Source organism: Jiangella ureilytica, assembly GCF_004348545.1.
In the GTDB taxonomy this organism is placed as follows: domain Bacteria; phylum Actinomycetota; class Actinomycetes; order Jiangellales; family Jiangellaceae; genus Jiangella; species Jiangella ureilytica.
This window is the reverse complement of sequence record NZ_SMKL01000047.1, coordinates 1-46,709: the sequence shown is the minus strand read 5'-3', so window position 1 is coordinate 46,709 and position 46,709 is coordinate 1. Positions and strand designations below refer to the sequence as shown.

43 protein-coding genes are annotated in these 46,709 nt (G+C 73.1%); 26 read left to right on the top strand and 17 right to left on the bottom strand.

Annotation, left to right across the window (positions count from 1 at the left end; translation table 11 throughout):
* Positions 1-52: 52 nt before the first annotated feature.
* The 8 genes from E1212_RS19540 to E1212_RS19505 all read right to left on the bottom strand — a co-directional run bounded on the left by E1212_RS19540 (position 53) and on the right by E1212_RS19505 (position 5,077).
* Entirely contained in the window at positions 53-721 is a 669-nt protein-coding gene (locus tag E1212_RS19540; RefSeq protein ID WP_131985504.1) for a response regulator transcription factor, read from the bottom strand.
* Positions 722-759: 38 nt separating this feature from the next.
* On the bottom strand, positions 760-2,007 hold the full coding sequence (locus E1212_RS19535; RefSeq protein WP_203417016.1) for a sensor histidine kinase: 1,248 nt from the start codon (positions 2,005-2,007) through the stop codon (positions 760-762).
* Between the two features lie 102 nt (positions 2,008-2,109).
* Positions 2,110-2,691, bottom strand: a complete 582-nt coding sequence (locus E1212_RS19530) for a TetR/AcrR family transcriptional regulator (protein WP_131985502.1) — start codon at positions 2,689-2,691, stop codon at positions 2,110-2,112.
* A gap of 119 nt (positions 2,692-2,810) precedes the next feature.
* Positions 2,811-3,257, bottom strand: a complete 447-nt coding sequence (gene rplI / locus E1212_RS19525; protein ID WP_131985500.1) for a 50S ribosomal protein L9 — start codon at positions 3,255-3,257, stop codon at positions 2,811-2,813.
* Between the two features lie 17 nt (positions 3,258-3,274).
* A complete protein-coding gene (gene rpsR, locus E1212_RS19520; protein WP_026877935.1) occupies positions 3,275-3,511 on the bottom strand; it encodes a 30S ribosomal protein S18 in 237 nt (78 codons plus the stop codon).
* Positions 3,512-3,634: 123 nt separating this feature from the next.
* Positions 3,635-4,156 carry a single-stranded DNA-binding protein gene (locus E1212_RS19515; protein ID WP_131985499.1) on the bottom strand — a complete coding sequence of 174 codons (522 nt, stop codon included), beginning with the start codon at positions 4,154-4,156 and terminating at the stop codon, positions 3,635-3,637.
* 13 nt (positions 4,157-4,169) lie between these two features.
* Positions 4,170-4,460: a 30S ribosomal protein S6 gene (gene rpsF, locus E1212_RS19510; protein WP_131985497.1), complete on the bottom strand. Its 291-nt coding sequence runs from the start codon at positions 4,458-4,460 to the stop codon at positions 4,170-4,172.
* Between the two features lie 191 nt (positions 4,461-4,651).
* On the bottom strand, positions 4,652-5,077 hold the full coding sequence (locus tag E1212_RS19505) for a hypothetical protein (RefSeq protein ID WP_131985495.1): 426 nt from the start codon (positions 5,075-5,077) through the stop codon (positions 4,652-4,654).
* 59 nt (positions 5,078-5,136) lie between these two features.
* On the opposite strand from E1212_RS19505, the gene E1212_RS19500 reads away from it, so the two are divergent.
* The gene (locus E1212_RS19500) at positions 5,137-5,925 is read left to right on the top strand and encodes a deoxyribonuclease IV (RefSeq protein ID WP_131985493.1); all 789 of its coding nucleotides are present in this window, start codon (positions 5,137-5,139) and stop codon (positions 5,923-5,925) included.
* A gap of 16 nt (positions 5,926-5,941) precedes the next feature.
* Here the strand turns inward: E1212_RS19500 and E1212_RS19495 are convergent, their stop codons facing one another.
* On the bottom strand, positions 5,942-6,448 hold the full coding sequence (locus E1212_RS19495; protein ID WP_131985491.1) for a MarR family winged helix-turn-helix transcriptional regulator: 507 nt from the start codon (positions 6,446-6,448) through the stop codon (positions 5,942-5,944).
* Positions 6,449-6,524: 76 nt separating this feature from the next.
* Here E1212_RS19495 and E1212_RS19490 point away from each other — a divergent pair, with 76 nt between their 5' ends.
* From E1212_RS19490 to E1212_RS19480, 3 genes are read left to right on the top strand one after another with little or no spacing between them, the layout of a single operon-like run.
* Positions 6,525-7,133, top strand: a complete 609-nt coding sequence (locus E1212_RS19490) for a YceI family protein (protein WP_131985489.1) — start codon at positions 6,525-6,527, stop codon at positions 7,131-7,133.
* 40 nt (positions 7,134-7,173) lie between these two features.
* Entirely contained in the window at positions 7,174-8,313 is a 1,140-nt protein-coding gene (locus tag E1212_RS19485) for a lipid II:glycine glycyltransferase FemX (RefSeq protein WP_131985487.1), read from the top strand.
* Positions 8,314-8,316: 3 nt separating this feature from the next.
* Positions 8,317-9,357, top strand: a complete 1,041-nt coding sequence (locus E1212_RS19480; protein WP_131985485.1) for an alanine racemase — start codon at positions 8,317-8,319, stop codon at positions 9,355-9,357.
* Here the strand turns inward: E1212_RS19480 and E1212_RS19475 are convergent.
* The 3 genes from E1212_RS19475 to E1212_RS19465 are packed head-to-tail and all read right to left on the bottom strand — an operon-like array spanning position 9,354 to position 14,343.
* Positions 9,354-10,496 (bottom strand): glycosyltransferase family 39 protein, encoded by a 1,143-nt coding sequence (locus E1212_RS19475; protein ID WP_131985483.1) that lies wholly within the window; start codon positions 10,494-10,496, stop codon positions 9,354-9,356. The two genes, E1212_RS19480 and E1212_RS19475, sit on opposite strands and share 4 nt — an antisense overlap.
* Entirely contained in the window at positions 10,493-11,932 is a 1,440-nt protein-coding gene (locus E1212_RS19470) for a glycosyltransferase family 87 protein (protein ID WP_131985481.1), read from the bottom strand. The genes E1212_RS19475 and E1212_RS19470 overlap by 4 nt, the downstream gene beginning before the upstream one ends.
* Before the next feature lie 47 nt (positions 11,933-11,979).
* Positions 11,980-14,343, bottom strand: coding sequence for a transglycosylase domain-containing protein (locus E1212_RS19465; protein ID WP_131985479.1), 2,364 nt, complete (start codon positions 14,341-14,343; stop codon positions 11,980-11,982).
* 357 nt (positions 14,344-14,700) lie between these two features.
* Here E1212_RS19465 and E1212_RS19460 point away from each other — a divergent pair, with 357 nt between their 5' ends.
* The 9 genes from E1212_RS19460 (at position 14,701) to E1212_RS19420 (ending at position 25,033) form a co-directional block, all read left to right on the top strand.
* A complete protein-coding gene (locus E1212_RS19460; protein ID WP_131985477.1) occupies positions 14,701-15,348 on the top strand; it encodes a PadR family transcriptional regulator in 648 nt (215 codons plus the stop codon).
* On the top strand, positions 15,345-16,424 hold the full coding sequence (locus tag E1212_RS19455) for an inositol-3-phosphate synthase (RefSeq protein ID WP_131985475.1): 1,080 nt from the start codon (positions 15,345-15,347) through the stop codon (positions 16,422-16,424). The genes E1212_RS19460 and E1212_RS19455 overlap by 4 nt, the downstream gene beginning before the upstream one ends.
* Before the next feature lie 343 nt (positions 16,425-16,767).
* Positions 16,768-19,980 carry a sensor histidine kinase gene (locus tag E1212_RS19450; RefSeq protein ID WP_131985473.1) on the top strand — a complete coding sequence of 1,071 codons (3,213 nt, stop codon included), beginning with the start codon at positions 16,768-16,770 and terminating at the stop codon, positions 19,978-19,980.
* Positions 19,977-20,372 (top strand): roadblock/LC7 domain-containing protein, encoded by a 396-nt coding sequence (locus E1212_RS19445; RefSeq protein ID WP_046767008.1) that lies wholly within the window; start codon positions 19,977-19,979, stop codon positions 20,370-20,372. The genes E1212_RS19450 and E1212_RS19445 overlap by 4 nt, the downstream gene beginning before the upstream one ends.
* Positions 20,373-20,458: 86 nt before the next feature.
* Complete coding sequence (locus E1212_RS19440) at positions 20,459-20,821, top strand: DUF742 domain-containing protein (protein ID WP_119658870.1); 363 nt, start codon at positions 20,459-20,461, stop codon at positions 20,819-20,821.
* On the top strand, positions 20,802-21,398 hold the full coding sequence (locus E1212_RS19435) for a GTP-binding protein (RefSeq protein WP_131985471.1): 597 nt from the start codon (positions 20,802-20,804) through the stop codon (positions 21,396-21,398). Before E1212_RS19440 ends, E1212_RS19435 begins: the two co-directional genes overlap by 20 nt.
* Before the next feature lie 46 nt (positions 21,399-21,444).
* Positions 21,445-23,049, top strand: a complete 1,605-nt coding sequence (locus E1212_RS19430; RefSeq protein ID WP_131985469.1) for a hypothetical protein — start codon at positions 21,445-21,447, stop codon at positions 23,047-23,049.
* A gap of 42 nt (positions 23,050-23,091) precedes the next feature.
* Positions 23,092-23,934, top strand: a complete 843-nt coding sequence (locus E1212_RS19425) for a hypothetical protein (protein WP_131985467.1) — start codon at positions 23,092-23,094, stop codon at positions 23,932-23,934.
* A gap of 61 nt (positions 23,935-23,995) precedes the next feature.
* A complete protein-coding gene (locus tag E1212_RS19420) occupies positions 23,996-25,033 on the top strand; it encodes an NAD-dependent epimerase/dehydratase family protein (RefSeq protein WP_203417015.1) in 1,038 nt (345 codons plus the stop codon).
* Positions 25,034-25,142: 109 nt separating this feature from the next.
* Here the strand turns inward: E1212_RS19420 and E1212_RS19415 are convergent, their stop codons facing one another.
* Together E1212_RS19415 and E1212_RS19410 are read right to left on the bottom strand one after the other, a co-directional pair.
* Entirely contained in the window at positions 25,143-25,508 is a 366-nt protein-coding gene (locus E1212_RS19415) for a DUF3054 domain-containing protein (RefSeq protein ID WP_203417014.1), read from the bottom strand.
* Positions 25,505-27,016, bottom strand: coding sequence for a CCA tRNA nucleotidyltransferase (locus tag E1212_RS19410; protein ID WP_131985465.1), 1,512 nt, complete (start codon positions 27,014-27,016; stop codon positions 25,505-25,507). Before E1212_RS19410 ends, E1212_RS19415 begins: the two co-directional genes overlap by 4 nt.
* Before the next feature lie 217 nt (positions 27,017-27,233).
* Between E1212_RS19410 and E1212_RS19405 the strand changes: the two genes are divergently transcribed.
* The 13 genes from E1212_RS19405 to E1212_RS19345 all read left to right on the top strand — a co-directional run bounded on the left by E1212_RS19405 (position 27,234) and on the right by E1212_RS19345 (position 43,919).
* Positions 27,234-27,698 (top strand): NUDIX hydrolase, encoded by a 465-nt coding sequence (locus E1212_RS19405; protein ID WP_275296191.1) that lies wholly within the window; start codon positions 27,234-27,236, stop codon positions 27,696-27,698.
* Positions 27,695-29,893 carry a DUF6049 family protein gene (locus tag E1212_RS19400; RefSeq protein WP_131985461.1) on the top strand — a complete coding sequence of 733 codons (2,199 nt, stop codon included), beginning with the start codon at positions 27,695-27,697 and terminating at the stop codon, positions 29,891-29,893. The genes E1212_RS19405 and E1212_RS19400 overlap by 4 nt, the downstream gene beginning before the upstream one ends.
* Positions 29,890-33,408, top strand: a complete 3,519-nt coding sequence (gene murJ, locus E1212_RS19395; RefSeq protein WP_131985459.1) for a murein biosynthesis integral membrane protein MurJ — start codon at positions 29,890-29,892, stop codon at positions 33,406-33,408. The genes E1212_RS19400 and murJ overlap by 4 nt, the downstream gene beginning before the upstream one ends.
* 23 nt (positions 33,409-33,431) lie before the next feature.
* Positions 33,432-34,070, top strand: coding sequence for an RNA polymerase sigma factor SigM (gene sigM, locus E1212_RS19390; protein WP_203417013.1), 639 nt, complete (start codon positions 33,432-33,434; stop codon positions 34,068-34,070).
* Complete coding sequence (locus E1212_RS19385; RefSeq protein ID WP_131985455.1) at positions 34,067-34,903, top strand: hypothetical protein; 837 nt, start codon at positions 34,067-34,069, stop codon at positions 34,901-34,903. Before sigM ends, E1212_RS19385 begins: the two co-directional genes overlap by 4 nt.
* Positions 34,904-34,991: 88 nt before the next feature.
* On the top strand, positions 34,992-35,960 hold the full coding sequence (gene trxB / locus E1212_RS19380; RefSeq protein ID WP_131985453.1) for a thioredoxin-disulfide reductase: 969 nt from the start codon (positions 34,992-34,994) through the stop codon (positions 35,958-35,960).
* Positions 35,961-36,009: 49 nt separating this feature from the next.
* Positions 36,010-36,333, top strand: coding sequence for a thioredoxin (gene trxA / locus E1212_RS19375; protein ID WP_131985451.1), 324 nt, complete (start codon positions 36,010-36,012; stop codon positions 36,331-36,333).
* Positions 36,334-36,709: 376 nt separating this feature from the next.
* Entirely contained in the window at positions 36,710-37,198 is a 489-nt protein-coding gene (locus tag E1212_RS19370; protein WP_131985449.1) for a hypothetical protein, read from the top strand.
* A 204-nt stretch (positions 37,199-37,402) separates the two neighbouring features.
* Complete coding sequence (locus E1212_RS19365) at positions 37,403-40,201, top strand: FtsK/SpoIIIE domain-containing protein (RefSeq protein ID WP_131985447.1); 2,799 nt, start codon at positions 37,403-37,405, stop codon at positions 40,199-40,201.
* Positions 40,198-41,496 carry a hypothetical protein gene (locus tag E1212_RS19360; protein ID WP_131985445.1) on the top strand — a complete coding sequence of 433 codons (1,299 nt, stop codon included), beginning with the start codon at positions 40,198-40,200 and terminating at the stop codon, positions 41,494-41,496. The genes E1212_RS19365 and E1212_RS19360 overlap by 4 nt, the downstream gene beginning before the upstream one ends.
* Before the next feature lie 125 nt (positions 41,497-41,621).
* Positions 41,622-42,227 (top strand): Mce/MlaD family protein, encoded by a 606-nt coding sequence (locus E1212_RS19355; protein WP_131985443.1) that lies wholly within the window; start codon positions 41,622-41,624, stop codon positions 42,225-42,227.
* Positions 42,228-42,244: 17 nt separating this feature from the next.
* Positions 42,245-42,628 carry a hypothetical protein gene (locus E1212_RS19350; protein ID WP_131985441.1) on the top strand — a complete coding sequence of 128 codons (384 nt, stop codon included), beginning with the start codon at positions 42,245-42,247 and terminating at the stop codon, positions 42,626-42,628.
* A gap of 58 nt (positions 42,629-42,686) precedes the next feature.
* Complete coding sequence (locus E1212_RS19345; RefSeq protein ID WP_131985440.1) at positions 42,687-43,919, top strand: GNAT family N-acetyltransferase; 1,233 nt, start codon at positions 42,687-42,689, stop codon at positions 43,917-43,919.
* A 14-nt stretch (positions 43,920-43,933) separates the two neighbouring features.
* On the opposite strand, the gene E1212_RS19340 is transcribed toward E1212_RS19345, so the two are convergent.
* The 3 genes from E1212_RS19340 to E1212_RS19330 form a co-directional block, all read right to left on the bottom strand.
* Positions 43,934-44,242, bottom strand: coding sequence for a hypothetical protein (locus E1212_RS19340; RefSeq protein ID WP_131985438.1), 309 nt, complete (start codon positions 44,240-44,242; stop codon positions 43,934-43,936).
* Between the two features lie 17 nt (positions 44,243-44,259).
* Positions 44,260-46,137 carry an FtsK/SpoIIIE domain-containing protein gene (locus tag E1212_RS19335; protein WP_131985436.1) on the bottom strand — a complete coding sequence of 626 codons (1,878 nt, stop codon included), beginning with the start codon at positions 46,135-46,137 and terminating at the stop codon, positions 44,260-44,262.
* An 81-nt stretch (positions 46,138-46,218) separates the two neighbouring features.
* Positions 46,219-46,709, bottom strand: a 491-nt coding sequence (locus E1212_RS19330) for a hypothetical protein (protein ID WP_203417012.1), incomplete at its 5' end; no start/stop codon positions are given.

Sequence of the window (46,709 nt, the reverse complement as noted above, 5' to 3'; positions counted from 1 at the left end):
CCCGAGGGACCGTTCCCCGCCCTCCACCGAGTCGGTCGACTCGGGGTGGACGTCAGCGGGGGCTGATGAACCCGGACTCGTAGGCGGCGATGACGGCCTGCGTGCGGTCGCGGACGCCCAGCTTGGTGAGCACGTTGCCGACGTGCGTCTTGACCGTCTCGGTGCCGACGACCAGCTCCGCGGCGATCTCGGCGTTGGACAGACCGGCCGCGACCAGCCGCAGCACCTCGGCCTCGCGCTCGCTCAGCCCGGCGTCGGCCAGCGCGCCGCCACCGGGTCCGCCGTGCGCCGCCGCCAGCCGGCGGATGGCGGCGGGGAACAGCAGCGAGTCGCCCCGGGCGACCAGCCGCACCGCCTGCACGATCTCTTCGGGCCGGGCCCGCTTGAGCAGGAAGCCGTGGGCGCCGGCCCGCAGCGCCTCGTAGACGTAGTCGTCGTTCTCGAAGGTCGTGACGACGAGGATGCGCGGCGGGTCGTCGCGGCGGCTGAGCAGCCGGGTCGCCTGGATGCCGTCGACCGCGGGCATCCGCACGTCCATCAGCACCACCTCGGGCCGCCACCGCGCCACCAGCGGCCCCACCTCGGCGCCGTCGCCGGCCTCGTCGACGACGCGCAGGTCCGGCTCGGCGTCGATGATCGCGCGCAGCCCGGCCCGGACGAGCGGCTCGTCGTCGACCAGCAGCACGGTGATGGTCGTCCCCTGGGGGACTCGCGGCCGCATGGGACCTCGTGGTCGGCCGTGGAGCTGGGGCTCGTCCGTCACCGGCCGTCTCCCGTCCGGGCCGGCAGGTGCACACGCACCCGCCACACCCCGTCGGCGGCCCGCGCGGACAGCTCGCCGCGCAGCAGCCGCACCCGTTCGCGCATGCCGCGCAGGCCGCGGCCGCCGTTCGCCCGCGGCCGCCGCGCCGGCGCATCCTCCGGCAGCGGGTTGGTCACCTCGATGTCGACGCCGGTCTCGGTCGCCGCGACGTGCAGCCGGACCGGGACGTGCGCCGCGTGCCGGGCCGCGTTGGTCAGGCCCTCCTGCACGATCCGGTAGGCCTCGCGCGAGAGCACCGCAGGGACGGCCGCGAGGTCGCCGTCGACGGTGGCCTCGAGGTCCATGCCCGTGGTCCGGGTGTCGTCGACGAGCCGGTCCAGGTCGGACAGCGTGCGCTGCGGCGACAGCTCCGCATCGGTGCCGGCGCGCAGCACACCCAGCACGTGGTCGAGGTCCTCCATGGCGGTGCGGCCGGCCTCCTCGACGGCGACCAGCGCGCGGCGGGCGAACTCGGGGTCGGAGTCGAGGACCCGGCGCGCGGCCGCCGCCTGCAGCGTCGTGACCGTCAGCGCGTGGCCGACGGAGTCGTGCAGCTCGCGGGCCAGCCGGTTGCGCTCGGCGAACTCCTGCGCCTGGATCTCCATGGCCAGCCGCAGCTCGGCCGGCGACGGTCCCAGCAGCAGCGGGGCGAACCACGCCAGCAGCGCGCCGATGCCGGCCACCAGATACGCCGTCGCGACGACCACGCCCAGCCCCAGCAGGACCGCCCACACCCCGCCGACGCCGTCGAGCACCGGCAGGCCGACGATGCCGCGGCCGTCGTCGAAGCCGAGTCCGCGCGCCACCAGCAGCACCGCCGTGGGTGAGGCGACGAGGATCGCCGAGACCGCCACCCCGCCGCAGAGCAGGTGCAGCACGTACCACCCGGCACCGAACAGCCGCGTCTCCCACGGCGGGTCGGCCACCGGGTCGGGCAGGTCGACGTCGAGCAGGCTGCGCGTCGCGGTGATCTCGAGCGCCCGCATGGCCGGCAGGAACGGCGGCACCGTCCCGATGACGAACGTCACCGCCGCCAGCACCCCGGCCGGCACGTACGGCGTCCCCGGCTCGGTGAACAGCTGGACGAACATGACGATCAGCAGGACGTACGGGAGCAGGATGACGCCGCCGAGGAGCAGGTGGACGCCGCGGCGGAAGAGACGACGCCCGGCCAGCGGCGCGACGATCGTCCTGAGCGCTCCCACGCCCCGATTGTGGCAGGTGCGCTCAGGGCCATCCGACCATCGTCGGGCCGGGCATGGCCCCAGCCATGCTCACCATGGCTCGGCGCTGCGCACCGGCCCTCCTCAGGCCGGCGGGCGCGGCCCGTCGCCGTCGCCGTCGGGCAGCATCGACAGCGCCACGACGCAGGCGGCGTCGAAGATGTCCTCGGAGGTGGCGTCGACGTCGCTCATGATGGCCGGCCCGCCGTGCAGCGCGTAGAACGCCATGCGCCCGCACAGCTGCACCGGCAGCGGGTCGGCGGGATCGACGACGAAGTCGACCAGCGTGCGCATGCGCTCCCGCATCGCGTCGCCGGCCTCGAGCGAGCGCAGTGCCGGCTGGTTCTCCATGAGGAACCGCAGCAGCGTGCCCCGCCCGCGGACCGCCTCGCCGTAGCGCTCGATGAGCTCACGCCGGTTCTGCGGCGACGGCTCGCGCTCGCGGGACCAGTCGACGACCTCGTCGACGGCGGCCAGCAGGTCGTCGACCAGGCTCCGGACGATGTCGTCCTTGCTCTTGAAGTAGTAGTAGAGCGACGCCTTCGTCATCCCCAGTCGCTCGGCCAGCTCGCGCAGCGACGTCTTGTCGTAGCCCCGCTCGGCGAACAGCTCCAGGGCCACGCGCTGGATGCGTGCTCTGGTGCTGCCGAGCTGACTGTCCTGCATGCGGGCGTGCTCCGGTGGGGGCGTTCGGGTCGACGTCCAGAACGTACCCGGATCGGGCCGGGTGCCACAGCACGACGGGCCCGCAGCCAGGAAGCCGCGGGCCCGTGGTGGGTGAGACCTCAGGCGGGGACGACCTCGAGGGTCACGTTCGCCGCGACGTCCGGGTGGAGCCGGACGGTGACGCGGTGCGAGCCGACCGTCTTGATCGGGCTGCCCACCTCGATGCGCCGCTTGTCGATGGCCGGGCCACCGGACGCGGAGACCGCGGTCGCGATGTCGGCCGACGTGACGGCGCCGAACAGCCGGCCGGTGTCGCCGGCCTTGGCGACGAGCTGGACCGACGTGCCCTCGAGCTGCGCCTTGACCGCACGAGCGGAGTCGAGGTCGGCGAAGTCGCGGGCCTGCCGGGCGCGGCGGATGGAGTCGATCTCCTTCTGCCCGCCCTTGGACCACGCGATCGCGAACCCGCGCGGCACGAGGTAGTTGCGGCCGTAGCCGTCCTTGACCTCGACGACGTCGCCGGCCGCGCCGAGACCCGGCACTTCCTGGGTGAGAATCAGCTTCATGGCGTCCTCTCCCCTTCTCAGCGAGCCGTCGAGGTGTACGGCAGCAGCGCCATCTCGCGCGCGTTCTTGATGGCCGTGGCGACGTCGCGCTGGTGGCGGGTGCAGTTGCCGGTGACGCGACGGGCCCGGATCTTGCCGCGGTCGGAGATGTACTTGCGCAGCAGCGAGGTGTCCTTGTAGTCGACGTAGTCGACCTTGTCCTTGCAGAAGGCGCAAACCTTCTTCTTCGGCTTGCGCAGCGGGGGCTTAGCCATCGTGGTGCTCCTCCTTCGGGGAGCCCGGTCGCCTCGCTGACGCGGCTGACCGGGATGGGTTGTCGGGCGCGCTCCCGTGCTGAGCGGCCTCCAGAGCCGCTCGGGAACGCTGTTACCTGGTGATCAGAACGGGGGCTCGTCGGCCGGCGGGCCGGACGGGGCGCTCCAGGGGTCGTTGCCGCCGCCCTGCTGCGGCGCACCGCCGCCGGGCGGAGTGGCCCACGGGTCGTTGCCGGCAGGCGCACCGCCGTAGCCGCCACCGCCGCCGCCACCACCGGACCGCTGGGTCCGGGTGACCTTGGCCGTGGCGAACCGGAGACTCGGGCCGATCTCGTCGACCTCCATCTCGATGACCGTGCGCTTCTCGCCCTCGCGCGTCTCGAACGAGCGCTGGCGGAGCCGGCCCTGGGCGATGACGCGCATGCCGCGCTGCAGCGACTCGGCGACGCTCTCGGCCGCCTGCCGCCACACCGAGCACCTCAGGAACAGCGCGTCGCCGTCCTCCCAGGTGCTGGTCTGCCGATTGAACGTGCGCGGCGTGGACGCGATGGTGAAGTTCGCGACCGCCGCACCGTTGGGCGTGAAACGCAGCTCAGGGTCGTCGGTGAGATTACCGACGACCGTGATGACGGTCTCGCCTGCCATGAACGAATCCCTCTCAGTGGGCTTCTGGCCGAACGACCTTGGTACGCAGCACCGACTCGGAGAGCCCGAGCTGGCGGTCGAGCTCAGCCACGGTGTCGGCCTCGCACGTGACGTCGAGCACCGCGTAGATGCCCTCGCTCTTCTTGCCGATCTCGTACGAGAGCTTGCGGCGGCCCCAGATGTCGACTTTCTCGACCGAGCCACCGGACTCACGCACGACCCCGAGGTACTGCTCGAGGCTGGGTTGCACGGTGCGCTCCTCGGACTCGGGGTCCAGGATCACCATGACCTCATAGCGACGCATGCCGGATCACCTCCTGTGGTCTTCGCGGCCACGGTCTCTCCGTGGCAGGAGGGCTGAACGTCGATGGCCCGGTCGGATGCACACAGGTCGTGCATGACCAGGCCGCAGGCAAGGTTACCAGCGATGCGCCGAAACGCCGATTCGGTTGTCCACAGGCCTTGACCTGCGCTTCTTCTGCGCGCGGGAAACCGTCAGAAATCGGACCCGGCTTCGAGCCGCTGCCGCAGCAGCCGCTCCAGCGGCATCGACTCGCCGTCGCGCGCACCGACCCCCACCTGCAGCGGCGGGTCCGACGGTGCCACCCGCACGCCGGCGAGCCGGGCGGCGGCCGATCGCGGCACATCGAGGAGGTAGAACGCGCCGTCCTCGCCGACCGCCATGGCCCGGTTGCGACGTACGTACCAGCCGCGCAGCCCAGTGCGATAGGTGACGGCGCCCTCGCCGGCGCGCGCTCGCAGCGGCCCGGGCTCGATGCCGGCGGACCTCATGGCGGCGACGAACTCGGCGACGAGGGCCCGCGCCCGCTGCGTCTCGGCGGCCTGCTTGCGCGCCAGCGCGTCGGCATGGGCCTGGATCGCCTCGCGCCGCTGCTCGCGCCACCTGGCTTCATCGGACATCGATCGTGAGCCTACGGGGACCGGTCGGGGTGTCGGAGTGGCGCGGTAGCGTCTGGGCCATGGCTGTGCAGCGCATCGGTGCCCACGTGAAGCAGGGCGACCCCATAGCGACGTCGAAGGCCACCGGTGCCGGGGCGGTGCAGATCTTCCTCGGCGACCCCCAGGACTGGAAGGCGCCCAAGCTGGCCTACCCCGGTGGTGCCGAGGCGCTGAAGTCCGACGCCGCGGGCGCGGGGCTCACGGTGTACGTGCACGCGCCGTACGTGGTGAACGTCGCCACGACGAACAACCGCATTCGCATCCCCAGCCGCAAGATCCTGCAGCAGCACGTCGACCTCGCGGCCCAGGTGGGCGCGGCGGGCCTCGTGGTCCACGGCGGGCACGTGCTCAAGGGCGACGACCCCCAGGCGGGCGTCGACAACTGGCGCAAGGCGGCCGAGCGGCTCGACGCCAAGGTGCCGGTGCTCATCGAGAACACCGCGGGCGGCGACTACGCCATGGCCCGCAAGCTGGACCGGCTGGCCGCGCTCTGGGACGCCGTCGGCGAGTTCGGGTTCGGCTTCTGCCTCGACACCTGCCACGCGTTCTCGGCCGGCATCGCGCCCGAGGACATGGTCGACAAGACGCGGGCCATCACCGGGCGCATCGACCTCGTGCACGCCAACGACAGCCGCGACCCGTTCGACTCCGGAGCCGACCGCCACGCCACCATCGGCACCGGCAGCATCGGCGGCGAGGCCATCGTCGCCGTCATCGAGGCCGCCGGCACCGACGCCATCGTCGAGACCCCCTTCGAGGGCCAGGACGACGACGTCGCCTACCTGCTGGACCACGTCAAGGCCGGTTAGCGGTGCCGCCGGACGGTCAGACGCCCACGTGGGTCCTGGCCCGGGCGGCCTCGGCGATGCCCGCCACGGCCTCGGGCCGGACGGTGTCGCGCACGATCCGCAGCGCGTCGGTCAGCCCGGTCAGCTGCTCCGGCGTGAGCAGGCCGGTGTACCAGCGGTCGACGTCCTCGATGTGGTCGGCCACGGCGGCGGTCACGCGCTCGAGGCCGGTGTCGGTGAGCACCGCCCACGTTCCGCGGCGGTCGGTGTCGCAGCTGGCCCGGGCCACCAGGCCGGCGCGTTCCAGCCGGTCGACCACGCGGGTGACGCCGCTGGTGGTCAGGCTGGTCTGTGCTGCGAGATCGCTCATGCGCAGCTGGCAGTTGGGGGTGCGCCCGAGCCGGAGCAGGATCTCGAGCTCGTTCTCGGACAGGCCGTGCTGGGCCAGGCGGGCGGCGAACTTGTTGGTCAGCCCCCGGTGCACCTCGACGAGCAGCCCGACGGCGGTGAGCCGGTCGTCGTCGATGATTCGCGTGGTCGCCATAGATGCTGATGCTAACAATGGTTGACGGCGCAAAATATTGAACGTTGAACCGTGGAGACCAGAGAAAGGGCACTCGATGGCCGAGGCACACGCCGCCCGCAACCTGCACCCGTGGAACGGCCTCACCGTGCCGGCGGCCGGCGTCTTCACGCTCGACCCCGCGCACGCCGACGTCACGTTCGCCGTGCGCTACCTCATGGTCACGCGCATCAGTGGCCGGTTCGGCGACGTCCGGGCCACGCTGACAATCGGCGAGGACCCCACCGCGTCGCACGTCGAGGTCGTCGTCGGCACGGCGAGCCTGGCCACCGGCGAGGACGACCGCGACGAGCGGCTGCGCTCCGCGGACTTCTTCGACGTCGCCCACCACCCGGAGCTGACGTTCCGCTCCACGCGCATCGCGCACGTCCAGGGCAACGAGTTCGTGCTGGCCGGCGACCTCACCATCCGCGGCACCACGCGGCCGGTCGACTTCCGGGCCAGTTTCGACGGCGTCGGCTTCGACCCGTGGGGAGCGCAGGTCGTGGGCCTGTCCGCGCGCACCGAGATCGACCGCGAGCGGTGGGGGCTCACCTGGAACCGGGCGCTCGAGACCGGCGGCGTCCTCATCGGCCGGAAGGTCGTCCTCGAGATCGACGCCGAGTTCATCCGGCCGGCACAACCGGACACTCCCGGACGTTCGTGATCGTTCTCGGGTCCGCACCCGGAGCGGGTAACCTCGGCCCGTGACTCGCAGCCCCGCCCTCGCCGTCCGAGAGATCGCGAGCGACCAGCATCTCGCCGCGATCGCCGAGCGGCCCTCGGTCAGCTTCCTGCAGACTCCGGCGTGGGGTGTGGTCAAGCGCGACTGGCGGTCGCGGTCCGTCGGCTGGTTCGACGGCGACAAGCTGGTCGGCGTGGCGCTGGTGCTGTACCGCCAGGCGCCGCGGGTCCGCCGCTACCTCGCGTATGTCCCCGAGGGGCCGAGCATCGACTGGGAGGCGGCGGCCACCGGCGGCGACCTGCAGCGCTGGCTGGCTCCGCTGGCCGAGCACGTGAAGTCGCAGGGCGCGTTCGGCCTGCGCATGGGCCCCATGGTGGTCACGCGCCGGTGGTCCAACGCCACCCTCAAGGAGGCCCTGGCCGACCCCGGCGTCACCCGGCTGCGCGACGTGCCGGCCGACGAGACCACGGCCGCCGGCACCGCGCTGGCCGAGCAGCTGACGGCACTGGGCTGGCGCCCGCCGGCCGATACCGGCGGGTTCGCCGCCGGCCAGCCGCGGCACGTGTTCCAGCTGCCGCTCGAGGGCCGCACGCCCGACGACGTCCTCAAGGGCTTCAACCAGCTGTGGCGGCGCAACATCAAGAAGGCGGACAAGTCCGGGGTCGTCGTCTCCACCGGCACCGCGGCCGACCTCCCCGCGTTCCACGAGATCTACGCCGAGACCGCGCAGCGCGACGGCTTCACCCCGCGCCCGCTCTCCTACTTCCAGGGCATGTGGGCCGCCATGACCGGAGAGGCGCCGGAGCGGCTGCGGCTCTACCTCGCGCACCACGACGGCGACCTCGTCGCCGCCACCACCATGACCCGCGTCGGCACGCACGCCTGGTACTCCTACGGCGCCTCGACGACGGCCAAGCGCGACGTCCGCGGCTCCAACGCCGTCCAGTGGCGCATGATGCAAGACGCACTGGCCGAGGGCTGCGCCGTCTACGACCTGCGCGGCATCACCGACACCCTGTCCGAGGACGACTCCCACGCCGGCCTCATCCGGTTCAAGCTGGGCACCGGCGGGCACGCCGTCGAGTACCTCGGCGAGTGGGACCTCCCGCTCTCGCGCGTCCTCTACTCTGCGTTCGACCTCTACATGAAGCGCCGGAGCTGACCCGTGTCCGTCACGTTGCACATCGCCGCCGAGCAGTGGCGCGGGCGGGTCCGCCGCTACACCGAGAACGCGGCCGCGGCGGGCGTCACCGTCGTCCCCGTCGCCAAGGGCAACGGCTACGGGTTCGGCAACGCCGTCCTGGCGGCGGAGTCGGCCCGGCTCGGGGTGGCCACGATCGCCGCCGGGACCTATGAGGAGGTCCCGGCCGTCGCGGCGGCGTTCGGCGGCGACGTCCTCGTGCTGACGCCGTGGCGGCCCGGGCCGGCCACGCCCGGCGACGAGCGCGTCGTGCACACCGTCTCGCGGCTCGAGGACCTGCGCGGGCTCGCGGCCGGCGACACCCGGCCACGGGTCGTCGTCGAGGTCCTCACCAGCATGCGCCGGCACGGTGTCGCCCCCGGCGAGCTGGACGAGGTGGCCAAGCTGATCGACGCCGTGCGGTTCGAGGGTTTCGCGCTGCACCTGCCACTGACCGGCGACCACACCGCCGAGGCCACCGCGCTGGCCCGGCAGGCGTTCGCGGCCGCGCCGGGCGCCGCACGCACCGTCTGGGTCAGCCACCTCACGCCCGCCCATGCCGCCACCGTCGGCCGCGACACCGGCGCCGAGATCCGGCTCCGGGTCGCGACGGCGCTCTGGCTCGGCGACCGCGCGGGCCTGGCGCCCAAGGCGACGGTGCTCGACGTGCACCGGGTGCGCCGCGGCGAGACCTACGGCTACCGCCAGCGCCGCTGCCGCCGCGACGGCACCCTGCTGGTGGTCGCCGGCGGCACGGCGCACGGCATCGCCATGCAGGCGCCGACGGCGGCGAGCACCCTGCGGCAGCGGGCCACGGCGCTGGCCCGCGGCGGCCTCGAGGCCGGCGGCCGTGCCCTCTCGCCGTTCCGGGTGGCCGGCCGGCAGCGCTGGTTCGCCGAGCCGCCGCACATGCAGTGCTCCATGATCTGGCTCCCCGACGGCGTCACCCCGCCCGTCGTGGGCGACGAGGTCGACGTCGAGGTCCGCTTCACCACGACCGCCTTCGACACCCTCGTCTGGGGCTAGCCCGCCCAGCGCCCGGTCAGGTAGGCGGCCGCCCAGACCGACATCAGCGGCACCGAGACGGCCAGGTAGGCCCACAGGACCCAGCGGCGCTTCACCGCGAGCAGGGCGATGGTCACCCACAGCGGCCACCAGAGCAGGGTGGCCCGCGGCACCGAGAAGAACCAGGTCGACGTGCCGAACGCGACGACCTGCAGGCCGACCCAGGTCGCCTCGCCCCAGCGGCGCCACCAGAGCAGGGCCGCCGTCAGCACGACGCCGATCAGCATGGCCACGATCTCGGCCCGGAACATCCAGGCGAACCCGGGTGTCTGCGTGCCGCCGAAGGCCGCCTGCCAGGTCGTGTCGAACGCCGTCCACGGCCAGGTGAAGTGCCGGTCCCAGCCCTCGGCCTGGGCGTGCAGCCAGGCCAGCCGGTCGCCGGACTCGGAGTCGAGGTACGCCGACCACGCCAGCAGCGGCAGCGCCGGCAGGAACAGCCAGCCCAGACCCGACCACCACGGCCGACCGGTCTGCGCCACGGCCTCGCGCCGGGTGGTCAGCCACTGGACGGCGATGGCCACCGCGAGGAACACGCCGCTCACGCGGATGGTGCACGACAGCGCCGTCAGCACGCCGGCCGCGAGCCAGTGCTGCCGCCGCGCCGCGAGCCAGGCGGGCAGCGCGCAGGCCAGGAACAGCGACTCCGTGTACGGGGCGGCCAGGAACACCGCGGACGGCGACGTCACCCAGACCAGCACGGTGAGCCGCCCGATGCGCTGGCCGCCCTCGAGCTCGCCGATGCGGCCGAGGGCGAGTGCCGCCACGGCGCCGGCCAGCAGCGACACCAGCAGTCCGGTGAACACGTGCTGCAGGCCGGCCTCGCCGCCGAGCCAGAGCAGCGCGGGGAAGCCGGGGAAGAACGCCTCGTTGGGCACGCCGGTGGGCTCGCCGCCGTACCCGTGGACGGCGATGCCGGCGTAGTGCCAGAAGTCCCACTGCTGCCACCGATCCAGCGCGGGAACGACGTCCTGGCCCGGCGCGACGAACATCCAGCCGGTGGCGCCGGCGATGACCCACATCGAGACCCGGCTCGCCACCCAGACGGCCAGCGAGTCGGCGTCGACGGCACGGGCGCGGTCGGCCAGGCCGCGCGCCGTCATGCCCGCACCGCCCGCCCGCGCCGGTGCCGCGCGGGCCCGGACGCCGTCACTGACGGCGACGGCGACACGAACCGCCGGACGGGATCGTCTTCGGGATGCCGGATGTCACGCACGACCATCACAACGAGCCAGAGCAGCCCCGCGATCCGCAGCACGATCGCCAGAGCGTACTGGTCGTTGCTGATCAGTGGCGCGCTCGGGTCGAACAGCGTGCCCAGGTAGCGCCACACGCAGACGAAGTACACCACCTCGGCCACCTGCCAGATCGCCAGATCGCGCACCCGGGGCCGGGCCAGGACGGCGAGCGGCAGCAGCCAGAGCGAGTACTGCGGCGACCACACCTTGTTCACCAGCAGGAAGGCGGCCACCGCGAGGAAGGCCAGCTGGGCGACGCGCGGCGGGACGGGCGCCGTCAGCGCGAGCGCGGCGATGAGCACCAGCAGCGCCGCCGCGGCCACCACGACGAGATCGTCCACCCGCTCGGGCAGCAGGTCCGGCGAGAGCAGGTCCAGCGCGTACCAGGTCGAGCCGAAGTCGGCCGCGCGGTCGGCATTGAACGCGAAGAACTCCCGCCAGCCCGTGGGTGCCCACCACGCCACCGGCAGGTTCACCGCGCACCAGGCGACGACGGCGCCCGCGATGGCCACGCCGGCGTCGCGCAGGGCGGCCCGCCGCTCCGGCGCCCGCAGCGCCACCAGCACCAGGACGCCCAGCAGCAGCGCCGGGTAGAGCTTCGCCGCCGCGCCCAGCCCGATCAGCACGCCGGCGAGCACCGGCCGCTGCCGGCTCCACGCCAGCAGTGCCAGCGAGGTCAGCAGCACCGCCAGCAGGTCCCAGTTGACGTTGGCGCTGAGCAGCAGCACCGGCGACGCCGCCACGAGCACCGCGTCCCACGGCCGGCGCCGCTCCGTGCGCGCGGTCACCGCCACGACGCCGAGGGCGCACACCGCCATGAGCACCGCGGTGAGGTCGAAGAACGTCACGCTCTCGGCGACGTCGGGGGCGAGCCCGGCCGTCACCCCGACCGCGCCGCCGTACCAGTCGGTCAGCGCGGCCGCCACCGGTGCCGTCACCTGCATGACGGCGCCGGTCAGCACCGGGTACTCGAGCAGGCTCTCGCGGTAGGCCAGCAGGGCGTCGGCGAACCCGCGCTCGCGGTACAGGAACGCGACGTCGCTGTAGCAGAGCGAGGTCCACATCGACCGGTCGGCGCGGTCGGCCCAGCCGCCGGCGCGGCACGGCTGGTCGGCCAGGAACCCCAGGGCCAGCATGACGACGGCGACCGCCAGCGCGACGCGCAGCGGACCCCACCAGCGCCGTGGCAGCGCGGCCCGGCGGCCGAACGAACCGCCCACCACCTCGCTCATCGCCGCGACGACGGGATCCTCACGACTCGGCGCGGCGGAACCCTCGCGGCGCTGCGGCGTCACGGACACGAAGCGACAGCCTAGACGAGCAGCATCGCGCTACCGGCGCACGGTCGTCAGCGGTCCGCGCCCCCGGCGTCGCCCCAGGCGCCGCCGTTGGCGTTGCCACCGCCGTTCTGGTCGCCCGTCGGTTCGTCGGTGGGCTCGTCGGGCGGTGGGTCCGTGCCACCGTCGGTTCCGCCCTCGGTGCCGGCCCACTCGTTCCCGGACTCGTCACCGCCGTCACCGGAGTCGGTGCCCCCGTCGCCGGAGTCGGTGCCGCCGTCGCCGGACTCGTCCGAGCCGGACTCGCCGCCACCGTTGCCACCGCCGTTGTTGCCGTTGTCGCCGTTGTCGTCGCCGTCACCGTTGTCGCCGTTGTCGTCCTCGTCGCCCGGCTCGTCGGTGGGCGTGGGTGTGGGGGTGGGCGTCGGGTTGACCGCCTCGCCGACCTCGGCCGGCTCGGGAAACTCCTGGATCTCGATGCCGTCGAGCGCGCCGGCCATGAACGCGGTCCAGATGCGGGCCGGGAACGCGCCGCCGGTGAAGGTGTCCATGCCGTCGACGCCGTCGAGGGAGACGGTGCCGGCGGTCTCGCCGTCGCCACGGAAGATCGCGACGCTGGCCGACAGCTGCGGCACGTAGCCGGAGAACCACGCGGTGAGGTCCTCGTGGGTGCCGGTCTTGCCGGCGGCCGGCCGGTTGAGGTTCTGCGCCTCGCGGCCGCTGCCGTTCTCGACCACCCGGTTGAGGGCGAAGGTGGTGTCGGCGACCACGCCGGGGTCGAGGACGGTCTCGGGCGCGGGCTCGACACGGTACGGGACGTTGCCGCCGGGCTCGGTGACCGAGCGGACGGTGTACCAGTCGGCGTGCCGGCCGCCCGCGGCGAGCGTGGCGTAGGCCTCGGCCATGTCGATGGGCCGGACGTGCCCGATGCCGATGGTGACGCGGGGGTCCAGGCGCAGGTCCGACTCCTCGTCGGCCGCGTAGGACAGGCCACTGGCCAGCTGGGTGTCGACGATGGTGTCGGCACCGATGTCCAACGCGAGGTCGACGTACGCGGTGTTCATCGACTGCTCGGTGGCCGTGACCAGGTCGATGGCCTCGCCGTAGTCCCTGTCGCCCTGGTTGTGCAACGGCGGCCCGAGGACCGGGTCGGTGAGCGTGTTGCCGGAGTACCGGCTCTCGAGTGAGATGCCCTGGCTCAGCGCCGCGGCCAGCGTGAACGGCTTCACCGCCGACCCGCCTTGGATGGAGGCGTCGATGGCGTCGTTGAACGGCTGCGCGACGGCGTCGGGCCCGCCGTACATGGCGACGACGGCGCCGTCGCCCGGGATGACCGCCGCGAGGCCGACGCGGACGCCGTCGGCGTGCTCCTTGGGCCGCTCGGCGTCGACCGCCTGGATGGCCGCCGACTGCGCCTTGGCGTCGAAGGTGGTGACGACGCGCAGGCCGCCGGTGTCGATCTCGTTCTCGGTGAAGCCGTTGTCGAGCAGCTCCTCGCGCACCTGCGCGAGCAGGTAGCCGTTGGGGCCGCCGTAGAGGTTGGTGTTCTGCTCGGGCACGACCGCGGGCGGCGCCAGGGTCTCGGCCGTCGCGGAGTCGAGCTTGCCGATGTCGACCATGCCGTCGACGACGTACTGGAACCGGCGCTCGTACCGCTCGGTGTTCTCGGGACCCAGCGTGGGGTCGTAGCGCGTCGGCGAGCGCAGGATGCCGGCCAGCGCCGCGCACTGCGAGGCGTCGAGCTCGGACACCGGCTTGTCGAAGTAGGAGCGCGAGGCGGTCTGGATGCCGTAGACGCCGCGGCCGAACCAGATGGTGTTGAGGTAGGACGCCAGGATGTCGTCCTTGTCGAGCTGCTGGTCGATCTTGACCGCGATGAACAGCTCCTGCACCTTGCGGGTGAGGGTCTGCTCCTGTGTCAGGTAGTAGTTCTTGACGTACTGCTGCGTGATGGTCGAGCCGCCACCGGCCGCCGTCGATCCGTTGTTCTGGACGTAGCCGATGCCCGCGCGCATGATGCCGACCGGGTCGAAGCCGTTGTTCTCGTAGAACGAGCGGTCCTCGGCGGCCACGACGGCGTCCTGGCAGGCCTGCGGGATCTCGGAGATGTCGACCGTCTCGCGGTTCTCGGCGCTGAACCGGCCCAGCTCGGTCTCGCCGTCGGCCCAGTAGACGATCGTCGCCTCGGACCGGGCGAACGCGTTGGCCTCGGGGATGTCGGTCATGGCGTAGGCGATGCCGACCCCGGCCACGCCGAGGAGCATCATGCCGAGCGCGTAGAGACCGAAGGCCTTCCAGGAGACGAACCGGCGCCAGCCCTTGCGCTTGCCCCTGGCGACCTTCTTCCCGTTGCGGCCGGCGGCATAGCGCCTGCCGCCGTTCCCCCCGTTGCCGCCGCTTCCAGGGGTCGCCGAAGGGACCGCGCCCGCGGACACGGCAGTCCTCGACGCCGCGTCGCCGGACGCGGCAGTGCGCGCGCGGCCACCCGCGCGGCGTCGCCCATGGTTCGTCACAGAGTTCTCGGTCGGTTGGTGGACATCGGCCGCCCGGAGCGCGCGATGAGGCGCCCCGGATCCAAGCAGAGCCTACGACGCTCCACGGTCGATCGCCTCAATCCTGCTCTCCACCCGGCTGTTCACACCCGCTCGTGACGGCACAGCCGTCCCACCCGTCACGCGATGGCCGACGGGTCACTTGCAGTTCGCGGCCGGGACGTTCTATCGTCCTGAGCTATCGACATGATGTATCGGTTCGATACATCGATTCGTCAACGATGCAAGGGAGCGTACCTCGTGGGCAAACGCGCGGAGGCGCTGGAGCTGGCCGTCCTGGGCCTGCTGCACGACGCGCCGCTGCACGGCTACGAGCTGCGCAAGAGGGTGAACTCGCTGCTGGGGTGGGGGCGAGCGTTCTCGTACGGCACCTTGTATCCGACCCTCAAGGCGATGGTGCGGCTGAACTACCTGGCGGAGGACGAGCCCGTCGACACCATGGTGCCGCCGGCCTCCCACCGCAGCGGCCGCCGTGGCCGCATCGCCTACCGGCTCACCCCGGAGGGCAAGGAGCGCTTCGCCGAGCTGCTCACCCAGACCGGACCGTCGGCCTGGGACGACGAGCACTTCGGCGTGCACTTCGCCTTCTTCGGGCGGGCCGACGCCGATACCCGCCTGCGAATCCTCATCGGCCGGCGCAGCCGGCTGCAGGAGAAGCTCGATCAGTTCCGCACGTCGCTGTCGCGGACCCGCGAGCGGCTCGACGCCTACACGGTGGAGCTCCAGCGCCACGGCCTCGAGTCGGTCGAGCGCGAGGTCAAGTGGCTCGACGGCCTGATCAGCGCGGAACAGCGCTCGATGGACCCGTCACCGGGCGCCACGCCCACCCCTGGGGCCGGTCAGCCACCGGCACCCGTCACCGGAAACGAAGGAGAGAACGGCCGATGAGCTCGGTACGTGTTGGCATCGTCGGCGTGGGCAACTGCGCCGCCTCGCTCGTGCAAGGCGTCCACTACTACCGCGACGCCGACCCGGCGACGAAGGTCCCCGGCCTGATGCACGTCCAGTTCGGCGACTACCACGTCCGTGACGTCGAGTTCGTCGCCGCGTTCGACGTCGACGCCAAGAAGGTCGGGCAGGACCTCGCCGACGCGATCGGCGCCAGCGAGAACAACACCATCAAGATCTGCGACGTGCCGCCCACGGGTGTCGTCGTGCAGCGTGGACACACGCTCGACGGCCTGGGCAAGTACTACCGCGAGACCATCGTCGAGGACGAGAGCGAGCCGGTCGACGTCGTCGCCGCGCTCAAGGCCGCCAAGGTCGACGTGCTGGTCTGCTACCTGCCGGTCGGCTCGGAGGAGGCCGCCAAGTTCTACGCGCAGGCCGCCATCGACGCCGGCGTCGGGTTCGTCAACTGCCTGCCGGTCTTCATCGCCGGCACCCCGGAGTGGGCGGACAAGTTCACCGCCGCGGGCGTCCCGATCGTGGGCGACGACATCAAGTCCCAGATCGGCGCCACCATCACGCACCGCGTGCTGGCCAAGCTGTTCGAGGACCGCGGCGTCACCGTCGACCGCACCTACCAGCTCAACGTCGGCGGCAACATGGACTTCAAGAACATGCTCGAGCGCGAGCGGCTGGAGTCCAAGAAGATCTCCAAGACGCAGTCCGTCACCTCGCAGCTGGTCGACGGCCTCGAGCCGCGCAACGTGCACATCGGCCCGTCCGACTACGTCCAGTGGCTCGACGACCGCAAGTGGGCGTTCATCCGGCTCGAGGGCCGCAACTTCGGCGACGTCCCGCTGAACCTGGAGTACAAGCTCGAGGTCTGGGACTCCCCGAACTCGGCCGGCATCGTCATCGACGCGCTGCGCGCCGCCAAGATCGCCATGGACCGCGGCATCGGCGGCCCGATCCTGTCGGCGTCGTCCTATTTCATGAAGTCGCCGCCGGAGCAGTACTCCGACGACGTGTGCCGCGAGAAGGTCGAGCAGTTCATCCGCGGCGAGATCGAGCGCTGACGCACCACGAATCGCGACGGGAGCCGGTACCCTCGGGGGTGCCGGCTCCTTTCGCTCGGCGAACCGGGCGTTGGGACGATGCCCTGGTCGGCCGAACGGGCATGAGATTCCCGTCGTCGGTGCGGCGGTTTGACGTGGCTCGTCTACCATTTCCGTCATGCTCCGCTGGGAACGTGTGCCAGATTGAGGTGTTTCACCCACCGGTCGCCTATTGACAGAACGCTGCCGGGCAGCAAGCGTCGTCTAGCGGCGCGTGTGCGTCCCGGAGCACGACGGCGGCCACGAGGAGCCTGTGACGCTCACCGGCGAGCGGCCATGGGGGACGACAGAGGAAGGATCATCGATGACGCGGACCGCCCGAGGACGCCGTAGCAACGACGGCGCCACGAAGCGGGCGCGCGCGAACCTGCGCCCAGCCGACCTGCGCCCATCCGTGAAGTCCGGTCGTGCGAAGGAGGGCGGAGCCGACGGGGAGCGCTCGCAGTCGTTCTGGCACTCCTTCCTGCACGACCGCAGCGTCCGCTCGCGCGTCGCCGCGCTGGTCCTCCTCCCGCTGCTGGGCACGCTCGTGCTCGGCACCCTCTTCTTCAAGAGCGCCCTCGACGAGGCGTCGTCCGCCTCCCGCACCGAGAGCCTGGCCGAGCTGGGCATGGTGTCCCTGCAGGCGCTCGAGACCCTGCAGGACGAGCGCGACGTCACCGGACTCGCCACCACGGGCCCCAACGGCGAGGCCCCGGTCGCCGGCGCCGGCGCGGTCGCTGACGCGCGGGCCGCCACCGACGCCGCCCTGGCCTCGCTCGCCGACGAGGTCGACCAACGCCGCGGCGACGACCTCGGCAGCGCCTTCGAGGCCTCCGTCCTCGCGTTCGACCGCGAGATGGGCCGGCTCGGCGGCTACCGCGGCCAGCGCGACGAGAACGACCCGCTCTACGACGCCGGCACCAACGGCTACCAGCGGTTCGCCCAGACGCTGCAGCGGCTGGCCATCTCGTCCGCCGCGGGCACCGAGGACTCCACACTCTCCCGCCAGATCTCCGCGCTGGCCGACATCGCCCAGGCGGTCGAGTCCGCGTCCATGGAGCGCGGCCTGGTGTCCTACTTCGTCGGCGGCGATGCCGCCCTGACCACCGCCCAGCGTGACCAGGTCGTCGTCCTGCAGGGTGAACAGGACCTGCTGCTCGAGGGGCGGTTCCTCCGCGGCCTCGGGTTCACCGAGCAGGCCCGCCTGTTCTCCAACCAGATCACCGAGGGCAACCGCCTGGTCGGCGAGACCCGCGCCGACATCCAGGCCGGCGCCGTACCACGCGCGACCAAGGAGCAGTGGTACCAGGCCTCCACCGAGCGGCTCGACGCGCTGCGCGAGGTCCAGGACGACACCGGCAACACGGTACTCACCCTGGCGGCCGACCGCACCGACGGCGCCCGGGTGACGGCACTGCTCAGCGCCCTGGCCGTACTCGCGGTCCTCGGCCTCACCGTCTACCTCGCCATCGTCGTGGCGCGGTCCATCATCGGCCCGCTGCGCCGCCTGCGCGCCTCGGCGCTCGAGACCGCGCAGACGCAGCTGCCGGCGCTGGTCGACCGCGTGCACAAGGACGGCCCGGCGGCCGCCCGCAACCTGCCCGACGCCGTCGAGGCCGAAGGACGCGACGAGATCGGCCAGGTCGCCACGGCGTTCAACGACGTCCACTCCACGGCCGTCCGGGTCGCCGCCGAGCAGGCCATGCTGCGGCAGAACCTCGACACCATCGTCGTCAACCTCTCCCGCCGCACGCAGTCGCTGATCGACCGCCAGCTCGGCGAGATCGAGGGTCTCGAGCAGCGCGAGCGCGACCCCGACCAGCTGAGCACACTGTTCCGCATCGACCACATGGCCACCCGCGTCCGCCGCCACGCCGAGAGCCTCCTGGTCCTCGCGGGCGTCGAGGAGATGCGCAAGCACACCAGCGCGGCCGGCGTCCTCGATGTCGTCCGCACCGCGGTCGGCGAGGTCGAGCAGTACCCGCGGGTGAAGTTCGGCGTCATGCCGACCGACCTCATCACCGCCAGCGCCGTCGACGACATCGCCCATCTGCTGGCCGAGCTGATCGACAACGCCACCGAGTTCTCCGCCCCGGCCACGCCGGTCCGGGTGACCAGCCAGCCGCTGCTGGGCGGCGGCCTGCGCCTGCAGGTCACCGACTCCGGCCTGGGCATCCCGGCCGGGCAGCTCGACGAGCTCAACGACCGTCTGCGCAACGTCGGCGACATCGACGTCGCGGCCTCGCGGACCCTGGGTCTCTACGTGGTCGCCCGCCTGGCGGCCAAGCACGGCATCCAGGTGCGTCTCGAGGCGGTCCCCGAGGGCGGCACGGCCGCGCAGGTCGACCTCCCCGCGCATCTCATCCTCTCCCCGCTCGACACCAGTGAGGGCGTCCTCAGCCCGGTGACGGCCGACACCCCGGGCCCGAAGTCGTCCGGCCTCGACGCGTGGAGCCTCGACAGCGGCTCGTCGCCGTACCGCCGCGACGACTCCTCGCCGTCGCTCCCGCTGCCGTCGACCACCGGCCTGCCGCGGCGCTCCGAGGAGCGGCCCGACGAGGTCCGCTTCCCGGTCGAGGTCAACGGCCGGTTCGACGAGCCGGCCCCGGCCGACCCCGCGCCCGCCATGGACGCCGGCCGGCCCACCTGGCCGAGCCCCGAGGAGTCGCGCCTGCGTGCCGACACCGGCGAGCACCGGGTCCCGCCCATCACGGCCGAGACCCGCTTCCAGCCGTCCGACACCGGCGAGCACCGGCTCGGTGACACCGCCGAGCGTCGCCTCGGCGACACCGGCGAGCGGCGGCTGAGCGACACCGGTGAGCGGCGGTTCTCCACCGACCACGGCACCCGGTCCGACGAGTCCTGGCGCGCACCGCTGACCAACGGGACCAACGGATCGGCGCTGCCGACCCGCGAGCCGCGTCCCGAGGTCCGCCCGCCGGCACCGCAGCCGCCCGCTCCCGTCGTCCCGCCGGCCCCGGCCGCGGCGCCCGCCGGCCGGGCCTCGCTGCGGGCGCCCGAGCCGGTCCTGCCCGACAGCGACTCGCCCATCTACGACTCCGTCGCCTCGGCCTGGTTCAGCCGGTCCAGCAGCCCGTCCACCGACTGGTCCAGCCCGGCCGACGAGGGCTGGCGGCGTGCCGCCGAGGCGCTGAAGTCGGCCGAAGAGGCCGCCAGCGCCCGTGCGGGTCAGCGCGACACCGAGCCGATCTCCACGTCTCCGCAGATCGGCTCCGGCTGGGCCGCGGGTCGCGAGGCTCCGGCTCCGGCCCCGGCGCCCGAGCCGGTCGAGGTCGAGCCCGCGCTCAGCGCGTCCGGCCTGCCGCTGCGCCGGCGCGGCGCCTCGCTGGTGCCCGGCTCCATCGGTGAGCTGAACGAGACGGAACGGACCCGGAGGCCCGCGGCCGCGGCGAAGGACGCGAGTAACGTGGCCTCGACACTGGCCAGCCTGCAGCGAGGTGTCGGGCGCGGCCGGGAGGAAACCGGTGGCTGGGTGCCCAAGCGACCCAGCGACCCCGAGAGGAGCGATTCGTGACCAACGCCTCCAGCGACGAGCTCGGCTGGCTGCTCGACCGATTCGTCGACCGCACCACAGGAGCCGCGCACGCGGTGGTGGTGTCCGCCGACGGTCTGCACCTGGCCGGCTCCACGGGCATGCCGCGCGAGCGCGGCGAGCAGCTCGCGGCGGTGGTGTCCGGACTGGCCAGTCTCACGGTCGGCGCCTCGCTGATCCTGGGCGCCGGCGAGGTCCAGCAGACCCTGGTCGAGATGTCCAACGGCTTCCTGCTCGTCATGGCCGTCGGCGACGGCGCGCACCTTGCGGTGCTCGCGGCGTCCACCGCCGACCTCGGTCAGGTCGGCTACGAGATGGCACTGCTCGTCGAGCGCGTCGGTGCCGTGCTCAACCCGGCCACGCGGGTGGGGTGAGAAACACCGTGCACGTGCGCCGGATGTGGTAGGGATCGGGTCAGCACGACCACGATCCATGGTCCCTGGATGGTCTGGAGGTAACGATGGCGGCACCTGACGGCCGGCGGGTACGGCCGTACCTGGCCACGCGTGGGCGCACGCGTCCGGTACAGGACATCGCCATCGAGGCTCTCGTCTCGACCACCAAGGACGGCCGCACCCACGGTGCCGACCCGGAGCCGGAGCGGGAACGCATCCTCCGGCTGTGCCACTCGCCACGGTCCGTGGCAGAGGTGGCTGCCATCGTCTCGATGCCGCTCGGCGTGGCCAGAGTGCTCGTCGCGGATCTCGAGACCGAGGGACTCGTGCGGGTCGCTGACCCGCACGCGGCTTTCGCCGGCTCCGCGGAGCCGGCACGGAACTTGAGCGTGCTGGAAAGGGTGAGGGATGGCCTTCGTCGACTCTGAGGTGTCTGGCGGCACACAGGCCGACCAAGACGCGCTGTCGGTCAAGATCGTCGTGGCCGGCGGCTTCGGCGTGGGCAAGACGACCTTCGTGGGCGCGGTGAGCGAGATCGAGCCGCTGCGCACCGAGGCACTCATGACCGAGGCATCGACCAGCGTCGACGACCTCTCCATGCTGCCCGAGAAGCGCACCACGACGGTCGCCATGGACTTCGGCCGCATCACGCTGGCCGACGACCTCGTGCTCTACCTGTTCGGCACGCCGGGCCAGAACCGCTTCTGGTTCATGTGGGACGACATCACCCGAGGGGCCATCGGCGCCGTGGTGCTCGTCGACACGCGCCGGCTGGCCGACTGCTTCGGCGCCATCGACTACGTCGAACAGCGGGGCATCCCGTTCGTCGTCGCCCTCAATGCCTTCAACGGCATCCAGGAGCACGACGTCGAGGACGTCCGCGATGCACTCCAGGTCGGTCCCGAGGTTCCGTTCGTCGTCACCGACGCCCGCGAGCGCGAGTCGGTCAAGGCCGTGCTCGTCACGCTCGTCGAGCACGCCATGTCCCTGATCCAGCAGACCTGAGACGGTTCGCCGGGAACTTCCCGCGCGCGACGTCCGTCCTAGTGACATGCGTCACAGGGAGTGGCTGGCCGGTCTCGTCGCCACCCTGACGGCGTGCACGGCCGCGGACGCCGATCCCGGCGATGCGGCCTCGCCCGCGGGGGAGCAGCGCTACACCGGCACGTTCACCGTGCTCGAGAACGCCGAGCACGGCCCGCAGCTCTGTCCCGGCGGCGCCCTTTCGAGCCTGCCGCCGCAGTGCGGCGGGCCCGACATCGTCAACTGGAACTGGGACGACGTCGACCACGAGACGGCCCGCGGCGTCAGCTGGGGCGACTACACCCTCACCGGGACGTTCGACGGCACCGCGTTCACGCTGACCGAGCCGGCCGGCCCGCCGGCACCGCCCGGCCCGGGCGACGAGCGGCCGGATCTCGACGTCCTGCTCGACACCCCCTGCCCGGCACCCAGTGGCGGCTGGGTGCTCCTCGATGCCCCCACCGCGAGCACCGAGGCACTCGACGCCGTCGTCCGGTACGCCGAGACCCTCCCCGGCTACGGCGGGCTGTGGGTCGACCGCTCCGTGGAGCAGCCGCCGGGCGCCCCGCCGTCGGCGGCCGCGGCGGCGGCCATCCTCAACGTCGCCTTCACCGGCGACCTCGCGGCGAGCGAGGCGGACCTGCGCGAGGTCTGGGGCGGCGCGCTCTGCGTCACGCCGGCCCGGCACCCGCACAGCCGGCTGGAGGAGATCCAGGCGGAGCTGGGCGGCGAGTTCGGCATCTTCTCGGCCGGCATCTCCGAGCCCGAGAACCTCGTCGAGGTCGAGGCGCTGGTCGACGACGGCCTGCAGGAGCGGCTCGACGACACCTACGGCCCCGGCACGGTCCGGGTGACCGCCGCACTGCGGCCGGTGCCGCCCGACGACGCGCCGACGATCTACACGGGCACCTTCACCGTCATCGAGTCGCCGCGCGGCGTGCCCCATGCCTGCTCGATGGTCATGCAGTCCTACCCGCCCGGGTGCGGCGGGGGCTTCGAGCTGCGCGGCTGGTCGTGGGACGACGTCGAGGGCGAGGAATCCTCCCGCGGCGTGACCTGGGGCGAGTACCGCATCAGGGGAACCTGGGACGGCACCGCGCTGACGCTGACCGCGCCGCCCGAACCGCCGCCTCCGCCCGGCCCGCCGGAAGACCTGAGCCAGCGCTTCGACACGTCCTGCCCCACCCCGCCCGGCGGCTGGGCCATCGTCGACGGCGCCCTGACGCACGCCGCCGACTTCGACCGCGCCTACGCCTACGCCCTGGCCGAACCCGGCTACGTCGACTCCTGGCTGGACCAGGACGTGCCGCCGGAGGACCGGTCGGCGACGGCGCCGGCCGAAGTGGTCGTGAACGTGCGGTTCACCGGCGATCTCGCCACCCACGAGGCCGCGCTCCGGAGCCTGTACGGCGGCGCCATCTGCGTCAGCCCGGCCGAGCGCAGCGAGCAGGAGATGGAGGCCATCGCCGCCGAGATCGCGGCCGACCACGGTGCCCTCGCCTGGACGGTCGAGTCGCCGGCCAACGCGGCGTGGATCCAGGTGATCGTCGACGACGGCCTGCAGGAGCGGCTCGACGAGCAGTACGGGCCCGGCGTCGTACGGGTCGAGGCGCTGCTGGAGCCGGCGGACTGATGCCGGCCGGAACGCGCCGGCCTCGGCCGACGTCCAAGTGGCATGCGTCACTTCGGGTGGATCGTCGTCGCCGCGCCGGTCGCGGCCCTGCTGCTCGCCGCTTGCGGCGACGAGGAGGCGCCGGTCAGCGCCTCGCCGTCGGACGCGCCGTCGTCAGACGACTCCGGTCGGCTCTACACCGGGATCTTCACCGTCCTCGAGAACGCCGAGCACGGCCCGCAGCTGTGCACCGCCGTGGCGTCATCGCTGCCGCCGCAGTGTGGCGGTCCCGATGTCGCCGGCTGGAACTGGGACGAGGCGCCCGACGCCGAGACGGTCGACGGTGTCACCTGGGGGTTCTACTCCGTCACCGGCACCTGGGACGGCACCACGCTGACCCTCACCGAGCCGCCGCTGGCCGGTGCCGCCACCTCGCCCATGGTCCCCGACGACGCACTGCCCGACTTCACGACTCCGTGTGAGCCACCGCCGGGCGGCTGGGCCGTGGTCGATCCCGCCACGGCCACCGACGCCGGCCAGGCGTCGATCGGCGCCTACACGGGAGCGCAGGCCGACTGGGCCGGCACCTGGATCGACACCTCCGTCGAACCCGCCGTCCTCAACGTCCGGTTCACCGGCGACCTCGAGCGGCACGAGGCCGAGCTGCGCAGCATGTGGGGCGGCCCGCTGTGCGTCAGCGCGGCAGAACGCAGCATGCGGGAACTGACCGCGATCCAGGAGGAACTGGTCGGCTCCGTCCCGCATCTGACGAGCGTCGGCCCCGAAGCCACCGCCAACGTGGTCCTCCTCGACGTGTTCGTCGACGATGGCCTGCAGGAACAGCTGGACCAGCAGTACGGGCCCGGCGTCGTCCGGGTGAGCGCCGCCCTGCGGCCGGCCGAGTGACCTCTGCCGTCAGCGAAGGAACCGTGACGGGCGCCCGGCCGGCTGGCTAGCGTCGGGCGCCATGAGCGGTCACGCGATCGTCGTCGGCGGCACCGGCCAGATCGGCCGCGCCACCGTGGAGTCCCTGCTCGACGACGGCTGGACCGTCACCGCCGTGCAGCGCGGCAGCACACCGCCGCCGTCCGGCTGGGCCGGGCGCGGCGTCGTCGAGCGGCGGGCCGACCGCGCCGACCTGGCCACCGTGGTGGCGGAGTCCGGCGGCGCCGACGTGCTGGTCGACACCGTCGCCTACGACGACGCCGACGCGCGGCTGCTGCTCGGCCTGGCCGGCGACGTCGGCTCGCTGGTCGTCGTGTCCAGCGCCTCGGTGTACGCCGACGACGACGGCCGCACCCTCGACGAGGCGACCGGGCCGGACGACTTCCCGCGCTTCGCCGGGCCCGTGCCGGAGACGCAGGCCACCGTCGCGCCCGGTCCGGCCACCTACTCGACGAGGAAGGTGCTGCTCGAGTCCACCCTGCTCGACGACGGCCGGCTGCCGGTCACGGTCCTGCGGCCGTGCGCGATCCACGGGCCGGGCAGCAGCAGCCCCCGCGAGGTGTGGCCGCTGCTGCGGGCGGTGGCCGGCCGCCCGCGCATCCCGCTGGCGTACCGCGGCGAGAGCCGGTTCCACACCACCAGTGCACCCAATCTCGCCGAGCTGGTCCGCCTCGCGGCCACCCGGCCCGGCAGCCGCGTCCTCAACGCCGGCGACCCGGAGCCGCCGTCCGTCGCCGAGATCGTCCGGGCCGTCTGCGCCACCGTCGGGCACGACCCGGAGCTGGTGCCGCTGGGCGGCACCGTGCCGGAGTCGAAGGTGGGCCGCACGCCGTGGTCGGTGCCGCGGCCGTTCCTGGTCGACACGACGGCGGCCGCGGCCGAGCTGGGCTACACCCCGGTCACGAGCTACGCCGATGCCGTCGTCGACACGTCGGCCTGGCTGCGCGAGCGACTCGCCCACCAGCCCTGGCGTGAGGCCTTTCCCCTGCTGGCGCAGTACTACGGCGAGGCCATGGACGACTACGCGGCGGAGGACGACCTGCTGGCGACGCTGCCCTGACGGCTCAGGCGGGCCGCGCCGGCCCGGCCCGCGCCCGACTCCCGTTGATCTTGGAGTTCTTCGGCAATCGTGGGTGAAATATCCGGCAGATGGGCGAACAACTCCAAGATCAACGGGGCTGTGCGGGGTCGGCGGGGAGGCGAGCGGCCAAGCCGCGCCAGCCGACCAGGAACGCGCCGAGTACCACGGTCGCGACCACGACGAAGGACACCGCCGTCCCCTGCCCGGAGGCCGCGCGCAGCAGCATCCCCACGGCGACCGTCGCCACCCACACCGTCACGCCGGTGACCAGCGCCGCCGGTGGCCGGCGCCGCAGCACCGCCACCACCCACCCGGCGGCCACCCCGGCCGCGAACGGCCACGCGGTGCGCGCCAACCCCACCAGCGACAGCGGGTCGTCGTGCGTGCGCCGGCCGATCAGCACGAACAACAGCACGAGCGCGACGTCGAGGAGCAGCGCGGGCCGGGCTCTCACGAGGAGCTCTCGGGCTGCTCGGACCACCACCGCAGCAGCTCCGCGCGAGCGTCGTCCTCGGAGAGCACGCCGCGGTCGAGCCTGATCTCGAGCAGGTGGTTGTACGCCCGGCCGACTAGCGGCCCCGGGCGGATGCCCAGGATCTGCATGATCTGGTTGCCGTCGAGGTCGGGCCGGATGGCGGCCAGTTCCTCCTCCTCGGCCAGGCGGGCGATGCGCTCCTCGAGGCTGTCGTACGACTGCTGCAAGGCCAGTGCCTTGCGCCGGTTGCGGGTCGTGGAGTCGGCGCGGGTCAGGACGTGCAGCCGCTCCAGCTCGGCGCCGGCGTCGCGGACGTAGCGGCGCACCGCGGAGTCGGTCCACTCGCCGCCGCGGTAGCCGTGGAAGCGCAGGTGCAGCTGGATGAGGGCGGCGACGTCGTCGATGACGGCGGTCGGGTAGCGCAGCGCCGTGAGCCGCTTGCGCGCCATCTTCGCGCCGACGACGTCGTGGTGGTGGAAGCTCACGCCGCCGCCGGGCTCGAACTTGCGCGTGCGGGGCTTGCCGATGTCGTGCAGCAACGCGGCCAGCCGGGTGACGAGGTCGGGGCCGCCGCCGGGCAGCCGCCGCTCCAGCTCGATGGCCTGCTCGAGCACCGTCAGCGAGTGCTCGTAGACGTCCTTGTGCCGGTGGTGCTCGTCGATCTCGAGGCGCAGCGCGGGCAGCTCGGGCAGCACGTGCTCGGCGATGCCGGTGTCGACCAGCAGGGTCAGCCCGGTGCGCGGCGTGGGCGAGAGGAGCAGCTTCGTCAGCTCGTCGCGGACCCGCTCGGCCGACACGATCTCGATGCGCCCGGCCATGTCGGTCATGGCGGCGACCACCTCGGGCGCCACCTCGAAGCCGAGCTGCGAGGCGAACCGGGCGGCCCGCATCATGCGCAGGGGGTCGTCGGAGAACGACTGCTCGGGCGTGCCCGGCGTGCGGATGAGCTTGCGGCCGAGGTCGGCCAGCCCGCCGTGCGGATCGACGAACTCTCGGCCGGGCAGCAGCACCGCCATGGCGTTGACCGTGAAGTCGCGGCGCACGAGGTCGTCGGTGATGGAGGCGCCGTAGGCGACCGCAGGCTTGCGGCTGGACGCGTCATAGCTGTCGGCGCGGTACGTGGTGACCTCGATCAGGAAGCCGTCCTTGGTACCGCCGATGGTGCCGAACCTCTGACCGACGTCCCAGAGGTTGTCGGTCCAACCCGCCAGCAGCCGCTTCGTCTCCTCGGGACGGGCGGACGTGGTGAAGTCGAGGTCCTGGCCCAGCCGGTCGAGCAGGGCGTCGCGGACGGAGCCGCCGACGAGTGCCAGCTCGTGCCCGGCGGCCTGGAACCGGGCCCCGAGCTCGTCGGCCACGGGGGCGATGCGCAGGAGCTGCCGCACCGCCTGCCGCTGGGCCTTCGAGAGCACGTGGGTCGCCGCTTCCTTCGTTCCGATCACGACGGACCAGCCTACGGGTCGAAGGGCCGCGCTTCCCAACCACATATCTGTGTGACCGGCGTCAGACCTACGCGGTCGGCGACCAGCGTATCCGCACCTGCGCAGCGTGCGGCCACATCCCGGCTACTCTGGACGTATGCCCGGCTCGCCGTCCTCGCCAGCCGACGGTCCGCATCATCGGCGACGTCGGGGGGCGAGGCGACGGCGCAAGGCGAGCCGGCCGCGGCTGCGCACCGTCCGAGAGACCTCAGCGGGCGGGCTCGTGGTCGACCGGTACGAACATCCGTCGAGCGTCGCCCTCATCGGCCGCATCGACCGGCGCGGGCGGCTCGAGTGGGTGCTGCCCAAAGGACACGTCGAGGCAGGTGAAACGCCCGAGGAAGCTGCGGTGCGAGAGGTATCGGAGGAAACTGGTCTGCAGTCGAGGGTCGTCACCCCGGTGGGCGACATCGACTACTGGTTCGTGGCGGACAATCGGAGGATCCACAAGACGGTGCACCACTTTCTCCTCGAGGCCACCGGTGGGAGTCTGAGCACCGACGACGTGGAGGTGAGCGAAGTGGCGTGGGTGCCACTGGACGAACTGGCGGGCCGCATGCGCTATGCGTCCGAGCGCCGGCTGGCCCGGCGGCTGCGCGAGCTGCTGCCGTCCGTGCCCGGCCCCGGCGAGGAGTCCGCGAGCGCCGTCCCCCACTCCGGCCGCGCCGCCCCGAAGGACGTGCCATGAGGCTGCCCGGCCTCCGCCCACTCGCCGCGATCACCGCACCCGCCGCCGTCGCCGCCGCGATGCTGCTGGCACCCGGTGTCGCGGCCGCTGCGCCCGGGCCGCTCCCGGCCGAGACCGAGCCGGCGCCGAGTGAGGGCATGAGCGCCGCGAACGTGTTCACCGGGGTCAGCCCCAGTGCGCTGACCCCTCAGGACGACACCCTCACGCTGAGCGGCACCCTGCGCAACACCGGCGAGGTGCCGCTCCTCGACGTCCAGGTGCTGCCGCGCTTCAGCCGGGTGCCGCTCGAGCAGCGCTCCGACGTCCGGCAGGTGGCCGCCGACCCCGAGGTGCGCGCCGGCCGGCGCTTCACCGACACCTTCGCCGAGGTCACCGACGTGCTCGAGCCCGGCGAGACGCGCACGTACAGCCTCGAGATCCCCGCCGAGCTGCTCGCCTTCGACCAGGCCGGCGTCTACGCGGTCGGCGTCGACGTCCGGGCCGGGCGCCCGGACGACGACACCCGCGTCACCGTCGTCACCACCCGCACCGTCGTGCCGTACGTCAGCCCCGAGGACCTGCCGGCCGTGCCGGTGGGCGTGCTCTGGCCGCTCGCCGCCCGGCCCAGCATGACGCCCGACGGCACGCTCACCGACGACACGCTGGCCGAGCAGCTGGCGCCCGACGGCTCGCTGTCGGACCTGCTGCTGGCCACCGGCGGCGCCCCGGTCACCTGGGCGGTCGACCCCGACCTCCTCGACACCATCGGGCAGATGTCCGACGGCTACCGGGTCGCGTCGCCGTCCGGGCCGGTCGACGGTCCGCAGGCCGGTAGCGACGCCGCGCGCCAGTGGCTCGAGCTGTTCGACCTCACCACCCAGGACCGCGACGTCTGGATGCTGCCGTACGCCCTGCCCGACCTCGGCGCGTTCGAGCAGCACGACCCTCCCCTGGCCGCCGAGCTGGCCCGGCAGTCCCTGGCCGCTTCCGACGCCGCCGGCCAGGAGCTGTCCCGCGCCACGCCGGGCATCGCCTGGCTCGACGGCGGATCGGTCACCGAGGATGTGCTCTCCACGCTCGGCGAGGCCGGCGCCGGGACGGTCGTGGTGCCGGGCGACGCCCTCGAGTCCGAGGGCCCGGGCGCGCTCGGCGACGTCTCCGCGGGCGGCGCCGACCTGCGCACCGTGGCCGCCGACACCGGGCTGAGCAGCGCCGTGGCCGACGCCGATGCCGCCGACGACTCCGCGGGCGGGGCCGTCGACCTCCAGCAGCGCTGGGTCGCCGAGACCGCCATGGTCGCGCTGGCCGCCGCCCGCGACGACGCCGAGCCCGAGTTGCTGGTGGCGGCGCCGCCGGTGCGCTGGCGCCCGGACGAGCGTGTGCTGCAGAGCATCGTCGACACCTGGACCTCGACGCCGTGGATCGAGCCGGTCGACCTCGCCGAGGCCGCCGGTGCCGAGCAGGCGCCGGAGGTTTCGCCGGCCCCCACCGAGGGCACGACCTTCCTGCCAGAAGCCAGCGTTGCCGCCACGGCCCAGCTGCGCGACGACGCCACGCAGTACAGCACGCTGCTGGCCGAACCCGAGGACGTGACCCCCGCGCTCATCCAGGCCACCCTGCGCTCGGCGTCCACGGGCTGGCGTGCCAACCCCGACACCAGCGTCTCCTACGCCCGGGCCATCACCGAGGAGCTCACCGGGCGGTTCCTGCGCGTCAGCGTCAACGTGCCCGAGTCGGTCACGCTCTCCAGCCGGGCCGGCTCGTTCCCGCTCACCGTCACCAACGAGCTCGACAGCCCCGTCAACGTGCGTCTCGAGGTCCAGTCCGACAACCCCGACCGCCTGCGCATCACCGAGGTGCCCACCCAGGAGATGCTCCCCGGCGAGCAGCGGCTGGTCGAGATCACCGCCGAGGCCGCGGCCAACGGCCGGGTGCCCATCGAGGTGCAACTGACCACCGACGACGGCCGGCCCATCGGCCCCGCCGTGCCCACCGTCGTCAACGCCACCGAGTACGGCACCATCGGCTGGATCATCGTCGGTGTCGCGGGTGCCCTGTTCGCGGCCGCCATCGGCAGGCGCACGCTGCGCAGCCGGCGGCAAGGGCGCGGCCGGCGCCGCGGCGACGGCCCGGACGACCCGTCCGGCCTTCCGCCCCAGACCGTCCTCCCCGACCTGCCCACGGAGGCGAGGCCGACCCAGGAGGCCGCGCGGTGACCGCGACGCAAGAGCCGCCTCGCAGCTCCGGGCTGCTGGGCTCCAGCGCCATCATGGCCGCCGGGACCGTGGTCTCGCGGCTCACCGGCTTCGCCCGTGCCGCCGTCATCGCGGCGGCCATCGGCCTGACGGCGGCCACGGCCGACGTGTTCAACGTGCCGAACGTGCTGCCGAACATGATCTACATCCTGGTCGGCGGCGGCGTCCTCAACTCCGTCCTGGTCCCGGTGCTGGTCCGCGCCATCAAGAACGACGCCGACGGCGGCCAGGCGTTCTCGCAGCGGCTGTTCAGCCTGTCCGTGGCGGTGCTGGGGCTGGCGACGGTGCTGGCGGTGCTGGCCGCGCCGCTGCTGATGCAGCTGATCGTCGACGACAAGTACCTCGAGCCGCAGATGCGGCCGTACTTCGACAACATGGTCATGTTCGCCCGGTTCTGCCTGCCGCAGATCTTCTTCTACGGGCTGTACGTGCTCATCGGCCAGATGCTCAACGCCAAGGGCCGGTTCGGCCCCATGATGTGGTCGCCGATCCTCAACAACGTCGTCGCCATCGCGGTGTTCGGCGTCTTCCTCTTCGCCTACGGCACCCAGGGGTTCGAGCCGTTCACCACCACGCAGACTCTGCTCCTGGGCCTCGGGTCCACGGTCGGCGTGCTGGCGCAGGCGGTCATCCTCATCCCGGTGCTGCGCAAGACCGGCTTCTCGCTGCGGTTCCGCACCGACTGGCGCGGCCAGGGGCTCGGCGAGTCGGTGCGGCTGGGCCTGTGGACCGTCGCGTTCGTCGTGGTCAACCAGCTCGCGTACCTGGTCGTGGTGAAGGTCGCATCGGGCGCCAGCAGCGTCGACGCGGGCGACGCCGGCGCCGGCTATTCGGTGTACGCCAACGCCATGCTGATCATGATGGTGCCGCACTCCATCATCACGGTCTCGCTGGCCACGGCGCTGCTGCCACGGTTGTCCGACCTCGCCTCCGACGGCCACCTCGAGGAGGTCCGCGAGAAGCTGGTCTCGGCGCTGCGCATGTGCCTGGCGATCATCATCCCGCTGGGTGCCCTGATGGCGGCGCTGGCGTTCCCGCTGACCGCCATGATCTTCGACTACGGGTCCGCCGGCGGGCAGACCGGGCGGCTGGCGCTGACGCTGATCGTGCTGATGCCGGGGCTGGTCGCGTTCACCGTCCACTACCTGGTGCTGCGCGGCTTCTACGCCATGCAGGACACCAAGACGCCGTTCTACACGCAGATCTGGGTCTCGGCCGTCATCATGATCGGCGCGGTCGCCGTCGCCGTCGCGGCGCCGGGCGACCAGTACGTCACCATGGCGCTGGCCGGCGGCTACAGCCTCGCCTACCTCGTCGGTGCCACCGTCGGCGCCGTCCGCCTGCAGCAGCGCATCGGCACGCTCGGCGGAGGCCGGCTCGTCCAGCACGTCATCCGGCTGCTGATCCACTCGGCCATCGCCGCCGCGCTGGCCTGGCTGGTGTGGCGGGGCTGGACCGGACTGGGCATCAGCGACGCCCTGCCGTCTCTGCTGGCGCGCATGCTCGAGCTGGTCATCGGCGGGACCGTGGGCGTCGTCACGTTCGTCGGCCTCGCCTACGCCTTCCGCGTGGACGAGGTGCGCAGCGCCGTCGCCATGGTGCTGGCGCGCCTGCGCGGCGGCAGCCGGCCGGGCACCGCCGTCGACCCCGGTGACCTGCTCGAGGACACCGCCGAGTACCTCATCCCGGTCGAGACCGGCACCCTCAGCATCTTCCGCCGTCCGGTCGACCCCGACATGACGTCGGAGTTCTTCCTCGACGAGACCCTGCCCGGCGTGCCGAGCTTCTTCGACACCCACGCCGGCGGGTATCGCGACCGCGCGGGTGTCGGCGGCGCCGCCGCCGTCGGCCTCGACGCCGGGCGCGACGGCGCGCGCGTGGTCCAGCCACTGCCCGGCACCCGGCCGGGCGCCACGGCCGAGGGGCCGTTCGCCCCCCGCGGTCCCGTCGGGGGGCAGCGGCGCACGGTGGCGGGGCGGTACCGGTTCGAGCGGCTGCTCGAGGACGTCGACGGCGTACAGTCCTGGCAGGCGGTCGACGACGTCCTGCGGCGCGCCGTGTTCGTGCAGGCGGTCGCTCTCGACGACCCGCGCGCGCCCGGCTTCGCCACGGCCGCCCGGGTCTCGTCCACGGTCTCCGACCCCCGCTTCCTGCGCATCCTCGACGTCGGCACCGACGAGGTCTCCTACGTCGTGCGCGAGTGGACTCCCGGGCAGAGCCTGGCGGCGCTGCTGGCGGGCGGCGCGTTCCACCCGGAGCAGGCGGCCGCCGTCGGACGCGAGGTCGCCGAGGCGCTCTCCACGGCGCACGCACAGGGCCTGGCGCACCGGCACCTCGACCCCACGCTGGTCTTCGTCACGGCCGATGGCTCGGTAAAGATCGCCGGGCTCGAGACCGAGTACGCGCTGCGCGGCGCGGCTCAAACGCCGTGCGCCCCGACGGACCCGTCCCACCCGAGCCCGGCCGAGCTCGACGCCATCGGCATCGGCTGCGTCCTCTACGCCGCGCTGACGGCGCGCTGGCCCATCGGCACGCCCGGCGGCCTGGCACCGGCGCCGCTCATCGACGGCCGGCTGGCGTCGCCGCGGCAGGTCCGGCCCGGCGTGCCGAGGCTGCTCGACGCCGTCACCGACCGCAGCATCGGCCACGCCCGCCGGCACCACGCGACCCCGCTGGTCACCCCGCTGGCGGTCGCCACGGAGCTGGCCAACGGCTCGCGCAACCACCACCGCGCGGTGGTGGCCGACGAAGCGGTGGTCGCGGCGCCACCGGCCCTGCTCGACGAGCCCGGCACCCCGCCGCCGTCCAGCCGGGTCGAGCAGCTGCGCGAGCGGCGCAAGTCCGGCCGCACGGCCCGGCTGCTGGGCGTCATGGCCGCCATGCTGCTACTGGTCGGCGCCACGCTGGTGGGCCTGCAACTGCTGCTCGGCGCCATCGACGACGCCGGCGACGACGAGACCCCGTCCACCTCGGCGCCGGGCACCACCGGCACCACGCCGGCCGAGGAGACCCCGGCGACCGAGCCGAGCCCCGTCGCGCTGGCCGGCGTCACCGACTTCGACCCCCTCGGCAACGGCGAAGAGAACCCGAGCGACGCCGAGAACATCATCGACGGCGACCCTGAGACCGTCTGGGACACCGTCAACTACTTCGACCCGCTCGAGGACCAGAAGGACGGCGTCGGCGTCTACCTCGACCTCGGGCAGGTCGTGGCCGTGCGCGAGGTCCGGCTGGCGCTGATAGACGCGGGCGTGACGTTCGAGCTGCGGGTCGCCCCCGAGGACGCCACCCAGGCGCCCGGCGATCTCGACGACTGGACCGCCGTCGACACCGTCCAGGACGCCGAGCAGAATGTCACCCGCACGCTCGACGAGCCCGTGAGCACGCGGTACCTCCTCGTGTGGTTCACTCAGTTGCCGCGATTGGACGACGGCAACTACCGAGGCGGTATAGCCGAAGCGGAGGTACTGGGGTGACGCAGCCCTCGCCCGGTCCCCGGGTGCCTGACGAGGAGCTCCTGCGCCGGCACGTCGACGGCGATCCCGAGGCCTTCGGCGAGCTGGTCACACGGCATCAGGACCGCATGTGGGCGGTCGCGCTGCGCACCCTCGGCGACCCCCACGACGCCGCCGACGCCCTGCAGGACGCCATGATCAACGCGTTCCGCCGGGCGGCGTCGTTCCGGTCCGAGTCGGCCGTCACCACCTGGCTGCACCGCATCGTCGTCAACGCCTGCCTCGACCGCGTCCGGCACGCCGCGGCCCGCCCGGCCGACCCGGTCGCCTTCGACGGCACCGAGATCCCGGGCGTCGCGCCGGCCACCGAGCCGTCCGCCGACCCCGCCGAGCGCACCGCCCTGCGCGTCGACCTCGAGCAGGCGCTCGCGTCGCTCCCCGCCGAGCAGCGGCTCCCGCTGGTCCTGGTCGACGTCGAGGGCTACCCGGTCGCCGAGGCGGCCGAGATGCTGGGGCTCCCGGTCGGCACCGTCAAGAGCCGGTGCGCACGGGCCCGGGCCAAGCTGGTCCCGCTGCTGGCCCCCGGCCGGCTGAGCACCACGGGCAACGCCACGGGGAACCAAGCACCCGGTGGCGACGTCCCATTTGGGACATCGCGTGGAACGGGAGGTGAGCATCGGTGAGCGGTACCGAGGCCCATCCGCCTACCCACGTACTGGCCGAACTGGCCGAAGGCGTGCTCGACGGCGCCCAGGCGCGCGAGGCCCGCGCCCACGTCGATCAGTGCCTCACCTGCCAGGCCGCCATCGACGAGCTGGCCCAGGTCACGGTCGCGCTGGGCGCCCTGCCGGCCGAGCTGCCCGTCCCCGAGTTCGTCGCCGCCCGCATCTCGCACGCGCTGGCCGCCGAGCGGTCGTCGGGCGGTGCGGCGACGGCCGCGTCCGCCGCGGCGGGGGCGTCCGGGTCCGAGGGCGGCACCGTCGCCTGGTTCCGGCGCCGGCTCCCCCAGGGCCTCGCGGCGGCCGCCAGTGTCGCCGTCGTCGGCCTGGCCGGTTACGTCGTCGTCAGCGGCGGCACCGGCGGCGGAGACGACAGCGGTAGCGCCGGCGACAGCGCCGAGGTCGCCGCCGGCTCCGCGCTGTCTGACGAGCCCACCAGCGTCGGCCCGCTGCGTGGGGCGCCTGATCCGACGGTGACCGCTGGGGACGGCCACGACGATGATGTGCCCACGTACAGCGGCGGCGACGATTTCGCCACGCCGCCTGGCGTCGACGAAGCCGAGCTGCAGGCCGCGGTCGCGAGCATCGTCAGCGAGCGCCCCACCGGCGGGCCTGGCTGCGGCGAGGAGCTGTCCGAAGAGCTGGGGCAGCCCGTCGTCGGCGCCGAGACGTTCGAGGCCGGTGTGCTGATCGTCCTCGAGGGCGCCGACACCTACGACGGATGGCTGCTCGACACCTGCCACTCGTACTCGACCGCCACGCTCGAGCCGCAGGTCCAGGTCCCGAAGGCGGAGTGAAGGGCCACAACACCCCCGCCGGGAATGCCGACCGCCTAGGATCCGTTGGGGCAGATGAACCAACGTCAGACGCTAGGAAGGTACAGGCGTGACAGAGATCCGTGACCTGATCATCATCGGTTCCGGGCCGGCCGGGTACACGGCCGCTGTGTACGCTGCCCGGGCGCGGCTCGAGCCGCTGCTCCTCGAGGGCGAGGTCAGCTGGGGTGGTGCCCTCATGAACACCACCGAGGTCGAGAACTACCCCGGCTTCCGCGACGGCATCATCGGCCCGGCACTGATGGACGAGATGCGCGCGCAGGCCGAGCGGTTCGGCGCCGAGATCCTCACCCGCGACGCCATCGCGGTCGACCTCACCGGCGACGTGAAGTCCGTCACCGACAGCGAGGGAACCGTCCACCGCTCCCGCGCCGTCATCATCGCCACCGGCTCGGGCTACCGCGAGCTCGGCCTGACGAACGAGAAGCGGCTGTCCGGGCACGGTGTGTCGTGGTGTGCCACCTGCGACGGGTTCTTCTTCCGCGATCAGGACATCGCCGTGGTGGGCGGTGGCGACTCCGCCATGGAGGAGGCCACGTTCCTCACCCGGTTCGCGCGCAAGGTCTACGTCATCCACCGCCGCGACTCCCTCCGGGCCTCCAAGGTCATGCAGGAGCGGGCGTTCGCGAACGAGAAGATCGAGTTCCTGTGGAACACCGAGGTGCTCGACGTCCAGGGCGACGAGAAGGTCAGCGGGCTGCGGCTGCGCGACACCGTCACCGGCGCCGAGAGTGAGCTGCCCGTCACCGGGCTGTTCATCGCCATCGGCCACGACCCCCGTTCCGAGCTGTTCAAGGGCCAGGTCCGCCTCGACGAAGAGGGCTACGTCCTCGTCGACGCCCCGTCCACCCGCACCGAGATCGCCGGCGTGTTCGCCGCCGGCGACGTCGTCGACCACACCTACCGGCAGGCCGTCACGGCCGCCGGCACCGGCTGCCAGGCCGCGCTCGACGCCGAGCGGTACCTCGCCGACCTCGACGACGCCCGCGCCACCAAGCCCGAGCTCGTCGTCTCCTGACGACCCCAGCTCCGTCACCACAGAAGCGCCCACCATCAAGGAGTCCTCCATGGGCAACATCCAGCACGTCACCAGCGCCGACTTCGACGAGAAGGTGCTCCAGAGCGACAAGCCCGTCCTCGTCGACTTCTGGGCCGAGTGGTGCGGGCCGTGCCGCATGATCGCCCCGGTGCTCGAGGAGATCGCCAAGTCGCAGGACAATCTCGAGATCGTCAAGCTGAACGTCGACGAGAACCCCGAGATCGCCGCCAGCTACCGCATCACCTCGATCCCCGCCCTCAACGTCTACTCGGGCGGTCAGGTCGTGAAGCAGATCGTCGGCGCCAAGCCGAAGGCCGCGCTCCTCAACGACCTCGCCGACTACGTGGGCTGACGCCTTCGCGGCGACCAGACGGCCCGCGCAACGCACCGCACACCGGCGCCCGCCGGCGGACTCCAGTGTCCGCCCGGCGGGCGCCGTCGTCTGTGCACCCATCGGCCGATCGGCGGCCACCATCGTCCGACCGGACGAAAAATCATTCGGACATAACCGTCACAATCGCCGTAAAAAGACGTTGTAGCGCGTACTAGTTTGCTCCGGACCTCTTGCCCCGGAGACCGAAACCGACATTGAATGTCGTATCCGCAGAAACGAGCCGCTCCGTTTGCCGAGTCCTCAGTTCTCCCGGATCATCTCGTCACGGAAGTCCTTGCTAGGACACCTACCGTGTCAGTGACCGGGGCTCTGGGACGTCAGGCGAGAGGTGTACATGGAATACAGAGACGATTTGGTGAACGCCGAGAATGCCGCGGTCGAGGCCTACACCTCGATGGCGGTGCGGCAGACCAAGCTGTTGCTGCTCGGCATCGGCACGATGATCGCCTCGATCGTGGCGATCATCCTGGCCGCGCTGGCCACGCTCGCCGACCTGGCGGGCGTCGCCGACCTGCATGCGGCCTTCATTCCCGTCGCGGTCATCGGCCTCGCCTGCGGCGGGGTCGACTTCATCGCCCGGCGCCGGGACAACGACTACGTCGCGGGGTGGGCGACGGTGGTCGGTCAGGGTGCCCTGACGGGCGCCGGCGCCATTGCTCTGCTCGGATGGTTCTCAGCGGACCTCTGGGTGTTCGGAGTGGGCCTCGGCATCGGAATGGTCACCAGTTCGATCTTGGTCAAGTATCCCGAATGGGAAACCGAAGCGGAAATGCTCGAACGATTCGTCCGAGTTCCCGATGACGGCGACGACGACCATCTCTGATCCTCGCCCGTTCGTATGACCCGGAGCACCCTCGCCGGCCGACACCCCGGAGTCGGCCGGCCGCGTCATGCCCGAGCCCTCGACCCTGACGCCGTCGTCGCCGGACCCTGAACGCCCTCCGCAGAAGCTCCGCTCCTTCCCGTCACAAAGCGGCCATCCCGCGCACTTTCGTAGGGGACAGGCACCTCGACAGGAAGGGCAGGCATGCGCGTCACCGCCCTCCGTCCCGGTCTCCTCCGTGGCCCGGACCCCGACGACGACGGCCCCGCCGCTCTGGCCGGCGCCGTCCGGGCGACCGAGGACGCGGCGCTCCACCTGCGAGCGCTCGCCGACACCGCCGCGCGGCGCGAACGCCACCGGCTCACCGAGGACCAGCAGTCCATCGCCCGCGAGTCCCGCCGCCGTCAGGCCCGGTCACACGCCTCTCTGCTCGCCGCGGCCGACCGCGTCCGCCTCGACATCACCGAACTGCTCGCGCGCGGCCCCGGCTACGCCCACGAGGGCTGGGAGTCCGCGCTCTGGGCCGAGCCCTACGACCAGCCCGTCGACGTCACCCAGGTGGTGCGGGCGGCCACGCTCGGGCTCGCCTCCCCCAGCAGCATCGTCGAGCTGCCCTTCGTCCTGCCCGCGCTGGGCGGCAACGTCGTCATCACCCACGCGCCCGGCGGCCGGGCGCCTGCGCACAACCTCGCCCAGGCATTCGCCACCCGCGCCCTCGCGTCGGCACTCCCCGGCTCGCTGCGGCTGCACCTGCTCGACCCCGGCGGCCTGGGACAGAACCTCGGCATCCTCAGCCGGCTGCCCGAGCCGCTGGTGGCCGGCGGCGTCCGCGCCACGCACGACGAGGTCTCGGCCGAGCTGCGGGCGCTGCGCGAGCACGTCCACCGCCTCAACAGCCAGGTGCTGCTCGGCGACGACGACTCGCTGGTCACCCGCTGGCACGAGGGCACCGCCCAGGGCATCCCGTGCGCGCTCGTGCTGGCGGCCGGGCTCGGCCCGCACCTCACCGCCGACGACGCCCAGCAGCTCTGGTCGCTGGCGCGCACGGGCAACCGGTGCGGCATCGCGGTGGTGGCCGTCGTCGACGCCGGGCGAGAGCTGCCGCAAGGGGTGGCCATCGCCGACCTCCTCGAGAACGCCGAGCACATCCACGTCGACCACGAGGGCGGCGCCACCTGGGAGTCCTCGCCGCCGGCGCTGCTGCACAACGCCCGGCTCCGCTGCCCCAACCCGCCCGGCTCCGCCCAGCACCGGTTCCTCACCACGGTCCTCGCGCCGGCGGTCCGCAGCGGCGTCAACCGTCCGGTCGTGCTGTCCGAGCTGCTGGCCGCCGAACCCGCGGCCACGGGGACGACGGCGGCGCGCATCGGCGCCGTCGTGGGCCAGGCGGCCGACGGCTCCCCCATCGAGCTGACCGTCGGCGACGACGAAGGCGTGGCCATCGGCGGCATCGTGGTCGGGCCGTCCGGGTCGGGCAAGACGACTCTGCTGCACGCGTTCATCCACGCCCTGGTCCGCCGCTACCCGCCCGAAGAGCTCGAGCTCTACCTGCTCGACATGAAGGCCGGTGTCGAGTTCGCCGAGTACGCGCCCCGGCCCGGCCGGCCGGCGCTGCCGCACGTGCGCGCCGTCGGCATCGAGGCCGACGCCACGTTCGCACTGGGGGTGCTGCGCCACCTCGCCGCCGTCGACGCCGAGCGCAAGCAGCTGTTCAAGCAGGCCTCCGCCGACTCCGGCCGCGAGATCAAGAACATCGCCCAGTACCGCGAGGTCACCGGGCGGGTCCTGCCGCGCGTGCTGTTCGTGGCCGACGAGTTCCAGCTCATGCTCGCCGGCCCCACCGAGGACGCCGCCTGGAACACCCTCGACGTCCTGGTCAAGCAGGGCCGCAGCCAGGGCATCCACGTGCTGCTGGCCACCCAGAGCCTCAACTCCGTCGGCTCCGGCCGGGCCGCGCAGAAGGCGTCGGTGTTCGACCAGCTCGAGCTGCGGGTCGGGCTGCGCTGCAAGCCCGACGAGCTGAGCATCCTGTTCGACCGCACCGTGCGCGACCGCCTCGACACCGGCCGCCGCGGGTCCGGCGTCCTCAACCAGGCCCGTGGCGACAAAGACGCCGACCAGCTGTTCCAGGGTGGCCTGCTCGACGCCGACGACCGCCGCCGCATCCGCGACACCGTCGTCGCCCGCGACGGCACCGACCCGCGCATCCGGGTCAGCCGCGGCACCGGCGGGGTCGACGTGGCCGACGTCGCGCCCGTGCTGTCGTCGGCGCCGCTGCCGACGATGTACGTGGGGGCGCCGGTCGGGGTGTCGCCTCCGCTGGTGGGCGTGCCGGCTCGGGCCGGCGACGGCCGCGGCCTGCTGCTCGCCGGCCGCGACGAGGCCCATGCCGTCAGTGCGGTGAGCGGTGTCCTGGCCGGTCTCGCGCTGCAGCCCGGCTGCGACGACGCCGGTGTCGTCGTCGTCGACCTGCTGCCCGAGCGCATTCCCGGACGGCGTTCGCTCGACCAGGTGGTCGACTGGCTCGGCGACCGCGCCGTGGTGCTGGGCGAGAACGCGCTCGACGAGCTGCCGTCGGTCGCGGGCGGGCTGCCCGGCCCGGTGTTCGTCGCGGTGCTGGGGTTGCAGTACAGCTCGGCCGAGGCCCCCATGTACACCGACGAGCCGCACCCGTTCGGCTGGCTGTGCGGCGCCGGGCCGGCGCAGTCGGTGTTCCCCCTCATCTGGCTCGACACCCCCGACCGCCGGCGCAAGCTGGGCCAGCACGGCGAGCGGCTGCAGCTGCGCGCCGACGCCGGCGGCGACCTCATCGACACCACCTCCTTCCTCGGCGTCCGGCCGCCGTTCCCCGCCACGCGCGGCCGGCTCTGGTTCCACGACCTCGCCGGCGACGCCGACCCCGTCCTGCTCGATCCCCTTCAGGTCGGCTCGGTCCTGCCCGAGCCGCGTCCGGTGGTGTCGGCCGCCGTGTCGCCGTCGCCCGGGTCCGGGGCACTCCCATGACCGCCGACCTCGAGTTCGGCGCGGTCGGCGACCACGGCACCGCGGCGCGGACCGGGCAGGGTGCTCCCGCAGGGCAGGGCGGTGCCGGAAGGGCGGCCGGGCCGGCCGGGCAGCCGGCGCGCAGCCCGGCCATGCGGGCCTACTGCGCCACCCTGGCCCGGTTCACGTCGTCCGTGCAGAGCACCGAGCAGCTGCTGCGCAACGACGACGCCGGCACCCGTGAGGACACCGAGCAGCGGGAGCTGACGGCCACGTCCCGGCTGAGGGGCATCGACCGCGCCGCCCTCGCCGCCGACGACGGCCTCGACCACTGCGCCGCCGTCCGGGCCGCGCACGGACTCCCCCTCCCACCGGCCACCTGGGGGACCGAGGCCGACCTCGCCCTCCCCGATCCGGCCGACGACGACCTCGACGCCCGCGGTCCCGGGCCGGGTGAGCCCGGCCGGGCACGCCTACGCGGCCACGACACCGAGCCTGCTGACGACGGCCGCCACCCCGCCGGCTCCGGCACCGGCCGCGGTCCCCGCCCAGCGACCGTCAGCCCGGCCGGACTCGCCCGGTTGCGCCCGCCCGGCCACGGCACCGAACCCGACGACCACAGCGTCCCGTCCGCCCAGGCCGGCAACGGTTACAACCCCCGCACGGGTGAGCCCGGCCGGGCGCGCCCACTCGGCCATGACACCGAGCCTGCTGACGACAGCGGCCGCACCGCCCACCCCGGCAACGGCCACACCCCCCGCACGGGTGAGCCCGGCCGGGCGCGCCCACTCGGCCATGACACCGAGCCTGCTGACGACAGCGGCCGCACCGCCCACGCCGGCAACGGCCGCGTTCCCCGCTCGGGAACCGCCGGCCCGGGCGGGCTCGACCGGCTGCGCCGCTCGGGTGGCGGCGCCGATCTCGGTGTAGCGCTGACGTCGCTCGGCCGCCGTCGCGACGCGCTGCGGCTGGCCGAAGAGGAGTTCGCCGGCTGGCTGGCGGCCCGCGACGAGCAGACCAGGCGCGTCTCCCTGGGCGCGGCGGTCGGAGCCGGGCTGGCCGGTGCCGCCGTCATGGTCGTCGCCGGCACGCGGACGTCGGCCGCCGTGTCGCTCGCGCTGCTCGCCGCCTGCACGCTCGTCGTCGTCGCCGTCGGCGTGGGGGTGGCGGCCGCCCGCCGGTCGCCGCGGGTGTGCCGCGGCGCCGGCCTCGCACGCCGGCCGCACCCGCTGGGGCTGGCGCGGTATGCGGCCCAGATCGGCGGCCCGGCCCTGCTCGCCTTGGCGGCGGCGAACATCGGCGCCGGCGCGCTCTGAGACGCACTGGCCCGCACTGAATTGCCGCAACGCGTCACATTCGCGGTCCGGAAACCACCTACAGATGTAGACGGCCCGACCGATCCCGGCGGATGCGGGCCACAGACCCAGAAGGGCGGCGTCCGATGCCGAGCATCAAGGAATCCGGCGAGATCCTCATCGACGTCTCCGCGGGGCTCACCCGCGGCGGCGAAGAGACCTCGCGCGGGCTCACCGAGCTGGAGCAGAAGGCCAATGCTGCCATCGAGGCGCTGCGCGACCTCAGGGCGCCCGCCGAAGAGGCGAAGGCGGCCACCGCGCGGCTGCGGGCCCGGGCCGAGAACGCGCGGGCCAAGTTCGAGGAGCTCGAACGCGCCGCGGCCGTCACCGAGGACGGCGCCCGGCTGCTCCAGGCGGCCTGCGACGACCTCCAGCGCGGCGACACCGACCTCGCCGCCGTCTTCGAGCCGCAGATCCGCCCCATCGCCGCACAGGTCACCCGGTTCACCGACAGCCTGCGCCAGAGCGCCGACCAGCTCGAGCGCGCGGTCGACGGCATCGCCGACGGTGCCCAGCAGATCGGCCGCAGCACCGACCAGATCCTCGACAGCGGCGAGCAGATCACCAAGGGCGCCGGCCAGGTCACCACCAACCTCGCGCAGGTCAAGAAGCGGCTCGGCCAGGTCATCCCGGCGGCTGCCAGGGCCATCCGCGACCGCGGCCACGAGGCCGTCCACGTCGCCCGGCGGTAGCGGTGTACCTGCCGTCCATGAAGGTCGCCGATCAGCTCGAGGGCGAGATCCGGGCGCTCGAGAAGTCGCTCGCGGCGCTGCGGGCGGCCATCGCGCAGGCCGCCGGCGCCCGCGACGACACCGAGGCCGACCTCGCCCACGTGCGGCAGCGGCTCGCCGCGAAGACCGCCGAGGCGCTCCCCGACGACGCCGCCATCCGCGGCCGGCTCGACACCGCCATCGACTCCGCGTTCGCCGCCGCCCGCACGGCCCTCGCCGAGCGCTGGAACCAGATCGTCGAGCTGCTCAAGACCGCCTGCCAGAAGGTCGACGGCGAGCTGACGGCGAAGCGGCGCGCGCACGGGCGGGCGCTCGACGAGATCGAGCGGCAGCGGCAGCGCGAGCGGCTCGCGGCCGGCTGAACCTCGAAGCCCCGGAAAACCTCTGGTCCGGCCAAGGGCCATGCGCTAGACAAGGACGGTGACGAACGACCAGCTGGTACTCCGAACCGCCACCGACGACGACTACACGGAGCTCGAGGCGCACATCCACGGCGCCTTCCTCGACGACGTCGACGACGACACCGCCGACCTGAACCGGCTGGTGTTCGAGCCCGACCGGACGCAGCTGATGACCGACGCGGGCAGCATCGTGGGCTCGGGACTGGTCATCACGCGCGACATGAGCGTCCCGGGCGCGGTCGTCCCGGCCGCGCACGTCACCGGCGTCGGGGTGGCGGCGACCCACCGGCGGCGCGGCGTGCTGACGGCGCTCATGAACGCCATGCTCACCGAGGCGCACGGCCGCGGCACCGAGCCTTTCGCGGTGCTGTGGGCCAGCGAGGGCGCCATCTACGGACGGTACGGCTACGGGCTCGCGTCGTCGCGGGTGTCGTACGAGATCTCCGTCCGCGACACCTCGGTGGTCGGCGCCCTGCCCGACGGCGCCCGGCTGCGGCGTGCCGTCACCCGCGACGTCCTCGACGTCATCGTGCCCGTCTACGACCGCATCCGCGCCGCGCGGCCCGGGCTGTCCAGCCGGCCGGGCAAGTGGTGGGAGTACCTCACCGCCGACCCCAAGGCCTGGCGGCGCGGCATGACCGCGGAGCGCACCGTCCTGTTCGAGGACGACGGCGGCGTCCGCGGCTATGCGCGCTACCGCACCAAGGCCGGCTGGGGCGACACCGGTCCCGACGGCGAGGTGCGCATCACCGAGCTGCTGGCCGAGACGCCCGAGGCGCACGCCGCGCTCTGGCGGTTCCTCACGACCATCGACCTCGTGCGCACGGTCAAGTACACGCACGGGCCCGTCGACGACCCGCTGCCGCACCTGGTCACCAACCCCGACGGCCTGGTCGGGTCGGCCGACGGCTCGCTGTGGGTCCGCATCCTCGACGTCGCCGGCGCGCTGGCCGCTCGCCGCTACGCCGCACCCGTCGACGTCGTGCTCGAGGTCGCCGACGACGCCTTCCCCGGCAACGCGGGCCGGTGGCGGCTGGCCGGGTCCGTCGAGTCGGCCGAGGTCACACGTACCGACGCCGAGGCCGACCTGGCGCTGGACGTCCGCGCGCTCGGCTCGCTCTACCTGGGCGGCGTCTCGGCGGCCACGCTAGCGGCCGGCGGCCTGGTCACCGAGCGGACCCCGGGCGCAGTGGCGCGCACCGCGACCGCGTTCGGCTGGCACCGCGCACCGGTGACCGTGGAGATCTTCTGAGGCAGGCCCGAGCGTCAGCCCTGGCCCCAGCCCTCGGTGTCGATCCTCCTGCTCCTGTTGCGCCGCGAGACGACCGAGCCGAGGGCGAGGACCAGCACGATGAGGCAGACGCCCAGGACGACGTGGGCGCCGCTGACGCCGGCGCCCTCCCAGCCGGGCACCTCCCACACGGCGTCCTCGGGCGAGGCGATGAAGCCGCGTTCGATCATCCACTCGCGGCCTTCCTCCCACGAGCTGAACACCAGCGGCGCGGCAACCGGCAGCGCCAGCGGCGCGGCCAGGAACATCACGAAGAGGTCGTTGTCGGAGACGTTGTCGGCCATGGTCGGCGTCCCTGCCCCTAGTAGATGCCGTCGTTGAGGTGCCGGATGCGCACCGCGCGGGTTCGCGACACCATCTGGGAGCCGGCGCCGTCGTTGCCACGCCAGCGGATCAGCAGCTTGGTGCCGTCGTTCTGGACCGGCTCGACCTGCTCGATGATGACCCAGCCGGTGTCGTCGTCGAGGCGGGCGAGGCTGCCCACCTGCAGCTGCGACACCATGACCATCTCGGACCAGCCGGCCGCCTCGGTCTGAGCGATGGTGGCCGAACCGCCCGCCGAGCCGCCGGACGAGCCACCGGTGCGGGCGCGACTCCAGTCGGCCAGGCTGGACGTGCTGGAGCCGTAGCCCTCGGCGAGATCGGCGTTGAGGTTGACCCGCCACGACGCCTCGGGACTGTCGGTCAGCGCCCGCGACCGCTGCACATGCAGCACCGGGTGCGTGACGACGTTGGGCCGCAGGGCGTCGAGCAGGTAGAGGTCCTGTTCGTCGTTGACGCGGCGGGCCTCGCGCGGGTCGGGCGTCCAGAAGCACTGGATGAGCACCGGCGTGCCGTCGCCGGCCTGCACGGTGGCCCGGCCGGGCACCGGTTCGGCCTGCTCCGCGGGCACGTTGCCGCTCCACAGGGTGGACGCGGCGCGGTTGTCGAGCCGGCCGAGCGCGACGACGGTGCCGACCTCGTCGCGGTTCTCCTCGCGCAGCAAGGGGTCGTCGGCGCGCTGGATGCTCAGGACGACGTAGACGTTGACCTGCCGGCCGTGGCGCAGCAGGTCGTTGACGCGGTCGAGGGCGAGCGACGCGGCGGCGGGGCCCTGGCCGGCGCGGTTGGCGGCGTCGGCCACGGCGGACGCGAACTCGCGGAAGTGGTGGACGACGACGACCAGCGGCTCGAGCTCGGTGCGGCTGGACCCGGACTCGATGAGCGCGACCCGGCCCTCCATCTCGCGCCAGGCCTGGTTGAGCACGACGATCTGGTCGTCGAGCGTGGACGCGACGATCTGCACGTTCGGCCAGTCGCGCACGCCCAGCAGGTCGACCCGGCGGTGGTCGATGATCCACACCGGCCAGCCGCGCGCCGCCGCCTCGACGACGATGCCGGTGAGCAGCACGCGCTTGCCGGCGCCGGACCGGCCGAGCACCAGCAGGTGACCCTGCGGCGCGGCCAGGTTCCAGCCGACCCGGGTGCCGGCGCCGTCGACGCCCAGGGGGACCAGCCACGACGTGAGGTCGGCCTGTGTGGGAACCGGCCGGGCCACCGTCTCGGGCAGTGCCCGGCGGACGGCGTCGCGGGCGCGGTCGGCCCGGGCGGCCGGTTCGGGCGTCAGGGTACCGCCGGTGCGGGTGGGGTCGCGCAGGGTGAGCCGGTGGCCGCGGACGTTGTGCCGCCCGACGGTGTACTGCTCGTCCAGCTGCGCATGCACGGCCTCGGCGACGCCGGAGGCCCAGTCGGGTGCGGAGTCGTCGACCTCGGTGGGGTACTGGATGTTCAGCACGTGCGGCACGCCGACCCAGCCGCGACCCTGCCACTGCCGCGCGTCGATGTCGAGGTAGGTCGCGTCGGGCACGCCGATGTGCCGGGCCAGCACCTCGGCCAGCTCGTCGATGACCCCCTGGCGCATGCGCCGGCGCACGCCCACCGCGTAGAACGCGCAGGCGCAGGCCAGTGTCGGCAGCAGGAACAGCACGCCGATGACCGCCTGGTCGAGGCTGGCGAGGATGGCCCACAGGCTGACGGCCAGGAGGACCGTGCCGATGGCGGTGGCCGTGAGCTGCGCGGGCGTGAAGCCCTTGATGGTGGGCCCGGCCGGGCGCGCCGACGCGAACCTGTCGTCCTTCGCCTCAGGCTCCGGGGGTCCGGAGCCGGTGGTGAAGGACTCGACCGGGTCATGTCGCGCCACGCCGGCTGCCTCTCGTTCGGTGCGTTCGTGTCCTCGTCTTCGAAGGTGCGTCTTGCGGGGGTGTTGTGACAAGGGGACGGCTCAGCGATGCGCCAGCGGCGTCTGCAGCCCGACGACGCGCCACGGGTCGCCGGCCGACGCGCGCTCGAGGAACGCGAACCACTGGTGCTCGACGAGCGGGCCGTTCCACGCGTCGCGGCCGATGGGCGTCATGCGGACGTAGAACCGGCGCTCGGCGCGCGTGGCGGTGTCGGGGGTGTCGACGTCGGTGGTGTGCGGCTCGATGCCGTTGATCGAGGCGAACGCCTGGTGCTGGGACCAGCGCTCCCAGTCGCGCTCGACGTCTTGGCGCAGGCCGTCGAGGTCGTAGGCGGAGGAGTCGTACGGCGCAGCGAGCCAGGTCTGCGCCCGGTCCATGGCGTCGGCCGACGACGCGTCGTGCGCGGTGTCGAAGCTGTAGGCCGCGGTCAGCGCCGCGACGGCGACGGCGGTCGGGTCGCCGCCGTCGACCGTGGCGGGGTCGGGGACGGTGACGGGTTCGGGCTGGCGCATGCCCGGTGGCAGCGTCGGGG

Coding starts and splice junctions, on each gene's coding strand:
- E1212_RS19355 (WP_131985443.1), top strand. CDS start 41,622: ATGCCGAGCATCAAGGAATCCGGCGAGATCCTCATCGACGTCTCCGCG.
- E1212_RS19365 (WP_131985447.1), top strand. CDS start 37,403: ATGCGCGTCACCGCCCTCCGTCCCGGTCTCCTCCGTGGCCCGGACCCC.
- E1212_RS19370 (WP_131985449.1), top strand. CDS start 36,710: ATGGAATACAGAGACGATTTGGTGAACGCCGAGAATGCCGCGGTCGAG.
- E1212_RS19505 (WP_131985495.1), bottom strand. CDS start 5,077: ATGTCCGATGAAGCCAGGTGGCGCGAGCAGCGGCGCGAGGCGATCCAG.
- E1212_RS19400 (WP_131985461.1), top strand. CDS start 27,695: ATGAGGCTGCCCGGCCTCCGCCCACTCGCCGCGATCACCGCACCCGCC.
- E1212_RS19435 (WP_131985471.1), top strand. CDS start 20,802: ATGGCCTTCGTCGACTCTGAGGTGTCTGGCGGCACACAGGCCGACCAA.
- rpsR (WP_026877935.1), bottom strand. CDS start 3,511: ATGGCTAAGCCCCCGCTGCGCAAGCCGAAGAAGAAGGTTTGCGCCTTC.
- E1212_RS19425 (WP_131985467.1), top strand. CDS start 23,092: ATGCGTCACTTCGGGTGGATCGTCGTCGCCGCGCCGGTCGCGGCCCTG.
- E1212_RS19530 (WP_131985502.1), bottom strand. CDS start 2,691: ATGCAGGACAGTCAGCTCGGCAGCACCAGAGCACGCATCCAGCGCGTG.
- E1212_RS19360 (WP_131985445.1), top strand. CDS start 40,198: ATGACCGCCGACCTCGAGTTCGGCGCGGTCGGCGACCACGGCACCGCG.
- E1212_RS19500 (WP_131985493.1), top strand. CDS start 5,137: ATGGCTGTGCAGCGCATCGGTGCCCACGTGAAGCAGGGCGACCCCATA.
- E1212_RS19490 (WP_131985489.1), top strand. CDS start 6,525: ATGGCCGAGGCACACGCCGCCCGCAACCTGCACCCGTGGAACGGCCTC.
- E1212_RS19410 (WP_131985465.1), bottom strand. CDS start 27,016: ATGTGGTTGGGAAGCGCGGCCCTTCGACCCGTAGGCTGGTCCGTCGTG.
- E1212_RS19455 (WP_131985475.1), top strand. CDS start 15,345: ATGAGCTCGGTACGTGTTGGCATCGTCGGCGTGGGCAACTGCGCCGCC.
- trxA (WP_131985451.1), top strand. CDS start 36,010: ATGGGCAACATCCAGCACGTCACCAGCGCCGACTTCGACGAGAAGGTG.
- rpsF (WP_131985497.1), bottom strand. CDS start 4,460: ATGCGTCGCTATGAGGTCATGGTGATCCTGGACCCCGAGTCCGAGGAG.
- E1212_RS19420 (WP_203417015.1), top strand. CDS start 23,996: ATGAGCGGTCACGCGATCGTCGTCGGCGGCACCGGCCAGATCGGCCGC.
- rplI (WP_131985500.1), bottom strand. CDS start 3,257: ATGAAGCTGATTCTCACCCAGGAAGTGCCGGGTCTCGGCGCGGCCGGC.
- E1212_RS19475 (WP_131985483.1), bottom strand. CDS start 10,496: ATGACGGCGCGCGGCCTGGCCGACCGCGCCCGTGCCGTCGACGCCGAC.
- E1212_RS19450 (WP_131985473.1), top strand. CDS start 16,768: ATGACGCGGACCGCCCGAGGACGCCGTAGCAACGACGGCGCCACGAAG.
- E1212_RS19440 (WP_119658870.1), top strand. CDS start 20,459: ATGGCGGCACCTGACGGCCGGCGGGTACGGCCGTACCTGGCCACGCGT.
- E1212_RS19340 (WP_131985438.1), bottom strand. CDS start 44,242: ATGGCCGACAACGTCTCCGACAACGACCTCTTCGTGATGTTCCTGGCC.
- E1212_RS19495 (WP_131985491.1), bottom strand. CDS start 6,448: ATGGCGACCACGCGAATCATCGACGACGACCGGCTCACCGCCGTCGGG.
- E1212_RS19430 (WP_131985469.1), top strand. CDS start 21,445: ATGCGTCACAGGGAGTGGCTGGCCGGTCTCGTCGCCACCCTGACGGCG.
- E1212_RS19350 (WP_131985441.1), top strand. CDS start 42,245: ATGAAGGTCGCCGATCAGCTCGAGGGCGAGATCCGGGCGCTCGAGAAG.
- E1212_RS19540 (WP_131985504.1), bottom strand. CDS start 721: ATGCGGCCGCGAGTCCCCCAGGGGACGACCATCACCGTGCTGCTGGTC.
- E1212_RS19515 (WP_131985499.1), bottom strand. CDS start 4,156: ATGGCAGGCGAGACCGTCATCACGGTCGTCGGTAATCTCACCGACGAC.